At 38.1% G+C, this 57,671-nt stretch carries 62 protein-coding genes (2 of these 62 running past the window's edge); 51 read left to right on the forward strand and 11 right to left on the reverse strand.

Features of this window, described 5'->3' with window-relative positions:
- From SFB89_RS01750 to SFB89_RS01760, 3 genes are all read right to left on the reverse strand, one after another.
- Window positions 1–667 carry the 5' portion of a YbfB/YjiJ family MFS transporter gene (locus tag SFB89_RS01750; RefSeq protein WP_331775235.1) on the reverse strand. It extends 533 nt beyond the left edge of the window, so 667 of the gene's 1,200 nt are visible here — the first part of the coding sequence; the start codon lies at window positions 665–667; the stop codon falls past the left edge of the window.
- Between the two features lie 163 nt (window positions 668–830).
- On the reverse strand, window positions 831–2,222 hold the full coding sequence (locus SFB89_RS01755) for an ethanolamine ammonia-lyase subunit EutB (RefSeq protein WP_331775236.1): 1,392 nt from the start codon (window positions 2,220–2,222) through the stop codon (window positions 831–833).
- 75 nt (window positions 2,223–2,297) lie between these two features.
- On the reverse strand, window positions 2,298–3,479 hold the full coding sequence (locus tag SFB89_RS01760) for an MFS transporter (protein ID WP_331775237.1): 1,182 nt from the start codon (window positions 3,477–3,479) through the stop codon (window positions 2,298–2,300).
- A gap of 139 nt (window positions 3,480–3,618) precedes the next feature.
- Between SFB89_RS01760 and SFB89_RS01765 the strand changes: the two genes are divergently transcribed.
- Window positions 3,619–3,960: a zinc ribbon domain-containing protein YjdM gene (locus SFB89_RS01765; protein WP_331775238.1), complete on the forward strand. Its 342-nt coding sequence runs from the start codon at window positions 3,619–3,621 to the stop codon at window positions 3,958–3,960.
- Window positions 3,961–3,986: 26 nt separating this feature from the next.
- Here SFB89_RS01765 and SFB89_RS01770 read toward each other — a convergent pair whose 3' ends face one another.
- The gene (locus SFB89_RS01770; protein WP_331775239.1) at window positions 3,987–4,685 is read right to left on the reverse strand and encodes a peroxiredoxin; all 699 of its coding nucleotides are present in this window, start codon (window positions 4,683–4,685) and stop codon (window positions 3,987–3,989) included.
- 246 nt (window positions 4,686–4,931) lie between these two features.
- Here SFB89_RS01770 and nhaA point away from each other — a divergent pair, with 246 nt between their 5' ends.
- The 4 genes from nhaA to SFB89_RS01790 all read left to right on the forward strand — a co-directional run bounded on the left by nhaA (window position 4,932) and on the right by SFB89_RS01790 (window position 9,437).
- A complete protein-coding gene (gene nhaA / locus SFB89_RS01775) occupies window positions 4,932–6,290 on the forward strand; it encodes a Na+/H+ antiporter NhaA (protein ID WP_331775240.1) in 1,359 nt (452 codons plus the stop codon).
- A gap of 177 nt (window positions 6,291–6,467) precedes the next feature.
- On the forward strand, window positions 6,468–7,643 hold the full coding sequence (locus SFB89_RS01780) for a multidrug effflux MFS transporter (RefSeq protein WP_331775241.1): 1,176 nt from the start codon (window positions 6,468–6,470) through the stop codon (window positions 7,641–7,643).
- 63 nt (window positions 7,644–7,706) lie between these two features.
- Entirely contained in the window at window positions 7,707–8,144 is a 438-nt protein-coding gene (locus SFB89_RS01785) for a hypothetical protein (protein ID WP_331775242.1), read from the forward strand.
- A gap of 45 nt (window positions 8,145–8,189) precedes the next feature.
- Entirely contained in the window at window positions 8,190–9,437 is a 1,248-nt protein-coding gene (locus SFB89_RS01790; protein WP_331775243.1) for a DEAD/DEAH box helicase, read from the forward strand.
- 19 nt (window positions 9,438–9,456) lie between these two features.
- Here SFB89_RS01790 and SFB89_RS01795 read toward each other — a convergent pair whose 3' ends face one another.
- Together SFB89_RS01795 and SFB89_RS01800 are read right to left on the reverse strand one after the other, a co-directional pair.
- Complete coding sequence (locus SFB89_RS01795) at window positions 9,457–9,876, reverse strand: DoxX family protein (RefSeq protein WP_331775244.1); 420 nt, start codon at window positions 9,874–9,876, stop codon at window positions 9,457–9,459.
- A gap of 95 nt (window positions 9,877–9,971) precedes the next feature.
- Window positions 9,972–10,853, reverse strand: a complete 882-nt coding sequence (locus SFB89_RS01800; RefSeq protein ID WP_331775245.1) for a VIT1/CCC1 transporter family protein — start codon at window positions 10,851–10,853, stop codon at window positions 9,972–9,974.
- Between the two features lie 102 nt (window positions 10,854–10,955).
- Between SFB89_RS01800 and SFB89_RS01805 the strand changes: the two genes are divergently transcribed.
- From SFB89_RS01805 to SFB89_RS01815, 3 genes are all read left to right on the forward strand, one after another.
- On the forward strand, window positions 10,956–11,414 hold the full coding sequence (locus tag SFB89_RS01805; protein WP_331775246.1) for a hypothetical protein: 459 nt from the start codon (window positions 10,956–10,958) through the stop codon (window positions 11,412–11,414).
- Between the two features lie 87 nt (window positions 11,415–11,501).
- Window positions 11,502–13,340 (forward strand): ABC-F family ATP-binding cassette domain-containing protein, encoded by a 1,839-nt coding sequence (locus tag SFB89_RS01810; RefSeq protein ID WP_331775247.1) that lies wholly within the window; start codon window positions 11,502–11,504, stop codon window positions 13,338–13,340.
- A 52-nt stretch (window positions 13,341–13,392) separates the two neighbouring features.
- On the forward strand, window positions 13,393–13,575 hold the full coding sequence (locus SFB89_RS01815) for a hypothetical protein (RefSeq protein WP_331775248.1): 183 nt from the start codon (window positions 13,393–13,395) through the stop codon (window positions 13,573–13,575).
- A 9-nt stretch (window positions 13,576–13,584) separates the two neighbouring features.
- Here SFB89_RS01815 and SFB89_RS01820 read toward each other — a convergent pair whose 3' ends face one another.
- Entirely contained in the window at window positions 13,585–14,301 is a 717-nt protein-coding gene (locus SFB89_RS01820) for an NYN domain-containing protein (RefSeq protein WP_331775249.1), read from the reverse strand.
- A gap of 96 nt (window positions 14,302–14,397) precedes the next feature.
- Here SFB89_RS01820 and SFB89_RS01825 point away from each other — a divergent pair, with 96 nt between their 5' ends.
- Together SFB89_RS01825 and SFB89_RS01830 are read left to right on the forward strand one after the other, a co-directional pair.
- Window positions 14,398–14,616 (forward strand): tautomerase family protein, encoded by a 219-nt coding sequence (locus SFB89_RS01825; RefSeq protein WP_331775250.1) that lies wholly within the window; start codon window positions 14,398–14,400, stop codon window positions 14,614–14,616.
- Window positions 14,613–15,086 (forward strand): DNA-deoxyinosine glycosylase, encoded by a 474-nt coding sequence (locus SFB89_RS01830; RefSeq protein WP_331775251.1) that lies wholly within the window; start codon window positions 14,613–14,615, stop codon window positions 15,084–15,086. The genes SFB89_RS01825 and SFB89_RS01830 overlap by 4 nt, the downstream gene beginning before the upstream one ends.
- On the opposite strand, the gene SFB89_RS01835 is transcribed toward SFB89_RS01830, so the two are convergent.
- Window positions 15,083–15,703, reverse strand: a complete 621-nt coding sequence (locus SFB89_RS01835) for a ferredoxin-thioredoxin reductase catalytic domain-containing protein (protein ID WP_331775252.1) — start codon at window positions 15,701–15,703, stop codon at window positions 15,083–15,085. The two genes, SFB89_RS01830 and SFB89_RS01835, sit on opposite strands and share 4 nt — an antisense overlap.
- A 91-nt stretch (window positions 15,704–15,794) precedes the next feature.
- On the opposite strand from SFB89_RS01835, the gene lpxB reads away from it, so the two are divergent.
- Genes lpxB through SFB89_RS01870 form a run of 7 tightly spaced genes read left to right on the forward strand, consistent with a single transcriptional unit; the run spans window position 15,795 to window position 22,849 of the window.
- Window positions 15,795–16,844 carry a lipid-A-disaccharide synthase gene (lpxB, locus tag SFB89_RS01840; protein ID WP_331776035.1) on the forward strand — a complete coding sequence of 350 codons (1,050 nt, stop codon included), beginning with the start codon at window positions 15,795–15,797 and terminating at the stop codon, window positions 16,842–16,844.
- Window positions 16,844–17,332 (forward strand): transcription elongation factor GreA, encoded by a 489-nt coding sequence (greA, locus tag SFB89_RS01845; RefSeq protein ID WP_331775253.1) that lies wholly within the window; start codon window positions 16,844–16,846, stop codon window positions 17,330–17,332. The genes lpxB and greA overlap by 1 nt, the downstream gene beginning before the upstream one ends.
- Window positions 17,325–18,353 (forward strand): N-acetyl-gamma-glutamyl-phosphate reductase, encoded by a 1,029-nt coding sequence (gene argC / locus SFB89_RS01850; protein WP_331775254.1) that lies wholly within the window; start codon window positions 17,325–17,327, stop codon window positions 18,351–18,353. Before greA ends, argC begins: the two co-directional genes overlap by 8 nt.
- Window positions 18,313–19,080, forward strand: coding sequence for a UDP-2,3-diacylglucosamine diphosphatase (locus SFB89_RS01855; protein ID WP_331775255.1), 768 nt, complete (start codon window positions 18,313–18,315; stop codon window positions 19,078–19,080). The genes argC and SFB89_RS01855 overlap by 41 nt, the downstream gene beginning before the upstream one ends.
- Window positions 19,073–20,023, forward strand: coding sequence for a chemotaxis protein (locus SFB89_RS01860; RefSeq protein WP_331775256.1), 951 nt, complete (start codon window positions 19,073–19,075; stop codon window positions 20,021–20,023). Before SFB89_RS01855 ends, SFB89_RS01860 begins: the two co-directional genes overlap by 8 nt.
- Before the next feature lie 10 nt (window positions 20,024–20,033).
- On the forward strand, window positions 20,034–22,349 hold the full coding sequence (locus SFB89_RS01865) for a hybrid sensor histidine kinase/response regulator (RefSeq protein WP_331775257.1): 2,316 nt from the start codon (window positions 20,034–20,036) through the stop codon (window positions 22,347–22,349).
- A gap of 5 nt (window positions 22,350–22,354) precedes the next feature.
- The gene (locus SFB89_RS01870; protein WP_331775258.1) at window positions 22,355–22,849 is read left to right on the forward strand and encodes a chemotaxis protein CheW; all 495 of its coding nucleotides are present in this window, start codon (window positions 22,355–22,357) and stop codon (window positions 22,847–22,849) included.
- A gap of 53 nt (window positions 22,850–22,902) precedes the next feature.
- On the opposite strand, the gene SFB89_RS01875 is transcribed toward SFB89_RS01870, so the two are convergent.
- Entirely contained in the window at window positions 22,903–23,181 is a 279-nt protein-coding gene (locus SFB89_RS01875; RefSeq protein ID WP_331775259.1) for an RNA recognition motif domain-containing protein, read from the reverse strand.
- 230 nt (window positions 23,182–23,411) lie between these two features.
- On the opposite strand from SFB89_RS01875, the gene serB reads away from it, so the two are divergent.
- The 18 genes from serB (at window position 23,412) to dxs (ending at window position 41,877) form a co-directional block, all read left to right on the forward strand.
- Complete coding sequence (serB, locus tag SFB89_RS01880) at window positions 23,412–24,044, forward strand: phosphoserine phosphatase SerB (RefSeq protein ID WP_331775260.1); 633 nt, start codon at window positions 23,412–23,414, stop codon at window positions 24,042–24,044.
- Window positions 24,035–25,030, forward strand: coding sequence for a transaldolase (locus tag SFB89_RS01885; protein ID WP_331775261.1), 996 nt, complete (start codon window positions 24,035–24,037; stop codon window positions 25,028–25,030). Before serB ends, SFB89_RS01885 begins: the two co-directional genes overlap by 10 nt.
- A 41-nt stretch (window positions 25,031–25,071) precedes the next feature.
- On the forward strand, window positions 25,072–26,265 hold the full coding sequence (locus SFB89_RS01890) for a type IV pilus twitching motility protein PilT (protein WP_331775262.1): 1,194 nt from the start codon (window positions 25,072–25,074) through the stop codon (window positions 26,263–26,265).
- Between the two features lie 65 nt (window positions 26,266–26,330).
- A complete protein-coding gene (locus SFB89_RS01895) occupies window positions 26,331–26,867 on the forward strand; it encodes a 50S ribosomal protein L25/general stress protein Ctc (RefSeq protein ID WP_331775263.1) in 537 nt (178 codons plus the stop codon).
- 13 nt (window positions 26,868–26,880) lie between these two features.
- On the forward strand, window positions 26,881–27,453 hold the full coding sequence (pth, locus tag SFB89_RS01900) for an aminoacyl-tRNA hydrolase (RefSeq protein ID WP_331776036.1): 573 nt from the start codon (window positions 26,881–26,883) through the stop codon (window positions 27,451–27,453).
- Window positions 27,450–28,508 (forward strand): LptF/LptG family permease, encoded by a 1,059-nt coding sequence (locus SFB89_RS01905; protein ID WP_331775264.1) that lies wholly within the window; start codon window positions 27,450–27,452, stop codon window positions 28,506–28,508. Before pth ends, SFB89_RS01905 begins: the two co-directional genes overlap by 4 nt.
- A 76-nt stretch (window positions 28,509–28,584) precedes the next feature.
- Window positions 28,585–28,992, forward strand: a complete 408-nt coding sequence (locus SFB89_RS01910; RefSeq protein WP_331775265.1) for a GtrA family protein — start codon at window positions 28,585–28,587, stop codon at window positions 28,990–28,992.
- The gene (locus tag SFB89_RS01915; protein WP_331775266.1) at window positions 28,982–29,929 is read left to right on the forward strand and encodes a glycosyltransferase family 2 protein; all 948 of its coding nucleotides are present in this window, start codon (window positions 28,982–28,984) and stop codon (window positions 29,927–29,929) included. Before SFB89_RS01910 ends, SFB89_RS01915 begins: the two co-directional genes overlap by 11 nt.
- On the forward strand, window positions 29,913–30,809 hold the full coding sequence (locus tag SFB89_RS01920; RefSeq protein WP_331775267.1) for a carbohydrate deacetylase: 897 nt from the start codon (window positions 29,913–29,915) through the stop codon (window positions 30,807–30,809). Before SFB89_RS01915 ends, SFB89_RS01920 begins: the two co-directional genes overlap by 17 nt.
- Window positions 30,806–32,233, forward strand: a complete 1,428-nt coding sequence (locus SFB89_RS01925) for a glycosyltransferase family 39 protein (RefSeq protein WP_331775268.1) — start codon at window positions 30,806–30,808, stop codon at window positions 32,231–32,233. The genes SFB89_RS01920 and SFB89_RS01925 overlap by 4 nt, the downstream gene beginning before the upstream one ends.
- 118 nt (window positions 32,234–32,351) lie before the next feature.
- Entirely contained in the window at window positions 32,352–33,557 is a 1,206-nt protein-coding gene (gene lysA, locus SFB89_RS01930) for a diaminopimelate decarboxylase (protein ID WP_331775269.1), read from the forward strand.
- Complete coding sequence (locus SFB89_RS01935; protein WP_331775270.1) at window positions 33,554–34,321, forward strand: HAD-IIA family hydrolase; 768 nt, start codon at window positions 33,554–33,556, stop codon at window positions 34,319–34,321. The genes lysA and SFB89_RS01935 overlap by 4 nt, the downstream gene beginning before the upstream one ends.
- Window positions 34,322–34,325: 4 nt before the next feature.
- Window positions 34,326–35,390, forward strand: coding sequence for a prephenate dehydratase (gene pheA / locus SFB89_RS01940; RefSeq protein ID WP_331775271.1), 1,065 nt, complete (start codon window positions 34,326–34,328; stop codon window positions 35,388–35,390).
- Window position 35,391: 1 nt separating this feature from the next.
- Complete coding sequence (hisC, locus tag SFB89_RS01945; RefSeq protein ID WP_331775272.1) at window positions 35,392–36,507, forward strand: histidinol-phosphate transaminase; 1,116 nt, start codon at window positions 35,392–35,394, stop codon at window positions 36,505–36,507.
- Window positions 36,508–38,226 (forward strand): flagellar basal-body MS-ring/collar protein FliF, encoded by a 1,719-nt coding sequence (gene fliF, locus SFB89_RS01950; protein ID WP_331775273.1) that lies wholly within the window; start codon window positions 36,508–36,510, stop codon window positions 38,224–38,226. It begins immediately after the preceding gene.
- A complete protein-coding gene (gene fliG / locus SFB89_RS01955; protein WP_331776037.1) occupies window positions 38,223–39,251 on the forward strand; it encodes a flagellar motor switch protein FliG in 1,029 nt (342 codons plus the stop codon). Before fliF ends, fliG begins: the two co-directional genes overlap by 4 nt.
- 3 nt (window positions 39,252–39,254) lie before the next feature.
- On the forward strand, window positions 39,255–40,025 hold the full coding sequence (gene fliH / locus SFB89_RS01960; protein WP_331775274.1) for a flagellar assembly protein FliH: 771 nt from the start codon (window positions 39,255–39,257) through the stop codon (window positions 40,023–40,025).
- Window positions 40,026–40,044: 19 nt separating this feature from the next.
- Window positions 40,045–41,877: a 1-deoxy-D-xylulose-5-phosphate synthase gene (dxs, locus tag SFB89_RS01965; protein ID WP_331776038.1), complete on the forward strand. Its 1,833-nt coding sequence runs from the start codon at window positions 40,045–40,047 to the stop codon at window positions 41,875–41,877.
- 38 nt (window positions 41,878–41,915) lie between these two features.
- Here dxs and SFB89_RS01970 read toward each other — a convergent pair whose 3' ends face one another.
- Window positions 41,916–42,512, reverse strand: a complete 597-nt coding sequence (locus tag SFB89_RS01970) for a peroxiredoxin (protein ID WP_331775275.1) — start codon at window positions 42,510–42,512, stop codon at window positions 41,916–41,918.
- An 87-nt stretch (window positions 42,513–42,599) separates the two neighbouring features.
- The gene (locus SFB89_RS01975) at window positions 42,600–44,585 is read right to left on the reverse strand and encodes a methyl-accepting chemotaxis protein (RefSeq protein ID WP_331775276.1); all 1,986 of its coding nucleotides are present in this window, start codon (window positions 44,583–44,585) and stop codon (window positions 42,600–42,602) included.
- Between the two features lie 196 nt (window positions 44,586–44,781).
- Here SFB89_RS01975 and SFB89_RS01980 point away from each other — a divergent pair, with 196 nt between their 5' ends.
- The 16 genes from SFB89_RS01980 to SFB89_RS02055 form a co-directional block, all read left to right on the forward strand.
- Entirely contained in the window at window positions 44,782–45,066 is a 285-nt protein-coding gene (locus SFB89_RS01980; RefSeq protein WP_331775277.1) for a DUF362 domain-containing protein, read from the forward strand.
- A gap of 145 nt (window positions 45,067–45,211) precedes the next feature.
- On the forward strand, window positions 45,212–45,625 hold the full coding sequence (gene ndk / locus SFB89_RS01985; protein WP_331776039.1) for a nucleoside-diphosphate kinase: 414 nt from the start codon (window positions 45,212–45,214) through the stop codon (window positions 45,623–45,625).
- A gap of 3 nt (window positions 45,626–45,628) precedes the next feature.
- A complete protein-coding gene (locus SFB89_RS01990; protein ID WP_331775278.1) occupies window positions 45,629–45,976 on the forward strand; it encodes a DNA-binding protein in 348 nt (115 codons plus the stop codon).
- Between the two features lie 16 nt (window positions 45,977–45,992).
- Window positions 45,993–46,145: a 50S ribosomal protein L32 gene (gene rpmF / locus SFB89_RS01995; RefSeq protein WP_331775279.1), complete on the forward strand. Its 153-nt coding sequence runs from the start codon at window positions 45,993–45,995 to the stop codon at window positions 46,143–46,145.
- Complete coding sequence (plsX, locus tag SFB89_RS02000; RefSeq protein WP_331775280.1) at window positions 46,146–47,129, forward strand: phosphate acyltransferase PlsX; 984 nt, start codon at window positions 46,146–46,148, stop codon at window positions 47,127–47,129. It abuts the gene before it with no gap.
- Window positions 47,130–47,139: 10 nt separating this feature from the next.
- Window positions 47,140–48,132 carry a beta-ketoacyl-ACP synthase III gene (locus SFB89_RS02005; RefSeq protein WP_331775281.1) on the forward strand — a complete coding sequence of 331 codons (993 nt, stop codon included), beginning with the start codon at window positions 47,140–47,142 and terminating at the stop codon, window positions 48,130–48,132.
- 67 nt (window positions 48,133–48,199) lie between these two features.
- Window positions 48,200–50,080, forward strand: coding sequence for a proton-conducting transporter transmembrane domain-containing protein (locus SFB89_RS02010; RefSeq protein ID WP_331775282.1), 1,881 nt, complete (start codon window positions 48,200–48,202; stop codon window positions 50,078–50,080).
- Window positions 50,077–50,997 (forward strand): respiratory chain complex I subunit 1 family protein, encoded by a 921-nt coding sequence (locus SFB89_RS02015; RefSeq protein ID WP_331775283.1) that lies wholly within the window; start codon window positions 50,077–50,079, stop codon window positions 50,995–50,997. The genes SFB89_RS02010 and SFB89_RS02015 overlap by 4 nt, the downstream gene beginning before the upstream one ends.
- Window positions 50,998–51,000: 3 nt before the next feature.
- A complete protein-coding gene (locus SFB89_RS02020) occupies window positions 51,001–51,588 on the forward strand; it encodes a hydrogenase (RefSeq protein WP_331775284.1) in 588 nt (195 codons plus the stop codon).
- Window positions 51,585–53,000 (forward strand): proton-conducting transporter transmembrane domain-containing protein, encoded by a 1,416-nt coding sequence (locus SFB89_RS02025; RefSeq protein WP_331775285.1) that lies wholly within the window; start codon window positions 51,585–51,587, stop codon window positions 52,998–53,000. Before SFB89_RS02020 ends, SFB89_RS02025 begins: the two co-directional genes overlap by 4 nt.
- Window positions 52,997–54,367: a hydrogenase large subunit gene (locus SFB89_RS02030; protein WP_331775286.1), complete on the forward strand. Its 1,371-nt coding sequence runs from the start codon at window positions 52,997–52,999 to the stop codon at window positions 54,365–54,367. Before SFB89_RS02025 ends, SFB89_RS02030 begins: the two co-directional genes overlap by 4 nt.
- An 84-nt stretch (window positions 54,368–54,451) precedes the next feature.
- The gene (locus SFB89_RS02035; RefSeq protein ID WP_331775287.1) at window positions 54,452–55,375 is read left to right on the forward strand and encodes a manganese-dependent inorganic pyrophosphatase; all 924 of its coding nucleotides are present in this window, start codon (window positions 54,452–54,454) and stop codon (window positions 55,373–55,375) included.
- A 151-nt stretch (window positions 55,376–55,526) separates the two neighbouring features.
- Window positions 55,527–55,943: a DUF1924 domain-containing protein gene (locus SFB89_RS02040; protein WP_331775288.1), complete on the forward strand. Its 417-nt coding sequence runs from the start codon at window positions 55,527–55,529 to the stop codon at window positions 55,941–55,943.
- A 12-nt stretch (window positions 55,944–55,955) separates the two neighbouring features.
- Entirely contained in the window at window positions 55,956–56,450 is a 495-nt protein-coding gene (locus tag SFB89_RS02045) for a diheme cytochrome c (protein ID WP_331775289.1), read from the forward strand.
- A complete protein-coding gene (locus SFB89_RS02050) occupies window positions 56,443–57,561 on the forward strand; it encodes a cytochrome b/b6 domain-containing protein (protein WP_331775290.1) in 1,119 nt (372 codons plus the stop codon). The genes SFB89_RS02045 and SFB89_RS02050 overlap by 8 nt, the downstream gene beginning before the upstream one ends.
- Window positions 57,558–57,671, forward strand: the 5' portion of a protein-coding gene (locus SFB89_RS02055; RefSeq protein ID WP_331775291.1) for a Spy/CpxP family protein refolding chaperone. Its footprint extends 282 nt past the window's final position; 114 of the gene's 396 nt are visible here — the first part of the coding sequence; the start codon lies at window positions 57,558–57,560; the stop codon falls past the right edge of the window. Before SFB89_RS02050 ends, SFB89_RS02055 begins: the two co-directional genes overlap by 4 nt.

A 57,671-nucleotide genomic window follows, 5' to 3' on the forward strand; every position in this document is an offset into this window, starting at 1 on the left:
ATATAAAAAATAAAAATCCTGTCCTCAAAAAAGGTGCATCTGTAAAAATCTCTTTGGTGGTGAGCGTGTCTTCTGTCGGTTTTGTTGAGGCATGAGGTGTGAAAGCTAAGAGTGTTTTTTTGGTGAAAATACCCACAGCAATAATCATGATAGCAAAAATCCCCCAACTCACACGCCAGGCAAAAGGCAGGGTATGGTTAATAAGTGGGACAATGGCACCACTGATGATGATAGAGAGACCAATCCCCGCTACAACAATGCCCGTGGCTCGGCCTTTGATTTGTGGTGGCACGACTTGTGCGATGTAGGTCATCACCGCGATATTGGCCAATGCGCCGAAAAATCCCGTAATAATAAAAGCAATCGCGACCCAAATATAATGAGGAGCAATCGCCATAAGCAACATGCTTGCCGCTTGTGTCCATAGTGATCTTGTAATCAAGGTGGCGACGGAGTACTTGGCATAAAAACGCGCCACTCCAAAGAGTCCAATAAAATATCCTATAAAGTTTGCACTGCCTACGATACCCGCTTGTGTGGCATTCATTCCCAGTTCCATTTGCATATTGGGTAAAATCATTCCAAAAGCAAAGCGTGCCAATCCTAAACAGGAAAAAACAATAAAAATACCTGAGACGAGCGGTCCAAGATGATGGCGCAAACTCATGGAAAATTCGCAGAGATTGGGTTCATAGTCTTTCCTTGTGATAATGTCATCAGTCAAAGATGATAGTGTGAAGGCAGTATATAGGTATCTGCCTTACAAAAGAATAAGATGCTACACAGAATACCATATTATCAAAAATTCTTATATAAAAATACCAAATTACTCAAAAGTTTTCTATGGATTTGGCAAAACTTTGTGGCAATTTATCATTCAAAATGACAAGGTCTCCATCCTTAAATATTTCCATTTTTTCTAACCACGCTGCAAATTCCGGTGCGGGGTCAAGATTCAAAACACGTCTGGCATAGAGGGCATCATGAAAGGAGGTACTTTGATAATTGAGCATAATATCATCGCTTCCTGGCACTCCCATGATAAAAGTACATCCCGCGACTCCGAGTAAGGTGAGCAAATTATCCATGTCATTTTGATCCGCTTGGGCATGATTGGTGTAACAAATATCGCAACCCATTGGAAGACCGAGTAATTTGGCGCAAAAGTGGTCTTCCAAACCTGCCCGTGTGATTTCTTTGCCATCATAAAGGTACTCAGGTCCGATAAAACCCACGACGGTATTTATCAAAAATGGATCAAAGGCTCGTGCTAAGGCATAGGCTCTGGCTTCGCAAGTTTGTTGATCAACGCCAAAGTTAGCATTGGCGGAGAGGGCGCTTCCTTGTCCGGTTTCAAAATACATGACATTGTTTCCAACAGTCCCCCGATGTAAACTAAGAGCCGCCTCTTGTGCTTCTTTTAGCAGATTTAGATTCACACCAAAGCTCGCATTGGTGGCTTCAGTCCCTCCTATGGATTGAAATACTAGATCCACGGGAGCTTTTTTTTCGATTGCCTCAATGGTGTTGGTGACATGAGTTAGGATGCAAGATTGTGTGGGAATTTCATATTTTTGAATAATCTCATCGGTCAGTTTTAAAAGTTTTGTGACTTGTTCGAGATTGTCGGTTGCGGGATTGATGCCGATGAGGGCATCTCCGTTTCCATACAGCAATCCATCTAAAATACTCGCAGCAATCCCTTGTGCATCATCAGTAGGATGATTGGGTTGCAATCTTGTGGAGAGATGTTTGGGCAATCCTATGGTATTTCTAAAGGCGGTGGTGACATGGCATTTTTGGGCTATCATGATAAGGTCTTGGTTACGCATGATTTTGCTCACCGCCGCGGCCATTTCTGGTGTGATACCCTTTCTGATTTGCTGCAACACTTTAGGCGTTGCGACATCACTCAAAAGCCAATTGCGAAAATCCCCGACACAAAGATGAGCAATCGGTGCAAAGGCGTCATGATCGTGAGAATCGATGATGAGTCGCGTGATTTCATCGTCCTCATAAGGGATAAGCGGCTCTTCTAAAAAGGTCTTAAGCGGGACTTCGGCGAGACACATTTGGGCGATAATGCGCTCTTGTTCCGAATGCGCACCAAGACCTGCGAGCCTGTCACCGGAGCGTTTTGGCGTAGCTTTTGCCATCAAATCGGCTAGGTTTTTAAAGGTATAACGTTGCGTGCCGTAAGTAAATTGGTACTTTTGTAGCATCAAAATTCCTCATGATAATCTTTGAGTTATTTTACCACATTATGGCGCTGTTGCACGATGATGAAAGCGTATGAATTAGCCTTCTTGTGTTTTGATAAGGGGGTTTTTAAATATTTTGCTATACATAATCGTACACAATGATAAAAGACCCAAGATCAAAAGCTGCAATGTGACAAAATCCCAACCGCCTTTTTCCCAGCACCATACCCCTATAAAAGTTCCAAAGGCACCCCCGACAAACATCGAAGACATATAAGCGGTATTGATTCTGCTGTGAGCACGCTCATCGAGTGTGTAAATTTGCGCCAAATTGGTGATTTGAATCGCTTGAAATCCAACATCAAGCAAGATTGTGGCGATGATAAAAGCCCAGAGACTTGATTCAAAATAGCGAATAGCCAAAATGCTGATGAGAATCAACACGATAGCGATGAGCTTGGTAAAGCTCGCATCAAATCGATCGGCCAGTTTGCCAATTTGCGGTGCTAACACGACGCCAGTAATCGCTAAAATCCCAAATAAGCCGATGATATCACTACCATAATGAAAAGGCGCTAGGGAGAGTTTGAATGTCAAAGTCGTCCAAAACGAACAAAAAATCCCAAAAGCGAGTGTGATAAGCAATGTGTTGCGTCGCAGGAGTGAAAACCGCTCTAATTGTAAAATCGAGGATTTCAAAAGAGAGAGATAACTTTTGGTAAAATGCGATTCCATATTGGGGAGCGTTTTATAAATAGCGAGCATACAAAGGGTGACTAAAATCGCTGAGAGTCCAAAAACATAGTGCCAATTATCAAACCAATCACTGATATAGCCACTGAGTGTTCTTGCTAATAAAATACCAGCTAAAAGACCGCTAAAAATCGTCCCAACTGTTTTGCCTCTTTCTTTAGGACTCATCGCAGCAGCCATGGGAATAATCACTTGTGCAGCAGCAGCAAAAGCTCCGAGTAAGAGACTTAGGGCATACAAAATATAAATATTTTCACTGATAGCAAGACCTATCAATGTCAGTGCTGAGAGGAGGTGTAAGATAATGATTAACTTTTTGCGGTCCATCTTGTCACCTAAGGGACTGACAAAAAAAAGACCCAACCCATAGCCTGCTTGTGAGAAAGTCGGAAGATTTCCTACTGCAAGGTGACTGACATGTAAATCCTGTGCAATGGTATTTAAAATCGGTTGATTATAATATATATTTGCGACATTAACGCCAGCAGCAATTGACATTACCGTGAGTTGTTTTTGCGTGATCATGATATTCCTTGTAAACCTAATATGAAATAGTATCAAAAATTCTCTCATTTTGATAACAATGCTAACTAAAATTTTCTCTCGCTTTGTATAAAAAGTAATTTTTGAATATAATGCGGACATCAAAATGATAAGGAATGCTATGGAATCGTTACCAAATTGCCCAAAATGTCACAGTGAATATACCTATGAGGATGGAGATTTGTTGGTGTGTCCAGAATGTGGATATGAGTGGAATAAAACGCAAGAGACTGAAGATGAGGAGTTTACAGTCAAAGATTCAAATGGTGCCACATTACGCAGTGGTGATGATGTGACTATCATCAAAGATCTTAAAATCAAGGGGAGTTCTTCTGTCATCAAAGTCGGTACAAAAATCAAAAATATCAAATTAGTTGAGAGTGCGGATGACCACAATATCGATTGCAGAATTTCAGGAGTTGGAGCGATTAAAATCACTCCAAAATTTGTCAAAAAATCTTAAAATATAAGAGTCTTTCGACTCTTATATTATGATAAAATCTCTTCGATTGTGATGTAATCACCGACACGACCGGTCATCTTTTCGACATCGGTATTAACTGGAAGTGTTTTTTTACCAGGTACCCAACCCGCAGGGCAGACTTCACCCGTTTTAGTAGCATGTTGCCATGCGCTTACTTGTCGCAAGAATTCATTGACATTTCTACCTACTGATGGTGCTTGTACTTCTTGGGCTACAACAACACCGTCTGGATTAATCAAAAATCTACCACGAAGTGCTTGACCTTCTCCTTCAATCATCACACCAAATGCACGACTGACCGTACCGGTTGGGTCTGCGCCGATTGTCAATTTCAATCCTTTTAGTAATGGTTCTGTTTCGACAAATCTTTTGTGTGAAAATTTGGTATCAGTTGAAACTGCTAATATCTCAACACCCATTTCTTGAAATTCATCATATTTTGCATTCATAGCGGCAATTTCTGTAGGGCATACAAATGTAAAGTCTGCTGGGTAAAAGCATACAACATGCCATTTGCCTTTGTAATCATCACTGTTTACGGTTGTGTAATGTCCTGTTTTTGCATCATATGCATCCATCTTAAATTCTGGTACTTGTCTTAATACTAAACTTGAGCTCATGTTTTTTTCCTCTTTTTTTATATTTTCTGTTGTCGTGTTCTCTTGCTGTTCATCAGCAATAACTTCAAGTGTGTCACATGCCATTTCATGTCCTTTCATCTAGTTGATAATATTTTCCAACTGAGAAATTATCTCACAATTATACTTAAAAGAAAATTAATTAATTGCAAAAAATTACTATTTAGATGATAATTTACAAAAATAACTAAAAAAACCTATAATTATCAATCTTAACATCTTTATATGAATTATCATGATAGAAAGTCGCAGGGGTTGACGATATTGTGATATAAAGGATAAAATATAAAAAATATTATAAGGAAATGACTGATGCACGAAAATCCAAATCAAATATACCTTCCTTGGGAACGGTTTTTTAGAGCCAAGATTCACTCTCCTTTTGAGGCTTTTTTACATGCACAAATGACCAGTGGTGCGATCTTAATGTTGATGACCGTGGTTGCTTTGTTGTGGATTAATTCACCCTTAGCTGAGATTTACGAGCATATTTTGCACACGCATATTACGCTCAGTATCGGATCATTTACCTTAGATCATGATGTACATTTTTGGGTCAATGATGGTTTGATGACGCTCTTTTTCTTTCTGGTGGGGCTTGAAATCAAGCGAGAGATACTCGTAGGGGAATTATCTGATATCAAAGTTTCTATCTTACCGATACTCGCTGCGATTGGTGGGATGATTATTCCGGCCATTATCTTCCAAATCATCACCAATGGACAAGAAGGAAGTGAAGGCTGGGGAATTCCGATGGCTACGGATATTGCATTTGCGGTGAGTGTGATTGTATTGTTGGGAAATCGTGTCTCAAAACAGTTGGTGACTTTTTTGGTTGCATTGGCCATTGTTGATGACCTGGGTGCGGTGAGTGTGATTGCAATCTTTTATACGGCACAAATTAATATGATGGCATTGATGATTGCTATTGGTTTGTTTTTCGTACTCATTGTCTTTAACCGTTTTGGTATTCGTTCCGCATTACCGTATGGTATTGTGGGAGTATTTATTTGGTTTTTTATGTTGGAATCTGGCGTTCATGCGACTATTGCTGGCGTTTTGGTGGCGATGACGATACCTTCTTTACCAAAATTCAATCCCAAACTCTTTTCGCAACCTATGAAAAAGATGCTGGATGATTTTTGTGACTATCCGATTGGCGATGATTTTGTTTTAAAAGATGAGCAAAAAATCATCGTCAAAAAGATGAAACAAAAAATTATCGGGGTAGAAGCTCCTTTGAACCGATATGAAAATGCATTGCATTTGCCAATAGGGTTGATGATTATTCCATTGTTTGCCCTCATCAATGCGGGAATCCCCATCGATTTTTCATCTTTGGGCATGCTCTTGGGTCAACCGGTGAGTCTGGGCATCATCTTTGGTTTGGTTGTCGGAAAGGTAATCGGTATCTTTGGAGTCTCATGGCTAGCGATAAAATTGGGCATTGCAAAATTGCCTGAAAATGCAACAATCAGTCAACTTTTTGGTGTCTCTTTCTTGGGAGGTATTGGATTTACGATGAGTATTTTCGTCGCTGATTTGGCATATTCAACCAACCCAGCACTTTTGGTTCAATCCAAAACCGCAATTTTGAGCGCTTCTGTATTGGCAGGATTGATAGGATATTTTTGGTTGCGATTTGTCGCACACAAAAAGCAAAAAGACTAAAAGAGCATAACACTTGAAGACTACAAAGGGGTATAATACTTTTTGAATCAATGATGAAACTTAAAATATAGATTCAAGTCAATATTTTATTTTATTCAAATATTAATATGCAATAATTTCGCATTTGATAGGTATTCCTACCCCTCATCATGATTGATAATAGTATAAAGGTATTATGTGAAAAGAACTGAAAATCGAGCCTATTTGATTGTATTATTGGCTATTTTATCTTCGGTGGCACCCATTGGCACCGATACGTATATCCCCTCAATTCCTAATATTGCCAAAGTGTTTCATGTCAGTATCCAAGAGATTGAGTTGACACTGTCTATCTTTTTGATAGGATTTTCTATCGGTCAAATATTTGGTGGACCGCTTTCTGATCGATATGGGAGAAGAAAAAGCTCTATCGTGGGATTGCTTGGATTTAGTGTGGTGAGTCTGCTGATTGTGTTTAGCACTTCGATTTATGAATTGTGGATTTATCGTTTTATTGAAGCATTTTTTGGAGGGATTGTCGTGGTCAATGGCTCTGCTGCTGTTCGAGACCGATTTCACGGTGAAGAAGCCGCAGAAGTATTTTCTCTCATTGGTACTGTGAGAAGTCTCGCTCCACTCATCGCTCCGGCAATTGGGTCATTTATCATCCACTTTTTTTCATGGAAAGCGGTTTTTATCTTTTTGAGCGCGTACTCTGCGATTGTGGCTTTTATGGTATGGCGCAGTTTACATGAGAGTTTTACGTACCAAAAACAAGAAATCCTCAAATCATATCTGGGTGTCTTGACGCACAAAACCGCAATGAAAGCGATGCTCGTACTCTCCTTTAGTTTCTCAGGCATGTTTATTTTGATTTCAAAATCACCTTTTATTTATATTGAGTATTTTCATATAAGCACGGATGAATTTCCCCTCTTTTTTGGATTTAATTTTGTAGTACTGATTGGGATGATCAAAGTCAATCTCATGCTGTTGAAACATTATAAGGCCGTACAGCTCATCATATTTGCTATTTTGATTCAAATCTTAGCCGCTGGGTTGTTGATGCTGAGTTATAAAGGCATCAATTTGATGACGGCGATGATGCTAATCGCGACGTATATGAGCATGATGGCCTTTATTTTTGGGAATTGTATGGCCTTAGCGTTGGAGCATTTTTCCAAAAATGCGGGAGTAGCCTCATCGGTCGTGGGTGTTTTACAATTTGGTGTCGGCGCTTTAATCTCTTCACTGGCATTGATGTATCATAATGATGATTTGCTACCTATTGGTGTGAGCATTGGCATCGTATCGTGTGTTTCATTGCTTTTGATTCTATCCTATCCACGAGGCAAAGAGACACAATTGGCTTAATGTTGTCTTTTTACAAGTTTTGACATTTGCGATATAATACACCAAATCAATTTTAGGTGCATCATGATAAAAAAAGAAAAGCCAACATGGTATATTGTAACATTCCATATCATCATGACGGCAATCATTTTCCCATTTTTTGGCCTTTTGGCGGGATATTTTCTGATTAAGTTTTTTGGCAATATGTTGCAAAGTGGGACGCTTGTGATCATCAAAGATATCATCAGTATTGGATTTTTCTTTTTGGGTGTTATGTATTCGCTTATTTATATTGACAAGAAAATACTTATTAAGAAGCCATTAAATTGTTCAAAAAATGCTATATTGATGTTTACGATTTTGATTCTTTATGTATGGAGTGTTCATATTGCCAACAATCCCAATACCATCGCTATGGTTTATAATACGTTATTTTACGGTATTATTTTCTTGATTTTTTTTATCATGACACGGCAATATTTCACAAAATTGGCTCAAAATTCTAAAGATAGCGGAAAATAAAGCAAAACGTCGTCACCTATATCCATCAAACAAGGAATCCATCAGATGTCATTTTCAATGTTTAATCTCTCGCGTCCTTTGACGCAGGCACTCTCTCATCATGCGTACATCACACCAACGCCCATACAAAAAGCAGTGATTCCTCTCATACTAAAAGGCAAAGACCTCCTCGCGCAAGCTCAAACAGGAAGTGGCAAGAGCGCAAGTTTTGTCGTGCCTATTTTAGAGAGATGGTCCTGGCAAATAGGGGAAGGAAAGCCAAAAATTTATGGGCTAGTCTTAACACCTACGCGAGAATTGACATTGCAAGTGGCGCAAACATTTGAGACTTTAGGTGCTTGCTTTGCTCGTACACCCAAGGTCGTGAGTTTGATTGGTGGAGAGCAAATTGGGGCTCAACTCTATGCCGTGCAACAAGGGTGTGATATTGTCGTAGCCACATCGGGACGGTTACTTGATGTGATAAGTAAAAAGCAGATGAATCTAAATCATGTGAAATTTTTCGTACTCGATGAAGCAGACAGGATGCTCGATGAAGGATTTGTACAAGAGCTTGGACTTGTCCTCAACGCCTTGCCAAAAACGCGACAAAATCTTCTATTTTCAGCAACCTATCCACCAAAAATTCAAAATATCGCTTCTAAGATAACGCAATCTCCGGTCATGGTGACGATTCAAGATGAAACGCCGACTGTAGCCAATATAACACAACGCATGATTTGTGTCAATCGCGAAAATCGGGGACCGCTGTTGCGTCATCTACTCAAAGCCAATCCATGGAAATTGACTTTGGTTTTCATGGCCAATAAAAGAGCAACTGATAATATTGCAGTAAAATTTCGCAAACATGGCATCGCCGCTTTGTCATTCCATGGTGACCTAGACCAAGAGGAGCGCAATCTCACCCTTTCAGATTTTAAAGCCAAAAAAATTCGCGTTCTCTTTGCCACAGACATTGCTGCACGGGGTTTGGATATTGAGGATATTGATTGTGTCATAAACTTCGACGTGCCACGTGCGCCGGCTGATTATATCCATCGCATCGGACGCAGTGCGCGTGCTGGAAAATCTGGGATGGCCATCTCCTTTGTGGGATTGGAGGACCAAGAACATTTTGCATTGATTCAAAAAAAATGTGAGATTCATCTTTTGCCAGAGCACATTGTAGGGTTTGAGCGCGTGGGAGAGCCTTTAATGCGCCAAAAAGGTAGCGCTCCCATCAAAGGCAAGCGAAAAAGCAAAAAAGATAAAGCCAAAGAGCGTGCCGCAGAAGAGGGAAAAACACGAGATTAATAGGTCTCTTTGTCGCTTTTTAGCGTTTATCGATGCTAAATTTACCTGCTCCTAAAAACATCAAAGCAAGAGCACCTGACATAAAAAGTAATGGCGTTTCAATCATCAAAGCACCCGTTTTGGCATTGAGATTGAAAAAATGAGGGTAACTGATGAGATAGATTGCAAAACCCATCGTAAATGCGTAGAAAAAGCTACTGATTCTGGTATAAAATCCTAAAATAATCATAATCGGCATAACAATTTCTCCCAGATAAACACCATAAGCCAATGCTTCAGGAAAACCAGCCTTGACGACTAAGTGAATCACGCCATCAATCCCATGCATGAATTTTTTGTACCCATGAAATAACATCAATGACCCCAATGCTAATCTGAGAATCAATTTTCCTATATTATCACTCAAAATTGCAGCTAAATAATGTTCTAAATTCCTCACTCAAACTCCTTTATGGAAGATAATGTCAGCATCATACTTTTTTTTACTTTTAAAATCCGTTAAAACAAGGAAGATAAGAGCCAATCACACGCATCTTATATCTCGATTCCAAAGAAGTATTTGACGCCATATCCAATCCCAAAAGAGATAATTGCTACGCCAAAAGTGATGGCGGACATTTGCGCAACACGAATCCAAAAAGGCACATCTTTGGCGACGGAGATATAAAATGTGTATAAAAGAATCGCAACAAAAGCAAAAACAAACATCACCAAAAGCGCCAAAGCCATGGTATTGATGAGAAAGAATGGCATCACCAACATGGCGGTGGTCAGAATGTAAGCGCCTCCTGTATAGAGTGAATACGTAGCCGGACTGATGTCATCATTGGGATTTTCTTTGGATTCAAGATAGGCAGACCCAGCCATAGAAAGCGATGCGGCAATCCCCATAATCAATCCAGTAATCCCGACGATGAGCGTCTTATCAAAGGCCAAAGCGATTCCGCTGAGGGTTCCGGTTAATTCTACCAGCGCGTCATTCATCCCCAAAACAATGGCACCCGCGTAGAGGAGTTTATTATCATGAAGCATATCGACCAGTTCGATTTCATGTGTGAGTTCTTGTTGGTAGATATGTTTGGATTCGGGGTATATATCAAAAAGTTCTTTATAAAATTCCTCCGCCTTTTCCTCTTTTCGTTCCAAGTATTTGAGACTAAAGGAGGTACCAAAAATCTTCACAAGAAAGAGATACCACATCACAAACCAATGTTGTGCTTGGATTTCCTTTTGTGTGATTTTAAACCAAAATTCATAGTGTTGTTTCTCTTCTTCGGCAATTCTTTCAAATATTTTTGTATTTTTCTCATGATGTTGCCGGTGTGCCAAGATGGAGTAAATCGTGTAATCATTAATCTCGTTTTGCTGTTGTCGCAGTGCTTTTTTCATTCGTGTGTCATTTAATGTTGCTGTCATATTCTGTTCCTCTTTTCCTCAATGCAATTTTACCTAAAATTTGCATAATCAGAGATGGAATCTTTTTTGCTTATATCTTTGAAATCTTTCAAAGGAGCGAGCATGCAGCTTGATACCACCATCAATAATACGCTAAAAACGTTGCAAAATTCAACCACCATGAAAGAAAAATCAGTGTATGATTCACAAAAAATCGAAACATTTCAATCGCTTCTTGAAAAAAGCGACTGGCAATCGGGATCTTCTGCTGAGTATGTCAAAATCCAAACACCAGCCAATCAAGCAGATGTTTCAAATTTTTTGAGTCAATTACATGATAAAGGGGCCATTCAATTTTTTACAGATTTAAATCAAGAAAAAATTGATAAAAAAATAGAAGAGTATCGGCAGAAATTAGAAGATAAAATGGGAGATAACCCAGAATCATCACAAAAGATTGAAAAACTTGTCGAAGATTACAGGAAGCAAATCATAGAAGACTTAAAAGAACAAATGCGTGCCAAACAAGAGGAGAAAGGTCAAGAGACACGTACCCCATTTGAAATCTTGTTACAAGCATAGTCGCATCCCTACTCGAGGTCATTTCAATTAATCTTAACATCATCTAATTATGTTAAAATTCCAGATAATCAAATCAAAAAGAGCATCATGATACAACTCAATAATATTTCTAAAAGCTTTGCAACCGTGGAGCTTTTGAGCCATATAAATCTTAAATTAACTCCTAAAAGTCGTGTCGGATTAGTCGGACGCAATGGAAGTGGTAAATCAACACTTTTCAAGATAATTCTCGGCGAATTGGAAGCCGATAGTGGTGAGATTTCAATCCCCAAAAATTACCGAATCGGTGCACTCAAGCAACACCTCGAATTTACCGAAAATACAATCTTAGATGAGGTGGCTTTGGCACTAGGTGAAGAGGTGAAATACGATATCTATCGGGTCGAGAAAATACTCTTTGGATTGGGATTTTCACAAGAAGATTTGACCCAAAGTCCCCTCTCTTTCTCAGGTGGGTATCAAATTCGTCTGAACTTGGCTAAACTTTTAGTGCAAGAGCCGAACCTTTTGCTCTTAGATGAGCCGACAAACTACTTAGATATCGTCTCTTTACGCTGGTTGGAGCGTTTTTTACAGCGTTTTGACGGGGAAGTGATATTGATTACGCACAATCGCGATTTTATGGATAAAATCACGACGCACACGATGGGAATCGTACGCAAAAATCTTATCATGATAGAGGGAAATACTCAAAAATTCTATGCACATATCAAAGAGCAAGATGCACTCTATGCCAAGCAAAAAATAAACCAGGATAAAAAGATTAAAGAGCTTGAAGTTTTTATTGCCAAAAATAAAACACGAGCCTCAACTGCGGCATTGGCGCAATCAAAAGTCAAACAATTAGAAAAGATCGAGCGTTTGGAAGATTTGAGTAGTGAGGTGGTATTAGATTTTGATTTTAATTACAAAGAGACTCCAGCAAAGATTGTGATGGAAGTCGACAATCTTGCCTTTGGATATAAGCAGGATAATATTTTGTTTCAAAATGTCTCTTTTGCGTTGAAAAAGGGAACATGTCTGGGAATTATCGGTAAAAACGGCAAGGGAAAATCAACACTTTTAAATACGTTAGCGGGTATTTTGACACCCAATAGTGGGACTATCACATTTCATCCGAGCATTACATTTGCGCATTTTGGACAAACCAATGTCAATCGTCTCAATCTTGATAATACAGTCTTTGAGGAGATTTATGCGGCCAATCCCAAACTCTCTGTGGGGGAAGCACGCAGTATTTGTGGGGCGATGATGTTTAGCGGGGAGAGTGCAGATAAAAAAATCAGCTTACTCTCAGGGGGTGAAAAAAGTCGTGTCATGTTAGGTATCGCACTCTCTCAAGAAGTGAATCTACTCTTTTTAGATGAGCCGACCAATCATCTTGACATGGAATCTATTGCATCACTCACACAAGCAATCGAAAATTTTCCCGGATCGGTCGTGCTTGTCACGCACTCAGAAGAGTTGCTCAGACGCGTAGCCGATCAATTAATCGTATTTGGACGTGAGGGCGCACAATATTTTGATGATGGCTATGATGCATTTTTGGAAAAAATTGGTTGGGAAGAGGAAGAAAATGAGAAAAAAGAGACTCCCTCACAACCCAAAACAAACCCTTATGAAATCAAAAAAGCACGCACCGCACTCTTGCAAGAGCGCAATAAAAAAGCCGCCCCTTTTAAAAAAGAGATAGAACGCACTGAGCAGTTTATTATCGCCGCAGAAGCCAAGATGGTAGCGTATCAAAAAGCGTTGATTGAGCATATCAACAAGGGCGAACATGATCAGATTTCAGACTTGTCGATGGGATTAGCGGGCTTGGAGAGTGATATTGAAACGTCTTATTTTAATCTTGAAATTGCTCAAGATAACTTTGATCGTATCATAAATGAATATGAGCAAAAAATCGCGGCTTTGGGTGAGTAAACATAAACTACACACGAGGTGATTATAATAATAAAAAAGAAAGGAGCTTGTTATGTGTATGATATATAACGCAGTAGAATTATCAAAATCCGTATTGCCGATGCGCAGGGAAAAGAAAAAACCGGCAACTCCGTTTAATAAAAAACTATTAGAACCCGACCCGAATTTCAAAGATGAGCGGGTTTTGAAATCTCATGAAGAGAAAAAGGGATTTTTTGCAAAGTTGCTCGGCTGAGCAACTTTGTTAATTGCCTTTGATTTTAATGTAAATGTGGACATTAGATGAGCCATCATGAAAGTCGCGCTCGTCCACATCGATATAACTCAGTGATTTGATGAGTTTCCCATATTTGTCATAGCCATAACTTCTTGGATCAAATGAAGGAATATTTTTGTTGATATAAGAGGCCACACTCGAGAGCCTTGCCCAGCCATCATCTGAAGATACGGCATTGATGGCTTTCATCAAAATATCTTTGAGTTTGGTTTCATCATCTTTTGTTTTTCTGACATGTTCTCGCTGTCTTAGATTTTCGGTAAAGATAAATTTATCACATGCGGCGGTAAAAGATTCTGGAGTCTTTTCTTCTCCGAAACCATACACCACCAATCCAGCTTCTCTGATTCTTGTAGCCAGTCTTGTAAAATCACTATCTGAGGAGACGATACAAAAGCCATCGAGATGATTTTCATGCAAGATATCCATCGCATCGATGATGAGTGAGGAATCGGTCGAATTTTTGCCCGTGGTGTAGCTAAATTGTTGTATGGGTTGAATGGCAAATTTGTGTAAGTGTTCTTTCCAATTTTTTAGATGTGTGGTGGTCCAATCTCCATAAGCGCGCTTGATGCTCGCAATTCCAAATTTTGATATCTCTTCTAATAGTTCTGCGATGATTGAGGCTTGGGCATTATCAGCATCAATCAATACGGCTAATTTATCATTTTGTTTTTCAGACATGCTTGTCCTCCTTGATGGTTCTATTATACTATTTATTTGCAACGATTTTCATATTGTGCAATAATTGTAACAAATAAATCGTGAAAAAGGACTGTGATGCCTTATGTTAATATAAAAATTACCCAAGAGGGTGCCACCAAAGCGCAAAAAAAAGCATTAATTCAAGGGGTGACGGAGCTGTTAGCTAAAACGCTCAATAAAAATCCCAAGACCACTGTGGTCGTGATTGAAGAGGTGAGTATGGATAATTGGGGAATTGGCGGTGAAGTTGTGAGTGAGATTAGAAAAAAACAAGAGCAAAAGATTCTATCATGATAGAGAGTTTTGCTCCGATTGTAGATGCGCACTCTCGTATCTTAATCTTAGGTTCTATTCCTTCTGTGAAATCGCTTGAAGCCTCACAATATTATGCACATCCACAGAACGCTTTTTGGTTTATTATGTCTCAATTATTTGGGTTCCAGAAGGATATCGCTTATGAGGCGCGATTAAAGATTTTGTTGCGCCATGGCGTGGCACTTTATGATGTGATTGGCACATGCGAGCGAAAAGGGAGTTTGGATAGTGCGATTAAAAAGATACAACACCAAGATTTCAGAGAATTTTTTCAAAGTTATCCTAACATTGAGGCCGTCTGTTGTAATGGAGCCAAAGCATACCGCGAATTTACAAAAATCTATAACGGTGATAAAGCCATCTATCCGCTTCCTTCTACTTCTCCGGCTTTTGCCAAAATGCGCAAAGAGGAAAAACTTGAAAAGTGGCGGATTATCACAGAAATTTAACGCAGTTTCAAGGTGACCTCATAATAATCTTGGCTTTTTCCTTGCTCAAATCCAAAGCCGCGAAATATTGCGATTTTTTCTAGATTTTTGACCTCTTGTTCATTTTCTACTATCAATTTGAGCGTGTCGCCTGGGTAGTGGTTGAGTGTCGCTTTTAATTGATGCATGGCATCAGGTACGGGTAAATTTCTCCTAGAATCGCGTGGTTTTCCTCGCGTATCAAGGATACCATTGCTTAAATTTAGTGGGATTTTGTATTCGCTCATGAGTCTTTTAGAAGAGGCCTTCCATCCCTCTTTACTTAAATCTTTTTTGCCAAAGAGTGCACAATGACACGTGCCGTATTCTGCAATCTCATCTTCGATAAATTCGCAAGGGCACAGCATTTTTTTGTTGAGATCTGCATCACTTGAGGGTTCAAAACAAGGGCAAAATCGTTTGCCAAAAGTCGCGTCCATCTCGCTGAGCCAAATTTTTAGGTTCGTACTCATCATCCAACTGGGGTTGAGGGCATATTGCTTTTGATTGATATATTTTTCCATCCATTTTGTCTGTTTTTTGACTTGATGTCTGTAAGTCCATAAATCTTTAAAAAATCCTATCATCATTTTGAGCATTTTCAACCTTTTATTATTAATTTTCATAGAATTTTATCAAAATTTTTATATACTACATATAAAAAGTCTTGAGGTCGTTTTATTGAATAATATTAAACTTTTAGTCTCTGCGCTTGAACCTTCGGCAAATTTACATTTGACACCGATATTGGATGCGTTAAAAGAGTATGAACTTTTTGGCATCTTTGATGAACGCTTAGGCACCCCTTATCTGCCTTCATCTGCTTTTTCTATTATGGGATTTTTAGATGTAATTCCTAAAATCAAAAAAGCTAAAAAGGCCATCAAAGCATTGGTAAAACTAAGCTTTGAGGTGGATAAAGTTCTACTGATTGACTCTCCTGCATTTAATTTGCCCTTGGCAAAGGCCATCAAAGAGCAAAACCCAAAGGTAGAGATTATTTACTATATTTTACCTCAAGTGTGGGCATGGAAAGCCAAAAGAGTGGCAAAAGTTGAGAAGTATTGTGATGTTTTAGCCTCGGTTTTGCCTTTTGAACGCCGATTTTACAATCGTGCCACTTTTGTTGGGCATCCTTTGATTGATGAGATCAAGGAGCAAAAGCAGGAGTATAAAAAGACCGGAGTCCTCTGTTTTTTGCCAGGAAGTAGAAAAAGTGAAATTCGTGCTTTGATGCCGATTTTTAGGGAAGTAATCAAGAAAATAGACAAGCGTGCTGTGCTGGTGATTCCAGAATTTTTTACTCAAGAAAAGATTGAAGAACTTTATGGGGATATCAGCGCTTTTGAGATATCACGTGATGCAAAAGAGGCTTTTTTGCAAAGTGAATTTGCTTTTGTCTGTTCGGGGACGGCCACTTTGGAAGCAGCACTTATCGGTACGCCTTTTGTTTTGGCGTATAAGGCGAAAAAACTCGATTACATGATTGCCAAAAAATTTGTGAAACTCAAGCATGTAGGCTTGGCAAATATTTTGCTTGATTTTGAAGGATTTGCACCGTTGCATGAGGAGTTGTTGCAAGAAGAGGTTTGTGTGGAAAAGTTATTGCAGGTGTATCATGATACGAATAGAGAGCAATTTTTTCAACAGGCTTTAGTGCTTCGCAAAATCTTATATAAAGGCGCACGAAACGATATGTTAGCTATAATAACAAAAAAGAAAAATGACGAGGAGATTTGATGCAAAAAGAACCAATGACACATTTTGGGTTTCAAAAACTCAGTGAAGAACTCAATGATTTAAAGAAAAACCAAAGACCTTATATTGTCAAAGAGATTGATATCGCTAGAAGTCATGGCGATTTAAAAGAAAATGCTGAATATCATGCAGCCAAAGAGAAACAAGCTTTTATTGAGAGTCGGATTGCAGAATTGAGCGATTTGATGACACGGGCGCATGTCATTGACCCGAGTAGTTATGAACATGATAAAGTTCGCTTTGGTACGACTGTTGTCCTTGAGGATTTAGATGATGGTACAGAAGTCACATACACGCTTGTTGGCAGTACTGAGAGTAATCCTGATAAGGGGCTCATCTCGTTTCACTCACCCTTAGCCAAGCAACTATTTGGTAAAGAAGAGGGCAGTGATGTCATCGTCAACCTTCCCGGAGGAGAGAAAGAGTATGAGATTTTAAGCCTTTATTATAAGGAGATTGATTTTGAGTGATGTAGACAATAAAATACCGGTAGCGATTATTGGGGCGAGTGGTTATACGGGACTGGAGCTGATTAAGTTAATCATCACACATCCTGTCTTTGAAATTGCCTATGTTGGGACCAGTGAAGGGGGCGTACGTGTCGAAACACTGCACCCCTCACTCCAAGGGGTACTCTCAAAAGAGGTATTAAAAAGTGATGCCAAAGAAATTGCAGCCGTTGCTAAAGTAGCTTTTTTGGCTTTGCCGCACAAAACGTCTATGGGGTTTGCAAAAGAGCTCTTAGCCCTTGGTGTTAAAGTAGTTGATCTTTCTGCTGATTATCGACTCGAACTTGAGACGTATGAACAGTATTATTGTCCGCATACGGATAAAGAGAATATTCCAAAGGCGGTTTATGGATTGCCGGAATTTTATAGAGAGAAAATCAAAAACACCTCTTTAGTTGCCAATCCCGGTTGTTATCCTACGGCGGCTTTACTGAGCCTTTTGCCTTTTTGTGATCTCATAGATGCGAGTTATCCCTTGTTTATCGATGCTAAAAGTGGTGTGAGCGGTGCGGGGAAAAAGTGTACTGAAAAGACACATTTTGTTTCAATTGATGAGAATATTTTCGCTTATAATCCGATGATGCATCGTCATGAGCCAGAAATCAAAGAAAAGATGCGATTGCACTCAGGCAAAGATTTTGATGTTAATTTTATTCCGCATCTGTTGCCAATCATCAGAGGTGAGATGGTGGATAGTTACATGTTGCTTCAAGAAGAAGGCATTGATCCTTTGGCAATCCTAAAAGAGTATTACAAAGATGAACCTTTTGTGAGGATTTTTGATCATCCTGTGGATATGAAATCTCCAAGTGGTACTCATTTTTGCGACATTTTTGCCAAAGTTGTGGGTAAAAAACTTTACCTTAATGCGGCCATTGATAATATTTTAAGAGGGTCATCCTCACAAGCAGTGGCTAATGCCAACTTGATGTTTGGATTTGATGAAAACTTGGGCATGCCGATTATTGCATATGTGCCTTGATATCAAAGAAGGTGCCATCTTTATAAGTGATGCGCATGATAACGATCAGCGAGACTATTTTTGGCAATTTTTGCAACTCATTGCAACCAAACAGATAAAAACGCCACAACTTTTTCTCATGGGAGACATGTTTGATTTGCTTGTGGGTGAAGTGCAATATTTAACAGAGAAATATAAAAAGTACATTCAATTACTCGAGCAATTAGCTAGGGAAATTGATATCTATTATCTAGAAGGCAATCATGATTTTGCACTGAAAGCACTGTTTCATCATGTGCATGTATACACCATCGAAGAACAACCCCTTATCGCAAGGATTTTGGGACAAAAAGTGCTGTTATTACATGGGGATAAATACGGGAGTATATGGCATCGTGTATATACAAAAATGATACGAAATAGGCTATTGTTGAGGGTATTGAACCTTTGTGATGTCTGGTGTCAATCGTGTATTTCAAAGAAGATTTCAAACCGACTGCTCCAAAAAAATATTTGCACACAGATTGAGGGATTTCCCCATATTATTGATACTAAAATCCAAAACTTTATGACGAAAGAAACCGATTTTATTGCCGAGGGGCATTATCATCAAAATAAGGCTTTTGAGTGTCATGATATTCAGTATATAAATTTTTCTTCCTTTGCGTGCGAACAAAGTTATTTTGTTGTACAATTCAATACAGACATAAAATTTATAGAAAAGAAATTAAGGGGCTTTGATGTTTGATGATAAGGTACTAAAAGTCGGCTCTAACGAAATGGAACTCGTAGATTTTCGGATTCTAAAGCAAGATGGTGAAAAAATTTATGAGGGAATTTATGGTGTAAATGTATCGAAGGTGCGAGAAATTATCAAATTACCACATCTTACAGAACTCCCCGGGGTTCCTTCTTATATTGATGGTATATTTGACCTCAGGGGTGTGGTGATACCGGTGGTCAATCTTGCAAAATGGATGAATATTAACGAACCTGAAAATGTTAAAACAAAATTGAGGGTTATTATCACAGAATTTAGTGATATTTTGATTGGGTTTATTGTGCATGAGGCCAAAAGAATTCGTCGTATCAGTTGGAAAGATATCGAGCCTGCCTCGTTTGTCTCGGGTATGGGCACCCTTGATCGCAATCAAATCACGGGTGTAACGAGAATTGAAAATGATGATGTTTTGTTGATTTTGGATTTGGAGAGTGTGGTAGAAGAGTTAGGACTTTATAAGCCACAATCTAACATCCTAGAGGATGATTTATTCCATCTTGAGGGTGTCGCTCTCATTTTAGATGATAGTAAAATCGCAAGAAAACTCGTGAGCGATGCACTGAAACAGATGGGTCTGAAAGTAGTCGAAGCACAAGATGGTGTAGAGGGTTTGAAAAAATTAGAAGAACTCAGCAGTATCTACAATGACCGTTTAGAAGATGAGCTAAAAGTCATTATTAGCGATGTTGAAATGCCCCAAATGGATGGATTTCATTTTGCAGCGAGTGTCAAAGATGATGAACGCTTTAAAAACATTCCGATTATCTTTAACTCTTCTATCAGTGACCACTTTAGTGAGTTGAGGGGCAAAGAGGCGGGCGGTGAGGCCTATTTGACAAAATTTGATGCGACGATTTTTTATAAAGAGATATCAAAAGTTCTAAAATCGCATATTAAAGACGAAGAGTAAAGGCAAGAGCATGGATGATATTCAAGAAATATTAGAAGATTTTTTGATTGAAGCGTTTGAGTTAATTGAGCAAATTGATCAAGATTTAGTGGAGCTTGAAAGTACCCCTGAAGATCTCGAATTGTTAAATCGTATCTTTAGAGTTGCCCATACGATCAAAGGCTCTTCTTCGTTTTTAAGTTTTGATGTGTTGACTACCCTGACGCATCACATGGAGGATGTCCTCAATAAAGCAAGACGGGGAGATTTGAAAATCAACCCTGAGGTCATGGATGTCGTACTGGAATCGATTGATATGATGAAAGCCCTCTTGTTTTCAATCAGAGACAATGGAAATGATACAGAAATCGGTATGGATATTTCTGATATTTGTGCCCAACTTGATGCCATTTCCCAAGGGAAAGAACTACCAGAAATCACCAGTGACACATCAGCTGCTCCTCATGAAACAGTAGAAACCAATACCCAAGAAACAGTGGAAGAAGAGGATTATTCTCATCTGAGTGATGCAGAAATTGAGGCAGAAATTGAGCGACTTTTAAAAGAGAAAAAAGAGGAAACTGCCAAGAAAAAAGCGGCAAAAAAACAAGAAGAAGCACCTGTCGTGATGATTGATAAGGCAGAAGAAAAACCAAAACCAAAACCGCAAGGAACAAAAAAATCCCGTGCCGATGCACCGGTGAAAAAACAACAAGCAAGTGCTATTGAACAGACCATTCGTGTCGAAGTGAAACGATTGGATCATTTGATGAATCTCATCGGAGAGCTGGTCTTAGGAAAAAATAGATTGTTAAAAATTTATGATGATGTTGAAGAGCGCTATGAGGGAGAAAAATTTTTAGAAGAGTTGAATCAAGTAGTCTCGTCAATTTCACTGGTGACAACAGATTTGCAAATTGCCGTGATGAAAACTCGAATGTTACCGATTGCAAAAGTTTTCAATAAATTTCCAAGAATGGTACGAGATTTATCACGTGAACTCAATAAATCTATTGAGCTTGAGATTACAGGGGAAGAGACTGAATTAGACAAATCAATTGTTGAGGAGATTGGTGATCCATTAGTTCATATTATCCGAAACTCTTGTGACCATGGTATCGAAGAGAAAGATATACGAATAAACGCCGGCAAAAAAGAGGTCGGAACGATAGAGCTCAAAGCATATCATGAGGGTAATAATATTGTCATTGAAATCGTTGATGATGGGAAAGGATTGGACCCTGAAATTCTCAAAACAAAATCGTTAGAAAAAGGACTCATCACAGAGCGAGAAGCGGATATGATGAGTGACAAAGAAGCGCTGACATTGATTTTTAAACCGGGTTTTTCTACAGCTACTACCGTCACGAGCGTCTCAGGAAGAGGCGTGGGGATGGATGTGGTGAAAACCAATATCGAAAAGCTCAATGGACTGATTGATATTGACAGTGAACTCGGTAAAGGGACGGTAATCAAACTCAAAATACCGTTGACATTGGCGATTATCCAAGCATTGTTAGTAGGCGTCCAAGAGGAATTTTATGCGATTCCATTGGCATCTGTTTTAGAGACGGTGCGTATTGAACTTGATGAAATTTATACGGTTGAGGGTAAAAATGTCTTGAGATTAAGAGATGAGGTACTCTCACTTGTGCGACTCTCTGATATCTTTGGTGTTGAGAGTGTTTATGAAAATAATGAACATGCTTATGTGGTTGTGATTGGGTTGGCTGAATCCAAATTGGGCATTATCGTGGACAGCCTTGTAGGACAAGAAGAGATTGTTATCAAATCCATGGGAGATTATCTCAAAGGAATCGACGGCATCGCAGGTGCTACGATACGAGGCGATGGTAGGGTGACCCTCATTATCGATGTGGCCGCATTGATGGGATTGGCAAAAGATATCAATGTCGATATTAAAGCAAATACTGAGGCAACGATCAAGGTCAAAAATCAGCCAAGTGATTATTATGTATTGGTGGTAGATGATAGTCATATGGATCGCAACATCATGATAAAATCTATGCAGCCAATAGGTCTCAATGTTGTTGAGGCATCAAATGGACTAGAAGCACTCAATATCATAAAATCAGGAGAATATAATTTTGATGCGGTTTTGATTGATATTGAAATGCCACGGATGGATGGATACACACTGGCCAATGAAATTAGAAAATATTCAAAATACAAAAATTTACCTTTGATTGCTGTGACCTCAAGAACGTCAAAATCTGATAGATTAAGAGGCGTGGAATCTGGTATGAGTGAGTACATCACCAAACCATATTCGCAAGAATATTTAGAGAGTGTCGTGCGAAAAAATATAAAACTGTTAGCGGAGTGATCAACATGAATGAAAAACTAACGCAAGTGTTAAACAAGCAAAAACAACAGATGCAAGAGCCGGATAAAACAGAAGATGATATTATACAGCTGGTCGGTTTTATCATCGGTGATGAGGAGTATGCGATACCGATACTGAGCATCCAAGAGATTATTAAACCATTAGAATATACTAGAGTACCACAAGTGCCACCGTATGTTCTTGGCGTTTTTAATCTCAGAGGTGATGTGATTCCTTTGATTGATTTGCGAAGAAAATTTAAATTAGAACCCAAGAATGAAACTAATGAGACACGCTACATTGTTATGAAAAATGATGATAATATCGCAGGATTTGTCATCGATCGTCTGACCGAAGCCATCAGGATAAAAAGAAGTCGTATTGATCCACCACCTGAGACAATAGCATCAGACACGGGATTGGTTTATGGTATAGGAAAAAGAGACGAGAGCATGCTAACAGTTCTTAAGGTAGATGCATTATTGAAAAGAGACTTCTAGCGAAGTCTCTCATGTAATAAAAATTACATAGTTTATTTTAATCTAAATAAAATTTAGAATCTATTGTTAAAATTTCTTTTTGGTCTTTCTTCTCTAGGTCTTGCTTCGTTAATTCTTAGAGTTCTTCCTTCAAATTCTTTTTCATTTAAGCTATCAATTGCTTGTTGTGCAGCAGTGTCATCATTCATAGTAACAAATCCGAAACCCTTAGCTCTTCCTGTTTCTCTATCTGTAATGATCTTTACAGATTCAACTTCTCCGTATTGACCAAATAGATTTTCTAAACCTTCTTCTGTTGTTGAGTAGGAAATGTTTCCAACGTATATTTGCATCTTTTCTTGTCCTTTAAATAGTTTTATATTTATCAATAAACATCAATACACGCTCTGCTTAATATTTTGAAAATACCCACCATAAGATGCATAGGATTATCGAAAAATATAGTTTAGATAAACATTATACTATAAAAATTACGAATTTAGCAATATATTTTTTTAAATTGATTTTTATTGGTTTATAAATTGATTTTTTGTATCATTTGGTATTAAAATTAGGACAAAATATGAAATTATGTGTATTTGATTTTGATTCAACTTTGATGGATGGAGAAACGATAGACTTCTTGGCCAAAGCGTTGAATTTTGAAGATGAGGTCTCGCGAATCACCAAAAAAGCGATGGAAGGGGAGATAGATTTTTTTGAAAGCTTGAGTGAAAGAGTCCGTTTTCTAAAAGGCTTACCCACACAAGCTGTTGATGAAATTTGTCACAATCTACCTTATATGCCAGGCGCGCAAGAGACGATTGGGACATTGAAAAAGAGCGGTTATACGGTCGTTGTTTTTAGTGGTGGATTTCGAAATGCTACAAGTTATGCAAAAGAACAACTTGGTTTTGATGCAGATTTTGCAAATATTTTACATACGAAAGAGGGGGTTTTGAGCGGACTTGTTGGGGGAGATATGATGTTTAATTATTCAAAAGGAGATATGCTGCAGCGATTGCAAGCACTCTTAAAGATAGATCAAAAAAACACCATGGTCGTGGGTGATGGTGCCAATGATCTTTCAATGTTTGAATTTGCAGACACAAAGGTTGCGTTTTGTGCAAAAGAGGTTTTAAGAAAAAAAGCCAATGTCATTATCAACGATAAAGACTTAACAAAAATATTAGAGGAACAACACATATGTATATAGAAGATTTGAAATTTTCACTTTGGTGTGATTTTGTAGAACGAAGTTTTTTGGAGACAGAATTTGTAGATTTAATCAATGCCGGCACCATTAACGGTGCGACGAGTAATCCGGCCATTTTTAAATCCGCGATTCTCACATCACCTGCTTATAAAAAAGATATAGAGGCGATGCAGGATCTGACACCAAAAGAGACCTATGAAGCCCTCGCGATCAAAGATATTAAAAAAGCAGCTGAAAAATTGTTGCCATTATATAAAAAAGGCGATGATGGTTTTATCAGTATAGAAGTTGATCCTTTTTTATGTGATGATGCGAATGGGACGATTGAAGAGGGAAGACGTCTGTTTCAACAGATTGATATGCCCAATGTCATGATAAAAGTACCGGCAACAAAAGCAGGATATGTTGCGATGCAACAACTCATCAGCGAAGGGATTAACGTCAATGCAACATTAATATTTTCAGTTGAACAGACGAAACATTGTCTTGAAGCATTTAAAGCCGGCAGTGCATCGTGTCAAGCAAGTGTCCTGCCAAAAGCGGTGATTAGCGTCTTTGTGAGCCGATTTGACCGAATGTTAGATACAAAACTTGCGGCGCTTGATTTACCCGTCTCAAAAGTAGGTATCTACAATGCCTTAAATGTTTATCGCCTTATTGAGCGTTATGCATTATCCAATGTTCGTTGTTTATTTGCGAGCACGGGAGTCAAAGGAGATGCCCTAGAGGCGGATTATTATATCAAGGGACTGTTATGCAAAAATTCAATCAATACGGCACCACTTGCTACCATTAAGTATTTTATTCAACAAAGTTGTGACAATAACGTGCCAAAAGAAGAAGAGATAGAGTTATTTTTTGATACAATAAAGAAAAGTGGGATTGATGTAGACGCGGCATGCGATGCATTGATGCAAGATGGACTGGAGTCATTCAAGGTGGCATTTCAAGAGATACTTGAAACACTTTCGTCCTACAAAAGATAAAAAACGGCATCGGTATGAGACCGAAAACGTAAAGGAATGTTATGAACCCAAAACATGAAATAGATATAGAAAGTTTGACTTTTGAGATGACAAAAAAGTTAAAATTCTATCTTGCCAAACTAGTAGAACATGGTGGCAGCGACCTTCATATAAAAAGTGGCTCCAATATCCGCGGGCGTATTAATGGTCAAATTCTTCCTTTATCAAAGGAAATAATCTCTCATACTGATGGGATTACATTGGCAAAAGAGTTGTTACGGACGAGATTTCCGAGTTTGATTCAGCAAAAAAATCTAGATTTCACTTACAAACTCAATGAAAACTATCGATTTCGTGTCAATATTTTTTTCCAAGTAGAGGGGATTTCTGCAGTTTTTAGAACCATACCGACCAAGTTGCCGACGATAGAGTCACTCAGACTTCCTGCTATCATTAACTCATTTTGTGGCATAAACCGAGGTTTAGTGCTCGTCACAGGGCCAACAGGGAGTGGTAAAACGACAACATTGGCGGCGATGATTAATTATATCAATAGAACCTACAAAAAGCATATCATCACTATTGAAGATCCGGTGGAGTTTGTTTATAATGATGATAAAGCGATTGTAAATCAACGTGCCATTGGGCAAGATGCTCTTGGGTTTTCAGATTCACTAAGGGCTGCACTGAGGGAAGACCCTGATGTCATTCTTGTGGGAGAAATGCGAGATTTAGAGACCATAGAGACGGCAATGCATGCTGCTGAAACGGGTCACTTGGTATTATCGACACTGCACACATTAGATGCTAAAGAGACGGTCAGTCGTATTTTGGGAATGTTTCCAGGAAGTGAACAAAATCGTATCAAAATGTCATTGGCCTCTACGCTCAAAGGAATTGTTTCACAACGTTTGGTGCGAACGTTGGATGGTAAACGTACGGCGGCGGTTGAAATTTTGGTCAATAATACAAGAATTTCCAGCCTTATTTTAGAGGGGCGCGATACTGAGATTACTGATGCGATTCGAGAAGGAAAAGATATTTATAAATGTCAAACTTTTGATCAATCACTCCTCGATTTGTATGCACAAAATCGTGTATCACGAGAAGAAGCACTCTCAGCAGCCACCAGTAGAAATGACTTGGCTTTGGATTTGGATTATTTTGATGCGAATAAAGCATTACAACAAAAAAGTCTAAAATCTAATTCAGAAGAGTTCAGCAAAGACGCAAATATCATCGGGTTAAAAAAATAATTTATATAAGATTTAGATTATTTTATGTATAATGTCCGACTTATTATTTTAGAAAAAGGAAAAAAATGTTAGAAGGCATCATTAGAGAGAGTATCACAAAAAAAGCGACAAAAGAGCTTCGCAGAGATGGTTACCTAATTGCCAACATTTACGGAAAAGGCATTGAAAATATCAATGCTGCATTTAAAGAAAATGAATTCGTAAAAGCAGTTAGAAATAAAGAAACACTTATATTCCCAGTACGCGTAGGCGGCAAAGAGTATAATGTTGTCATTCAAGAATATCAAAAAGATCCTGTAAAAAGTAAATTTTTACATGTTGATTTGCGCGTTGCGCTTCCTGGTGTTCTTGCAAAATACCTTGTTCCTGTAAAACTAACCGGTACCCCAAAAGGGTTGAGAAATAAAGGTGTTTTGGCATTAACTAAAAAAAGACTTTGTGTCAAATGTACAGCAGAACATTTACCAAATGATTATACACTTGATGTTAGTGATTTGGATGTCAATGAAACCATCTTAGTTCGTGATATTAAAGTAGATAGTAACGTAGAAATCATGGATGAAGATAGAATTTCAATTGTTGGAGTCATTAAAGCGAAGTAGTGATTGCACATATATGAATCTCATCGTAGGACTTGGCAACCCAGAAGTAAAATACCATAATAATCGACATAACATCGGTTTTATGGTTATAGATAAGCTTCTAGAGGGCCTCTCCTACACCACTTTAAACAAACCCGCCTTTAGAGGCAATCTTTATAAATATCACAATCTTTTATTATTAAAACCTCAAACCTATATGAATCTCTCAGGAGAAAGTGTTCACGCTGTCAGTGATTATTTTAATCCAGAGAAGATTATCGTGATTCATGATGATTTGGATTTGAGATTTGGAGTATTAAAATTCAAGTATGAAGGTGGCAATGGTGGGCATAATGGCTTGAAATCCATCGATGCGCACATAGGAAAATCCTATTACAGGGTACGTGTGGGCATTGGAAAACCCAAAGATAAAGATAAGATTATCTCCCACGTGTTGTCAGATTTTTCAACACGTGAAAAAAAATATTTGGATGAGATTATAGACCAAGCTGCAAGGGCCTGCTTGCACTTGATAGAGATGCCATTACAAACAGTAGCCCAACGTGATAGCCTCAATCTGAAGCTTACGAATGAATTACTAATATGAAACTGTATCAAAAATATCTAATCCGTAATTATCTCAAAAACTTTTTTGTTATTTTTGTAGCGCTGGAATTTTTTTATCTTGGGATTGATTTATTGACCACGTATCAAAAACTCCCAGAATCTGCCAACCTTCAAATCCTTTATACGATGTTTGAGAGTCTGTATGCGATTAATTTTGTCTTGCCATTGTCGGTGATATTTGCGATGATTGCTACGACGGTCTCCATGATAAAATCAAATGAATTGGTCAGTTTAAGAGCATTGGGCGTGAGCCGTCAAGCTTTCACGTTGCCTATCTTTTTTAGTGCACTAGCGATTATCATGATCTATATCTCGTTGACATTTACCCCCTTTTCTTATGCGAGAGAATACAGCGTCAATATTTTGCAACACAGCCAAATCTCAACCAATACAGAGGGATTATTTCTCAAAAATGATAACGATTATATCTATTTTGAAAAATTGAACCCTATTAAAAAAGAGGCGAGTAATATCAAGATATATCATGTCAAAGATATGGATTTACAATACATACTCAAAGCCCAAAAAGGCTATTATCAAGAGAAAAATTGGGTCTTATATCATGTAGAAAAAATCATCAAACCAAAGGCGGAAACGCTCGATGGCAAAGGGTTGATAATACAAAAATTTTCCCAGCTTGAAACGCTCAAAGATTTTAGGCCTAAGATTATTGACAATATTTATAAAGGCAAAGCCAATCTCTCCGTCTTAGATGCGATGGATGCCTTGAAGTTTTTTAATGCGCAAGGTGTTGATACGAGTAGGCTCAAGACGATTATCCTCTCACAACTGTTTATACCCCTATTTGCCCCTTTGTTGATTCTGATTTTTTCATCACGCACACCGGTTATCTCAAGGTATTATAACACGACGCTCATCTCTTTTGTGCTGATATTTGTTGCATTGGCGACATGGGGTCTTTTGTTTTTATTTAGTAAGTTAGCCATGAATGCCGTTATCTTACCAGAAGTGGCCATTATGATACCGATGCTGTCGCTAGGTATTTTTTCGCTATACTCCCACTTTAAAGAATGAAATTTTTCATTTAGCGTTCATTTTAGTATAATATGATTACGATAACAGAGATAATAAGAATAAGGTTTTAATAGCAATGCACCACAAGAAATTTGATATTCATCAACTGAAAAGATTTATAATTAGTGGTGGGACCGCTACGATATGCCATCTTGGGACGATGGCACTGCTCGTTTGGATTGGAATAAATGCCAGTCTTTCTACCTCAATCGGTGTGGTAGTTGGAGCAATTATTAATTATATTTTCCAATATTATTATACGTTTGATTCCGATTCAAAACATCATAATTCTATATTTAAATATATTATTACGGTCTCAATATCGTTTGTAAGCAATCTTATTTTGTTTACGTTGTTCCATACTATTTTGCATAATGGTGTCATAGTCTCACAATTACTGACATCAGCGATTGTTGCGTTGCAAAATTATCTGGTTTATAAAAAATTTGTGTTTTTGAGGCAAGGAGTCGGTCATGAAGCCTAAATTGGTCAGTATCGTGATTTCACTATACAATGAAGAGGGCAATGTTCATAAACTATTTGAAGAGTTGTATCAGGTCGAGTCTGCATTAAAAAGCAAAGTGGACTTTGAGTATGTTTGCGTCAATGATGGCAGTGATGATCATACGCTGGCAAATCTACAAGCATTGATGGGGCGTTATCCTAATATTAAGATTTATAATTTGTACCGAAATTTCGGGCATGAAATTGCTATGAGTGCAGGGATGGATCATGCCTCGGGTGATTGTGTTATTTTTATGGATGGGGATTTACAACATCCCCCTGCATTGATTGAGGAGATGGTGGACGCTTGGTTGGCGGGCAATCCGGTAGTATTAACACGTAAAATCACTCATGGGAGCGACAAAACACCACTGTATAAATTTTTGTCAAAAATCTATTATTTTATGTTAGACAAATTATCAGATATCAAAATACCAAAAGATTTTCCAGATTTCCGACTGTTGGACCGAAAACATATCGAAATGATTAAGACGATTAGTGAAAATGATCGGATGTTTCGTGGGCTTTTGAATTTTGTGGGTTATAGTGATTTTAAATTATTGGAATTTGAAGTGCCCGATCGTTTTTCAGGCAAAACCAAATACAATTTTAAACGTTCATTTGGATTGGCTATTGATAGTATCATGCAATTTTCTACCAAACCGTTGCGTTTGGCAACATATCTGGGGGTTTTATCGGTGTTTGCTTCTGGGATATTTGGTTTTTATACCTTGATACAGTATCTGTTTTTTAATGTTGAGCGAACCGGATATGCGACGACTTTGATTGTGATTTTGTTCATGGGCTCGATTCAGCTTATTATCTTAGGTATTATTGGTGAATACATAGGTAAAATTCATTTGGAAGTAAAAAAACGACCATTATATTTTGGAGAATTGATTGAAAATCATAGTTAATGCAGATGACTTTGCCAATTCCTTGCATATGAGTGAGGTGATTTGTGAATGTCATGATAAAGGTGCGCTCAATTCGACCAGTATCATGGTCACCTCTTCAGATCTGAATGCCTCACTGGCTTTACTTGAGGGAAGAGCAGATATGCGTACTTCTTTGCATCTGAATATTGCAGAGGGAACGCCTATCTCAAAGCCTGAAAAAATTGACTATTTAGTCGATGCAAATGGCAAGTTTTGTAAAAGTTTTGAGACCGTGGTCTTTGATTATTATCTGGGAAATACTCAAAAAAAACATCTCATCAAGCAACAAATCAAAGAAGAGTATAAAAATCAAATCGAGTTGTATGCCAGTAAACTTCAACAGCATGATATTTCGCTAGATTCGCATCAGCATTATCATACGATTCCTTTTATCTCAGAGATTTTGATGGAACTCTCCCATGAATTAAAAACAGTTCATTTTACTTACATTAGAGTGCCACAAGAGCCCTTTTTTATCTGTTTGAATTCTTTGCAAGATGTTAAAAACTACTTAGGACTCAATATTATCAAACACCTTTTGCTTAATTTCTTTTCCCGTCAATTACGCCGTAAATTGGCCGCTAATCAGATTGCTTGCAATGATGTGTTTGTCGGCGTATTATTTACCGGGAATATGACCTACCCCTCTATCCTCAAAGCACTCTCTCAATATGATGGGAAACAGAGTGTTGAAATACTTTTGCATCCCGCTTTTTTATCAAAATCCGAAGATACAGCATGGCCAGATGATAAATTTAAAGAGTTTTATGTCAATCAACACAGAAAAAACGAACGCGATATCCTCCTTTTAGATCAATTTAAAGATTTTATACAAAAATTAAATAAGGCATCAGTATGAATAAAGAAACCCGCAACTTGACACTGCTCTTTTGGCTCATCACCCTCTCACGTATTATCTCGATGGTGTTTATGCCTTTGGCAGACACAACCGAAGCACGTTATGCAAATACTGCGATGATTATGGCAAAAATTGGCGATTGGATTACGCCATATTATGATTATGGGGTGCCATTTTGGGGTAAACCGCCTCTGGCTTTTTGGGCACAAGCGCTCTCATACAAATTTTTGGGTGTGCATGATTATACCCCTCGCATCCCCTCATTGCTCATCACGCTCTGTACCGCATGGTTGATTTATATTTTAGTGAAAACTTTCCATGGTAAGATGAGCGCGCTCATTGCTATCACGATATATTCGAGTATGTTGTTGGTGTTTTCTCTCAGTGGTGCGGTGATTACAGACCCTTATCTCACCTTTAGTACGACCTTGTCATTGGTCTCTTTTGCGATGGTGATCAATGATAAAGTACGCGTCTGGAATTATCTATTTTTCGTGGGTCTTGGACTGGGAATTCTCACCAAAGGACCACTGGCTGGCGTGGTTGTTTTTGGTGTGATTATTTTATGGGTGCTTTTTTCTTATAAAAAAAGAGTGGCTCTGCTTTCAAAATTGCCATGGAAAAGTGGTCTTATTTTGATGCTACTCATCTGCGTTCCTTGGTACATCGCAGCAGAGATTAAAACTCCGGGATTTTTGCGTTATTTCATATTAGGAGAAAACCTCGGCCGTTTTATCGATACGGGTTGGCATGGTGATAAGTACGGATATGTGCACAAAAATCCACACGGTACTATCTGGATTATGTGGTTGTTGGCAAGTTTACCTTGGGGATTTCATGCTCTGTTTTTTGGCGTCAAAAATCTCTTTAGAAAAAGTGGCCTCTTCACCGCTCTTCGTAGTGATTTAATAGCATTATATACGATATGGATGCTCTTTATTATGCTCTTTTTCACATTCGGCGGTAATGTGATTTGGACGTATGTTTTGCCATCATTGCCGGGATTGGCGATTTTGTTAGCCCTTTATTTCAACCGAGCAGAGGGGACATTTATCGCAGGATATAAAAAAATGTTCTTTTTTAGTGCTATCATGATACCGGTGATTGCACTGCTTGCATTGGTATTTATTAGCCTTTTTCCTGATAGTATCAAAACAGAGAAATTCTTAATTGCGAAGTATAAAACGGTAGCAAAACCGGGTGAGCCGATCTATTTTTTACACAAAAAATCATTCTCTTCTACGTACTATATGGGACAAAAAATTGAAATTACAAAAGTAGCAGATTTTAATAATATGGAACAAAATCTTACATCAAAATATTTCATAGTCGTGAACAAAGATGATATCTCAAAAGTGAAAGATATTGCAGCACTTAAAAAGCTCTATACCAGCGACAAATATGTGTTATATGAGAGTAAATAGTCATCAACCATTGTGGATATAAATTTTCCTAAAGAGGTTAATTTTCTTTTTTTCTTTTTTTAGATAAAATATATGAGTTCTTAGGTCTTTAAGAACTCAAAATATCCAAAGGTTATGTATGATCCAATTTAAAACACTAGCAGAAAAATATGATACCCCTTTATACGTTTATGATTTTAATATAATAACAGAAAATTTTAATAATCTCAAAAATGCCTTTAAAGCACGTAAATCGATGCTTTGTTATGCTGTAAAAGCCAATTCCAATCTCTCTGTGCTAAAACATTTAGCATCATTAGGTTCAGGATGTGATTGTGTCTCTATTGGCGAAGTCAATCGCGCATTGTTGGCCGGAGTGGATCGATACAAAATTATCTATAGCGGTGTCGGTAAGCGTGATGTGGAGATTAAAGAAGCATTAGAACGTGATATTTTGATGATCAATCTTGAAAGCGAAGAAGAGATGTATCGTGTCGAACAGATTGCCAAAGATTTAAATGTTACGGCAAGAATTAGTATTCGAGTGAATCCCAATATCGATCCAAAAACGCACCCTTATATCTCCACAGGATTGCATGAGAGTAAATTTGGCGTTGATTTAGAGAGCGCCAAGAAGATGTATCTTTATGCGCATAAATCCTCAGCTTTAAATCCTATTGGTATTCATTTTCATATTGGCAGTCAAATTACGGAAACCTCACCCTTTAAAGAAGCTTCTGTGATTATTGCGGACCTTCTACGCAGTCTCAAAGCGATCAATATTGACATTAAATTTTTTGATATCGGCGGAGGAATTGGCATTAAATACAAAGATGAAACGCCTATTTTATTGTACGATTATGCCCAAGCTATTTTTGAATCACTCAAAGGTACGGATGTGACCGTTTTGTGCGAACCTGGACGTTATTTGGTCGGAAATAGTGGCTATTTGCTCACCAAAGTGCTGTATGAAAAAAAGAATGACAAAAAACGATTTGTTATCATTGATGCGGCGATGAATGATCTCATTCGTCCCAGTTTGTATGGGGCTTATCATGATTTTGAACTTTTAGATACTTCTGATGAAGCGACGTCATTAGTCGATATTGTCGGACCGATTTGTGAAACGGGTGATTTTTTAGCAAAAGATGTCCTCTTGCCTCCTGTCAAGCATGATGATGTGATTGTATTCAAAAGTGCGGGAGCTTATGGTTTCACTATGAGTAGTAATTATAATTCACGCCCAAGAGTGGCTGAAGTGGCACTTATTGATGGTGAAGATCGGATGATAAGAGCGCGTGAGAGTTTTGATGATTTAATCAAACTAGAGCGAGATTTCCTATGAGTTATTTTATTGATGTGCAAGGTACTTTGCTGGATGATATTGATAGAAAACCGATTCCGGGTGCTTGTGAATTTATCGCACATTTGAATCAAGAAAAAATTCCTTATGTCGTCGTGACGAATAACACAAAAATCAAGAGTGACGTGTTTCATCAGCACTTATGCGATTTGGGCTTAGATATTCCTGCAAAAAACTATCTGGACCCTTTTATGGTTTTGAAGAAAAATATCAAAGAGAGAGACGTGGCGGTTTTTGGTGCTGATGAATTCGTGAAGACGCTCAGCGCCATGGGGTTTGATACCCAAACAAAAAATCCTAAAGCGATGTTGATTGCTAGTAAAAAAGATTTCTCATCGGATGATTATGCCGCCATGATCGAAACCGCGCTTCATGATGTCAACATTATCGGGATGCATGCGACGAGTATCTACGCAAAAGATGGGAAACGCTATCCGGGTGTGGGTGCGATTTTAGAAATGCTACGTTATGCTACCTCTAAAGATTATCGTGTGATTGGCAAACCCAGCCCCGCCTTTTATAACGAGGCATTAGGATTACTGCAAGAACAAAGCAAACAGGAGATGACGTTTAAAGAGGTGACTATGATTAGTGATGATGCCATCGGTGATTTGTGTGGCATTAAAGAGCTTGGAAGTCAAACAATTTTAGTGCTAAGTGGTAAGTGTCAAAGTATTGATGAAATCAAACCGATAAAAGATTATATCGATGATGTGGTTTTAGATATCGGACATATAAAAAGGTGAGACATTGAGTATCGAAAAATATAGAAAAGAGATTGACCGCATTGACAATGAGTTGTTGCTTTTATTAAACAAACGTATGGAAGCAGTGAAGGCCATAGGAAATCTCAAACAATCCACAGGAGGGCCAATCTATCGACCAGAGCGAGAAAAAGAGATATTGGACCGACTGAAGACCTTAGATAAAAAATATCTCAATAGCGATGCCATTGATGCGATTTTTTTAGAGATTTTTGCAGTCAGTCGCAATATCGAATTGCCTGAAAATATTGCGTATCTCGGACCAGAGGGAAGTTTTACGCACCAAGTGGCGGAGAGTCGTTTTGGAGCTATGGGGCGTTACATCGGATTGAATTCTATTAAAGCGGTGTTTGATGTATTGGAGAATAAAGAGGCGAAGTACGGTGTCGTTCCTATTGAAAACAATACCGAAGGAGCGGTGGGGGTGACCCTTGATTGTCTTGGAAAATACAGCTCAAAAATCGTCTCAGAGATTTACATGGATATCCACCACTCCTTTGCCAGTGAATGTGAAAATATCAAAGATGTGAAACGCATTTATTCACATCCTCAAGGGTATAACCAGTGCCGGAAATTTTTGGAAGAGCATTTTATGTTAGATGTGGAGTTTGTCGCGACAAAATCTACAGCCGAAGCAGCAAAATTGGCAAAAACAACGAAAGATTCAGCCGCTATTTGTTCGCATATTGCTGCGAAATTATACAATCTGCCGGTACTTTTTTCAAAAATTGAAGACAATATGGCAAATAAAACAAGATTTTTGATTTTGAGTGATTTCAAAAACCGACCTTCTACGTTGAGTAAAACTTCGATTTTAGCAAAGACGTCCGATACGCCGGGTGGATTGGTAGAATTTTTACAAACATTTCAAAAAGCCAAAGTGAACTTAACAAAAATAGAATCCAGACCAACAAAAGAAAAAGGTTTTAAAAAAGTCTTTTACATTGATTTTGAAGGTCATATTGATGATGACAATGTACAAGAAGTTTTGGAAGTAAATAAAAATAAACATGAAATCATATGGCTTGGAAGCTATGTGAATGGGGAGTAACATGAAATTTAATGCAGTATTAGACAATCTCAAAACATATGAAGCGGGAAAACCGATTGAATTGGTCGTGCGAGAGTACGGAATTGATGCCAAAGATATCATAAAACTTGCGAGTAATGAAAATCCAAGAGGATGCAGTCCGCTCGTGCAAGAGGCCGTTTGTCGTGAAGCCTCAAAGATGAATCTCTATCCGGATGATAGTATGTATGAGCTAAAAGAAAAATTAGCCAAACGCTTTAATGTCAAAGATACGAACATTGCCATAGGCGCGGGAAGTGATCAAATTATCTCGTTTGGAGTGCACGCAAAAGCTAATAAAAACAACAAAGTTTTGATGGCGCATACCACATTTGCCATGTATGAGATTTATGCAAGACAGACCGGTACGACGATTTTAAAAACAAAAAGTGATCAACATAATCTTGATGAATTTTTGGAGATTTATAACGCTCATGATGATATTGCTGTTATCTTTTTGTGCCTACCCAATAATCCATTAGGCGAGTGCCTTGATCGCAAGGATGTTTATGCCTTCTTGGATCAAATTGATTCTGAAACATTGGTGATTATTGATGGGGCATATCAAGAATATGGCGCCTTTAAAGATAAAAACAAAGAAATAAAACCACAAGATGTCATCGAAAAATATCCCAATGTTTTATATCTTGGAACTTTTTCCAAGGCCTATGGCTTGGGTGGCATGCGATGCGGTTATGGTATCGCAAGAGAAGAGATTATTCAACCTTTATTGAAACTCAGAGCCCCTTTTAATATCACAACCTTGACACTGAAAGCTGCGATTGTGGCATTGGATGATGAAAAATTTGTCCAAAATTCATTAAAAGAAAATTTTGAACAGATGAAATTATATGAGGCTTTTGCTCAAGAGTTAGGCTTTGATTTTATAGAAAGTTTTACCAATTTTATCACTTTATCGTTTGATGATAGTAAAAATTCGAGTGAAATTTCCGAAAAACTTTTGAAAAAGGGTATAATAATCAGAAATCTTGGAGCTTATGGTATGAATGCTATCCGTGTCACGATTGGAACCCCTGAGCAAAATGCTAGATTTATGAAGGAATTCAAAGATATTTATTTAGATAATTTGGTAAGCTAAATGAATTTAAAAACATTTTTGAATCAGATAACGGCTCTCATCCAAAATCTTTCATTAAGACAAAAAATCGTATCGATTGCATCGGTGGTGGTCGTTGTTGGTTTCTTGGCTTTTTTGGTATTTTTTAAGAGTCCAAATTCTGGATCAATTAGTGGCTATGGCGTCTTGTTTGATAATACGACGCCGAGTGATTCTGCCTTGATTATCCAACAACTTGAAAAAGATAATATTCCTTATAAAGTCATCAATGAGGGCACCATCGCGGTTCCTTCCAATGTGGTATATAAAGAACGTATTGCTATTTCAGCGCTGGGTCTTCCGAAAAACTCAAAAGTGGGTTTTGAAATATTTGATAAAGCGGAATTTGGATCGACCGATTTTGAACAACGCATCAAATACTTAAGAGCCTTAGAGGGAGAACTCTCAAGGACCATCAATGCGCTCAATCCTATCAATGATTCAAGTGTCCATATTGCCATACCTAAAGAGAGTGTTTTTTCAGAACACAAACAACCCGCATCCGCATCGATTGTGGTAGATATCAAGCCGGGATTGAAACTCTCGAATAAACAAATTTCAGGAATCAAAAATCTTGTATCTTCTTCTGTATCAAATCTCAAACCTGACCATGTTAAGATAGTCGATCAAAATGGACTTCCCTTGGGAGAAGAAGAGGGAGAATACTCCTCTGATAGGGTAAAAAATCAGATACGATATAAAAATGAATACGAAGCAAGATTAGAAAAAAAGATCATCGATATGCTCACTCCAATCGCAGGAGGGAGCAATAAAGTAGTCGCAAAAGTCACGATAGATTTTGACTTTAAACAAGAAAATTCTATCAGTGAAGTGTATGATCCCAACTCCGTACCTCGAAGCGAACAAAGTGTGGAGGAGAAAAAAAGTGGTTCAACGCCACAAAGTGCCGGAGGTGTTCCAGGCGCGGTGAGCAATATTGGTCCGGTTCAAGGTCTTAGCAGTCAAAAAAATACTCAAACCTATCAAAAAAGTACGAGTACGACCAATTATGAAATTTCCAAAAAGACAATCAAGACGCAAAATGAATTTGCGACTATCGATAAAATTAGCGCTGCTGTTGTGGTAGATGGGGATTATCGCTATATTGCAGACCCTAAGGACCCTAACAAAAAAGATTTAAAATATATTCCATTAACAAAAGCACAGATGGCCGCAGTAGATGCTATTGTCAAGCAAACGATTGGTTATGACAAAAAACGAGGCGATGAAGTGACGGTGAGTAACTTAGAGTTTAAACCGCTCTCCAAAGATGAAGCTAAAGCGCCAACTGAGACTTTCTTGGAAGAGTTGCGCTATTATATTATGCCAATTTTCCCACTTTTAAAATATGCATTAGTGATTTTAGTATTATTAATCTTTTATAAAAAAGTAATCGTTCCATTCTCCAAAAAAATGTTAGAAGAGCAAGTTGAAGAGATTGATGAACTAAGAGACGAAGTTCTTGATGAAGAAGAGAATGCAGAAGATACGCTAGAACAATTTAGAAAAGCCCGACAAAAGGTAGAAGAACAATTGGGCCTAAGTAGTGATTTTAATGAAGAAGCCCTAAAATACGATGTGTTGCTTGAAAAATTAAAAACACTCAGCGATCAGAAAACCGAAGAAGTATCACGATTGTTGCAAAATTTGATTAAAAATGCATCAGAATTTGATGTGAGCGGAAAAGGCAAGGATATATAATGAAATTAAATGAAGAGCAAAAGAACCAGTACAATGAACTTGGAATGCCTGAGAAAGTTGCGATTCTTCTGATTCAATTGGGTGAAGATGCAACGGCCAACATTTTTTCGCATATGGAAATCGATACCGTCACAGAGATTTCCAAATATATAGCTACGGTAAAAAACATCGACAAACAAGTCGCCAATGCTGTGCTAGAAGAGTTTTATGCGCTATTGCAATCGAATCAATACATACGAAGTGGTGGTATGGAATATGCCAAAGAGATATTGTTTCGTACTTTTGGAGCAGAAGCCGCACAAAAAATCTTGGAAAAATTATCAAAAACGATGGAAAGTACCCAAAATTTTGGATATTTATCACAAATAAAACCACAGCAACTCTCAGATTTTATTATTAACGAACACCCCCAAACGATTGCCTTGATTCTTGCTCATATGGATCCTACAAGAGCTGCTGAAACCCTCTCATTTTTCACAGATGAGTTGCGAAGTGAAGTGACAATTAGAATGGCAAATTTAGGTGAAATCTCTCCCTCAGTCGTGAAACGTGTCTCGACGGTTTTAGAAAATAAATTAGAGTCTTTAACTTCGTATAAAGTCGAAGTAGGTGGTCCAAGGGCCGTGGCAGAGATTTTAAACAGATTGGGGCAAAAAGCATCAAAAACTACGATATCTTTTATCGAGCAATCAGACGAGAGCTTGGCCTCTACTATCAAAGAGATGATGTTTACGTTTGAAGATATTGTGAAACTTGATAATAACGGAATTCGTGAGATTCTCAAAGTTGTCGACAAAAAAGATTTGATGGTCGCCTTAAAAGGTTCGAGTGAAGATTTGAAAAAACAATTTATGGACAATATGTCACAACGCGCGCAGGATGCTTTTATAGAAGAGATGAATTTCCTCGGTGCCGTGCGAGTAAAAGATGTTGAAGAAGCACAACGACGTATTGTAGAAGAGGTACAAAAATTAGCAGAACAAGGCGTCGTACAGATTGGCGAAGCAGAAGAGATGATTGAGTAAAATATGGAAAATATAATAATACAAGATGAAATCGAAAAGCATGATGTGCAACGATATCGCTTTAAAGTTTTAGGATCAATGCCCCATCATGAAGAACAAAATTCTGAACCCCAAGACGTGACTCCTGCTCCTGATAATACCACATCTACAGCACCTAAGACAGCAGAAAATGTTGAGGGTGGTTTTGTGGAAGAGTTGTTAAAGCGAAGCGATGAATTGTCATCAAATATTATTAAATTTCAGATGCAAATCGAAAAACAAGAAGCAGATTTTGAACAACGTTTGAAAGAAGAAGTGACCCGAGAGAAAGCGCTCTCGTTTCAAGAAGGATATGATAAAGCAAAAGCAGATTTAGAATCCTCTTATCAGACGATTGTAGAGACGTTTGAACATTCTAATCAAAAATTAAATGACAAACTCAATGAATTAGAAAAAGGGTATAAAAAGACAGAAAAAGAGCTGGCTAATTCTGCTATTGAAATCGCAGAAGAAATTATCAAAAAAGAGCTGACACAAGCAAGTTCTGAGATTGCAGTCTCACTTGCTAAAAATCTCATGAGTGAAGTACAAAAAGCAAACCATGTGACGTTGAAAGTCAATCCTGATAATTTCCAAGCATTGGAAGCCATCTATAAAGAGAATGAAAAAATAACAGTAGAAACAGATGATGCGATTTCGAAAGGTGGGGTCATTTTGCTAAGCGAAAGTGGCAATTTGGATGGGACCATATCAGAGAGATTGGCAAAAGTAAAACATTTATTGAAAGATAGTTAGGGAAAGAGATATTGTGAATATTGATATTAAAAGTAAAAACATTCAAGAATTAAAAGATACCTGTGTCTCACTGAGAAAACAAATTATTAAAGTGGTTAGCAAAAATGGGGGGCACTTGAGTAGTAATGTGGGTGCTGTTGAGCTTATTGTAGCGATGCACTATGTTTTTGATTCGGCCAAAGACCCCTTTATCTTCGATGTGAGTCACCAATCTTATGCTCATAAACTCCTTACCGGAAGATGGGAGCAATTTAGCACACTACGCCAACTTCATGGTATCAGTGGTTATACCAGACCCGATGAATCATCGCACGATTATTTTATTGCCGGTCACAGTTCTACTTCCATTTCGCTTGCATTGGGTGCGGCTAAAGCTATCGCTTTGAAAAAAGAAGAAAATGAACGGATTCCCATCGCCCTGATTGGTGATGGTTCGATGAGTGCCGGGATGGCTTTTGAGGCTTTAAATGAACTGGGCTTTAGAAAATATCCTGTGGTGATTGTTCTCAATGATAATAAAATGAGTATTTCCAAGCCCATTGGCGCTATTAGTAGCTTTCTCTCCCATGCCATGGCTGGTAATGTATATCAAAAAATAAAAAAGACCACCGAACAAATTTTAGAATATTTACCAGAGAGTGCGACGTATATGGCCAAAAAATTTGAAGAAGGGTTCAAATTAATTACTCCCGGTATTGTTTTTGAAGAGTTGGGAATCGACTACATCGGTCCGATTGATGGACACAATTTAGAGAGTCTCATCAAAGCATTTACGATGGCAAAAGAGCTAAAACGTCCGGTCATTGTTCATACCCAAACACTCAAAGGCAAAGGTTATGAAAAGGCTGAGGGGTGCTTTGAAAATTGGCACGGGGTGGGGCCTTTTGATATTGAAAGCGGTAAATCACTCAAAAAAAGTAGTGCAAAAAATGCGACGACAATGTACAGCGAAGCGCTGATGGCATTGGCAAAAGAACATGATAATGTTGTGGGCGTGACCGCTGCGATGCCAAGTGGCACCGGTCTTGATAAACTTATCGCCGCTTTTCCAGATCGTTTTTGGGATGTTGCTATTGCTGAACAACATGCGGTTACATCGATGTGTGCGATGGCAAAGGAGGGATTTAAACCTTTTATTACGATTTATTCGACATTTTTGCAACGCGCTTATGACCAAGTGATTCATGATGCTTGTATTATGAATCTCAATGTTGTTTTCGCACTTGATCGTGCAGGAATCGTAGGTGAAGATGGGGAAACTCATCAAGGTGCTTTTGATATCTCTTATCTCTCCGCTATCCCCAATATAACCATGCTAGCCCCACGTGATGAATCGAGTATGCATCAAGCGATTGCTTATGCGTACCAACATCAAGGCCCGCTAGCCATTCGTTATCCGCGGGGTGCTTTTATCGCAACGGATACGACCAAAGATGAAGCGTTTGTCTATGGAAAAGCGCAAATGCTCATCGAAAATCCGCATGCTGATATTTTATTGATAGGATATGGTAATGGTGTAGGACGTGCCATACAAACATCTAAAATCTTAGAAACAAAGGGATTTCACACGAGTGTGCTTGATTTAAGATTTGCAAAACCAATTGATGAGACTTATTTGATTGAACTCTCACAACAGTATCAAAAATGGTGTGTCTTTAGCGATAGTGCACAATTAGGCGGTATTGGCTCGATTTTAGGATTACTCAAAGAAAAGCATGCCCTTGATGTTGCCATTTATAGTTTTGAATTTGAGGATCGATTTATTCCACATGGTGCCACCAATTTGGTAGAAGAGTTATTAGAAATTACACCGAAACAAATAGCAGATAAAATAGAAGCGCGTTGTAGTTGATAGCAGGGGAGGGAAGCTCCAGAGAGCTTCCGAGTGGATTAGAGTTCTTTTGAGTGTTGTGCTAAATAATCTGCAACACCTTCAGTAGAGGCTTTCATTCCTTCATCACCTTTGTTCCATCCCGCAGGGCAAACTTCACCAAATTCATTGGTAAATAGCATTGCATCGATCATTCTAAGCATTTCATCAATATTTCTACCGAGTGGCAGGTCGTTGATAACAGCATGTCTTACGGTACCATCTGCATCAAGTAAGAATGAACCTCTTAGGGCGACAGAGCCATCAAGTAGAACATCAAAAGCTTTTGAGATGTTTTTGTCAAGGTCCGCTACCAATGGGAATTTGATTTTGCCAATACCTCCTTGTTCTACTGGAGTTTCTCTCCATGCAAAATGTGAAAATTGGCTGTCGATTGAAACACCAATGACATTGATACCTCTGTTTTTAAATTCTTCAATTCGGTGTGAGAATGCAATGATTTCACTTGGACATACAAAAGTAAAGTCTAAAGGATAAAAGAATACTACCGTACCTTTTGGTCCAAAATTTTCATAAAGTTTGAAATCTTCAACAATTTGTCCATCTTCTAAAACTGCTGCTGCAGTAAACTCTGGTGCTTTATTTGTAACTAACATATAATCTCCTCAATAGTAATTTTTCTTAATAACAAAATTATATCATTATAACATTATTCTAAGATTAATTTTTCTTATTCAGACATCTTAGGTCCTAAACTCACTCAATTTATTATTTAATGTCTCTGTCATCGTATTGAGATGTTCTGCTGCACTGGCAATCTCTTCGGTACTTCGTGCATTGTGTGTAGAGATTTCATTGATTTTAGAGACTTGATTAAAGATTTCATCAACATCTTTTTGTGTTTCATTATAACTGTGTTCAATGGAATCAGATGTTTGAGTGGCGGCTTTATTGATAATACTTGCCATATCATTGATAGTAGTCTCAACTTCAGTGGCTCTTGTTGCTAGAGCTTCTACTTTTTTGGAGTTGGTATTCATCTCTTCACTGCTTTGGACAATAGATTGGACAATCACATTAATCGTCGCATTAATCTCAGTGAGTGATTTTTGGGTACGTTCTGCTAATTTTCTCACTTCATCAGCAACCACTGCAAAACCTCTTCCATGTTCACCTGCCCTTGCCGCTTCAATCGCAGCATTTAATGCCAAGAGATTGGTTTGATCAGCAATATCACTAATGACCGTCAAGATATCTTTCACCTGTGTCGCATCATGACTGAGCTGTTGAATCTTAGCGGAGAGTTCTACCTCCATCGCAGCACTTTGTTGAATATCCTTGGCTAAAGCTAAAATAGCACTATTAGCTTCTAACATATTTTGATTGACTTGTTCTAATTCACTCCGTGCTACTTTGGCATCTTGAACGGAGACTTCTAGTTTACTTTTAATCTCTTTGGTTTTATCATTAGCTACATGAGTGGTTTGTGTGGAGTTCTCTACTAATTTCCCAACTTCTAATGCGGTGGAGGAGAGTTCATTGGCAATTGACGAATTCTCATGAGAGATATGTTTGGCTTCATCTGTGATAATACGAACTTTTTCAATGAAATGATTAATCTCAACACTCGCTTGTGCTATCTCATCTTTGCCTTTGACTTCTAGTTTCTTCGTCAAGTCTCCATCACCACTTGAGAGCTCTTTAGCGCGTTTGGTGAGGTTGGAAAGAGGCGTTGAGATGAGCTTGTTGAGGACGTACCACATAATAAGAAGCAACAAAATGGTGGATACAATCGTTGAAAAAATCAAGATATTAGAGAGGCTGTCGCCAAAACTTTTAAAATCTTGCATATTGGCTTTGCCGACAAAAATCCAATTCCATTTTTTAAAATAAAAAAATTCATAATAGAGCGTTTGTCCCTCTTTTTCTACTGTAATAGTGCCATTTTTCTTTTTGAGTATTTGTGTATTGATATGGTTGTTACTAGTAGAATTGGCAACACTTTTATGGATAGCGTATTGGCCATCGGAGGCATTTAAGGCGTAATAATATCCTTGATTGCCGATTTTAATTTTATTTATCTTTGTTTTTAATGCTTGCAAACCATTGCTAAAATCATATCCAATATACAAGATTCCAATCAGATTTTTATCATCATCCAATAAGGGTTTATAGACAGTAATATAATCTTTTCCAAACAGTCGAGCCATCCCCACATACTCTTGCTTTTTCATGATTTTTTTATAGGCAGGGGATGTTTTTCCAAGGTAGGTTCCCATCGCTCGAGTGCCATCTTGTTTTTTTAAGGAGGTGTTGATTCTCACAAAATCATTCTTTGCTTTATCATAGGCAAAAATTGTGGCAGTGGCACCTGTGGTTTTTGTAAAATGATCGACTCTTTCATAGTACTTATTTAAAACTTCTCCTCCATCAGCGAGCATTGGAGTCTTAATGCCGTTGATATCGACATACTTATCGTCGATTAAGGCGACCATTTTAAAACTTCCTTGAAAAACGTTGAATAATTTCATCGCACTTTGGTCCAAGGACTCACTATAAACAGATACCGTTGTTTTGAGATCATGCAGTCCCTGATTGATATGTTGCTTTTCCATATTATCAATATGATTTTGCAAATAAGTGTTGAGATAAACCGTCAAGATTGTCATAAACAACACCACGAGTGTGATTTGCATAAGTAAGACTTTTTTAGTGATTGATTTCATCATCGCACGCTCCATCCTTAGTTTGTGATTTGAGTTCTTTTATCGTCAATGGTTATGATAAAATTTTTATGCTTAAGATTGGTATAATATTAAGAGGATTTTTAATAACAAGTCTGATTATTAACTAAACTATTCTATTTTATTTCTATTTTAATTTTCTTGTGATATAGTTTCAGCAAACCAAACTTAAGGAGATAAAATGGCGGTTAAAATTACGGATATATGTATAGCATGTGGAGCATGTATTGATGAGTGTCCTGTAGAAGCAATTGTTGATGATGATGATAATCCAACAGGAGAAGATATCTATTATGTTTATGCTGATAAATGTGTTGAATGTGTAGGTCATCATGATGAACCAGCCTGTGCCTCAGCCTGTCCAACAGAAGGTTGTATTGTATGGGATGCTCCATATGAAGGTCAACCAAGTCGTGACGAAATTGGTCCAGATATGAGAACTGGCGACACTCCTTGCGTGGAGTAAACTAAACAGTAGAGATAGGTTGAAGACGACCTATCTCTCTATTATTTCTTCTTAACTCTCAAATTTAATTCTAATTAAAACTTTTTTAGATATAATTCGCCTTCTACTTCTGTGAAAGCAGATTAAATCAGTTATGGAGAGAATTTTGGAAAAAACATTATCAATAATAAAACCAGATGCAGTTTCAAAAAACGTAATAGGAAAAATCGTTGACCGTTTTGAATCAAATGGGCTCAGAATTGCAGCAATGAAAAAGATTCAACTCAGTGCCGCCGATGCAGGAAAATTCTATGAAGTACATGCACAACGACCATTTTTTGGTGAGTTGGTAGAATTTATGACAAGCGGACCGGTTGTGGTAATGGTACTAGAAGGCAAAGATGCTGTTGCAGCAAATAGAGCATTAATGGGAGCAACAGATCCTAAAGAAGCCGAAGCAGGAACTATTAGAGCAGACTTTGCACAAAGCATTGATGCCAATGCCGTTCATGGTAGTGATAGTTTAGAAAATGCCCAAAAAGAGATTGCTTTCTTTTTCGCTCAAAAAGAAATATTGTAAAATATGAAGATTGATTTCAAAAAAATCCCCACATCCGGGATCGATTTTGAAACATCTCATGAGGCGATAACATTTTCTGGAGTCGCTTCAAAAGTTCAGAATAATCTCGTCAAATGTACCGGTATATTACAAGGGACGTTTTTACATCCTTGTGATCGTTGCGGTGAAATGTTTGATGTCCATATTAAAGAAAACGTAGAAATATACGCCCATGAGGGTTTGTATCATGAGAGTGATCAACTCTTGGACTTGATAGAATTTTTTGGTGATCATATAGATTTCGATACAATATTACAAAGCGAAATAGAATCATATAAAAGTGATTATCTATATTGCGACAAATGTAAATAATTTTAAGGAGAATACAATGGCGGTTCCTAAGAGAAGAGTAAGTAAAACAAGAGCAGCAAAAAGAAGAACACATTATAAAGTGACATTGGCAATGCCAGTAAAAGATAGTGATGGTACATGGAAAATGCCACACAGAATCAATAAAACAACAGGCGAATACAAAAATTAAATGTTAACGATTGCAATCGATGTGATGGGTGGTGATTTAGGTCCTGCCCCTGTAATCGAAGGCGCTATTAGTGCTTTAAAAACAAAAGAGTTCCATCCTATATTTGTAGGAAAAGTTGATGAGATAACCCATCTCGTTCCTCCTCAGTTTCTTGATCGAGTCTCGTTTGAGAATGCTGATGATACCTTGAGTATGAATGATAATGCAACCGATGCACTGAAGAAAAAAGAAACTTCAATCTATAAAGCAGTAGAATTGGTGCGCGAGGGCAAAGCGGATGCTGTGGTTTCTGCAGGACACAGTGGTGCCACGATGAGTTTGGCAACCCTTAGAATCGGAAGATTAAAAGGAGTGCTCAGACCTGCAATTGCAACGATTATGCCAACGGCTACTGACAAAGTCAGTTTTGTTCTCGATGTTGGTGCTAATGTGGATTGCAAAGCAGAACATCTGGTACAATTTGCAATCATGGGCGAAGCCTATGTCAAAGATGTATTAAAAATTGAAAATCCGAGTGTTGGATTGTTGTCTAATGGTGAAGAAAAAAGCAAGGGCAATGAGATTACAAAAGAGGTCTATAAATCACTGATTGAAAATAAAAATTTTGTCGGTTATGTTGAGGGAAATAATATCTTCGACGGTTCGACTGATGTCATCGTGTGTGATGGATTTGTCGGAAACATATTGCTCAAAACCAGCGAAGGTGTTGCTGAGTCTATTACGAAAATAATCAAGAAAAATATTATAAAATCTCCCATAGCCATAGCGGGCTCAATGCTGATGAGAAAAGTATTTAAAGTCCTTAAAAAACAAGTGGATTATGCAGAATATGGTGGCGCTCCTTTGATTGGAATCAAAAGATGTGCTATAGTAGCGCATGGAAAAAGTAATGCCAAAGCAATCAAAAATGCAATATTTCAGGCCATTAGTTTTTCAAATTCAGATATCAATGATGATATTGAAAATAAATTAAAAAAAGCATAAAAGGACAATGATGTACGCCTCTTTAAAATCTATCGGATCTTATGTACCTGAGAAAATCATGACCAATCATGACTTTGAAAAGATTATCGATACCAGTGATGAGTGGATTCAAAAGCGTACAGGAATTGCAGAGAGAAGAATCGCAGCAGAAGATCAAACCACGAGCGATTTAGGAGCATTGGCGGCGAAGAAAGCCATAGAACGGGCAGATATTGATAAGAGTGAGATTGATATGGTGATTTGTGCGACGTTATCACCTGATTATCTCTGCATGCCTTCAACGGCATGTGTTATTTGCGAAAAAATCGGAATCTCCAATGTCATGGCATTTGATGTCAGTGCTGCATGCAGTGGTTTTGTTTATATTTTGCAAATTGCTAAATCCTTCATTGAATCTGGAACCAAAAAAAATATACTCCTTATAGGAGCTGAAAAAATTAGTACCCTTGTAGATTATACTGATCGCGGTACGTGTATCCTCTTTGGGGATGGTGCTGGTGCTGCTATCATTAGTGCTACAGAAGATAAAAACGAAGCAATCTTAGATATCCATGCCTCAGCCGATGGCACTTATGCCGATTTACTGATTACTCCAGGCTGTGGCACCAAAAATCCCTGCTCTCATGATATGGTAGATAATAAACTCCAATATATTAAAATGTCAGGCAATGAAGTCTTTAAAGTTGCCGTAAAAACTCTGACGCAAGATGTCGTCGATATTTTAGAAAATAATCAGATTCAATCTAGCGATATTGATATTTTTATTCCTCACCAAGCCAATTTACGAATTATAGAAGCCGTACGAGCAAAGCTGAATTTCCCTAAAGAAAAAACCGTATTTACCGTAGGCAAATATGGCAACACATCAGCAGCCTCCATCCCGATGGCTATCAATGATGCCTATGAAGAAGGCAGATTAAAACACGGCGATTTAATGCTTTTAGATACTTTTGGAGGGGGTTTCACTTGGGCTAGTGCTCTGGTGAGATTTGGCGGAAAATAAACGACAAGGTCTGATACAACAACTAAACTAAAAACAACCAAAGAATCTTATAACTTAGAGGCTCAACATGATTTTATTTGATTCGCTTACGGTTACATTTGTACTGCTATTAACACTAGCAGTGATTCCAAATCTATTTTATACCTTTGGTTATCAATCACATATCAAACGTAAAGCGCATTTTTTTATTCACTATTTTGCATTTATTGCCTCCATGTATGGAGTGGTATTTGCTTCCAATGGCTTAATGTTTCTCTTTTTCTGGGAGATCATGAGCCTCACATCCTGGCAGTTGATTTTGACAGATGCTCGCAACAATACTACGATTAAAGCAGCCAGATTTTACTTTTTTATGACGCACTTTGGTTTTACTTTTTTATTATTATTCTTTTTGATTGCGACCAACGGTCAGCTGGAATTAGATTTTTCTGCGATGAAAGAGATTGTCTCGACTTTTGCGTATCCTACCTTGCTTTTTTTCTTTTTGATTTTGGGATTTTTGAGCAAAGCGGGCGTGGTTCCGATGCACGTATGGCTTCCCTATGCTCACCCAGCTGCACCCTCTCCGGTATCTGCTTTGATGAGTGGGGTGATGATTAAAATAGCGATTTATGGGATGTTTCGATTCTTGTTTGATGTTTTGAATATGTGGCAACTTGAATGGGGTGTTTTAATATTAGTATTGGGGGCAATATCGAGTTTAGTTGGTGTTTTGTATGCCCTCAGTGAACACGATATCAAAGCGCTTCTTGCCAATCACTCGATTGAAAATATCGGCATTATTTTGATTGGTTTTGGTATGGGGATGATTTTCATGACGTTGGGACTAAAAACCATGAGTGCGTTTGCTTTCATCGCCGCGTTGTTTCATGTATTTAATCATATGAGTTTTAAATCGTTGCTATTTCTATCTGCTGGCAGTGTGATTCAGCAGAGCAATACGCATAATATTGAACATTATGGTGGCTTGATTAAATCCATGCCTATTACGGCTTTTACCTTTTTGCTAGCATCCATCTCTATCTCGGCACTGCCACCTACCAATGGATTTTTGAGTGAATGGATGATTTTCCAATCGCTTCTTGGGTCTTCAACGATTTCGGATATTTCCTTGCGACTGGCGATACCTTTTTCTGTGTTTGCACTCTCTTTGACCGGAGGTTTGGCGATTGCGTGTTTTGTGAAAGTTTTTGGCATTAGTTTTCTAGGACTTCACCGAAGTACCAATGCCAAACATGCGCTAGAAGTGAATATCATGATGCGTACGGGTATGATTTTGATGGCGCTTGTTGTGGTCTCTTTGATGCTTTTTACACCGGCATTTATCTATCTATTTGACCAAACGATGATGCAACTCTCACATGTGAGTATCTATCATACTGTTTTCCCAAATATCTGGAGTTTGCATGCGCTATCTGATAATAAAGGCGTGGTATCGCCACTCATCTTGCTGGTCGGTTTGATTGTGATTACTGTGGCATTATTGCTTGTTTATAAAGTCCTTAAAATAAAAGAGCGCCGATGTCATACCTGGGCTTGTGGCTATAACACCAATGCGGTGACGCAATACTCAGCCACGGGGTTTGCCGGACCCATTCGCATCTTTTTTGCATGGCTTTATAAGCCTAAAGAACAGATTGAAAAAGAGGTCATATCAGGGCATCAAACCAAGTTTGTTGAAGCGCATTATCAAGTGCATGTGAAACCATTATTTGAACATTCTTTATATGACAATATGGTGAAATTTACCAATCGCATCAGTTATTATGTGTACCGTTTTGCACACTTTGAACAGACAAAATATGCTGCGATGATTTTTAACATGATGCTAACGGTGCTCTTTAGTTACCGTATTTTTACACACGATTTTAGTTGGGCTACTTTTGCCCTCGAATCCGTGGTCATGATCATCTCGATTCGTGTTTTGATTATTGGAGTGAAACGATGAGTTTGTATATTTTTTCTATCCTTTTGATGATGTTGCTCTCACCAATGTTGTTGAGTTTTATTAAATTAGTGAAGATGTTTCTACTGTATAAAAAACCCATTTCCATCTTTCAAGGGTACCGAAATTTATCCAAGTTATTTGTCAAAGAAACTATGGTGAGTTATGAAGCGAGTGTCATCACTAAAATCGCACCTTTTTTAGTGCTCTCTCCACTGTTATTGGTTCTATTCTTTTTGCCGCCGCTTTCAAAAGGTGAGTATTATGTGAGCTTTATTGATGCTTTTACGATTACGGGGTTGATTTCTTTGTCGACATTCTTTTTGATGCTGTTGGGATTAGACAGTGCGAGTGGATTTGGCGGGATTGGTTCGAGTCGTGAAGCGTTTATTTCAGCACTGGTTGAACCTGCGATGATTTTGACGATTTTTAGTGTTTCGGTGATGGCCAAAGATTTGGGCGTCGCTCAAGCGGGAATCAATTTAGCAGAACATTTTCCTCAAGATCATATTGCGAGTTTCCTCTTTGCTAGTATTAGCTTTTTTATTTTATTGATTGCTGAAAACGGTAGGATTCCGGTTGATAATCCTGAAACGCATCTGGAGCTTACGATGATTCATGAAGCGATGGTTTTGGATATTTCTGGGTTTCATCTCGCCCTCATCGAAATTGCATCTGCTATTAAATTTATGATTTTTGGCTCTTTGTTTGTCTCGCTTTTTCTACCATTTGGCGTGGGACTTCCTGTCTATTTGGCTATTATCGTGTTTCTTGTCAAACTCTTTTTGGTTGCGGGTGTTGTGGCTGTTTTAGAGGTAAATACTGCAAAATTGAGACTTTTTAAAATACCCAATCTTTTGGGCGTGGCGATTGTTTTTGCATTTTTATCTCTTATTACCTTTTATGTCTTGGGAGCGTGATAGATGGAAAATTTACTGATTGGGCTTTTCTTGGCGACACTCATCACTGCTTTTTTTACAACCCGTTTGTATCGATTGATTTTGTGGTATTCACTCAATTCGCTGACTTTGGCACTTTTGGCTATTTTTATGGGTATGAATCTTCATGATCATACGATGATTACCAGCGGTGCTTTGACACTGGTTTTAAAAGCGATTGCAATACCGTATATCTTAAAACAAATTAGCCAAAGATTCAACCTGCCAAGACAGTTAGAACCGAGCATCAAAGTCTACTATTTTATCATACTAATTCCGGCGATTTTGGTCTTTACTTTTTATCTCGCCAATCCAATCCTTAGTATGGCTACGAGCAATACAAACTATGTTGCCATTAGTATTTCCGCACTCTTTTTGTCTTTGTTGTTGATTATTGAACACAAAGATATCGCACCACAAATTATTGGATTTTTGACGATTGAAAATTCACTATTTTTGCTAGGGACAACGGCAACGGAAGGGATGCCTATGATGATTGAACTGGGTATTTTTGTAGATCTCATGATGGCCATTGTGATTATCAATCTATTGTTTAAAACGGAGCATACATGATATTAGCATTTCTTTTGTTGCCCTCTGTGGTTATTTTTATTGTCTCTTTTTTGAATATTACAAAACAAAAGACAGTGCTGAGTGTGGTCTCTTTGTTGGTGCTTATACCGGCCATTTGGCTTTTTTTCTTGCCCCGACCTTATCCTATATTGGGACCGTATCTTGTCGCTGATGATTTAAATACCTATATTTTCTTGGTCTCTTCTATTGTTGCTATTGGAGTGACACTAGCGATGGCAACATTGGATAAACATGTCAGCATTAGCTTGAAGGCGTATGCACGATTTTATCGATTTTTTGCACTCTTTTGGATGGGATTAATTGTCTCGATAATGTCCAATAACATGGGGCTTTATTGGATTGGTCTAGAGACCGCGACATTGAGTACGGTTTATATGATTAAAACCAACCAAACCTCATTTGCAAGAAGAGAATCATGGAATTACATGATCGTCGGAGCCATTGCGATTTCGTTGATTTTATTTGGAATTATTTTGATTTATTCTAGTGCGAAACCGATATTGGGAGAAGAGGCGATGAATTTCACCAAATTGCTCCAAAATGCCAAAAACATCTCTTCTATCTTTTTATTTGAAACTGGTTTTGCTATTGTGAGCTTGGGTATGTTTATTAAGATGGGATTTTTTCCGATGAATTTATGGCTTGCCAATATTGAACGCTCTTCGTTTTATCCTATCGCTGCGCTTTTTAGTGGGATATTGGAGAGTGCTGTGATATTGGGATTTTTTAGATTTAGTCATATTGCCAAAATCGTCAATTTCTCACATGTTTTTGTTTTTGTCTTTGTGTATGCACTTTTGACGATTTTCATCGTCTCTTTTTTGATTTTTCGTGCGAAAGATTTCATCCGATTGTTTAGTCTCTCGGGCATTGAGCATATGGCATTGATTACGATATTTTGGGTGAGTGGGGGTATTTTTGCAGCCTTGCTTCATTTTGGAGCGCACGCCTTTTTGAAGCCCGCACTTTTCTTATCGACGGGTGTTTTAGAATCACAAGGTCAATACAAGATAGCCGGTGCTTTGAGGGGATATCGTGGTATCAAAGGCAAACTCTTTTATTTTCTCACGAGTCTATTTTTATTAGCCATTATTTCTCTGCCCCCCAGTCCGATGTTTTTCTCTGAGCTTTTCGGATTCTCTTCGATGATTAAAATCGCCAAAGAGAGTCACCATCTATTTCTCATGATAGGTTCAATCATCTTATTGTTATTTCTCTTGTTGATTATTTTTTATAAGTTTGTAGAGATTTATCAATCCATGAAATATGAAGGCGAGGTTGTTGAAAAGAGAGTGTATACTCCAGAAGTTTATGCATTATTATTATTTGCTATTGCATTGGTCGTGCTCATCACTCCGATGAGTTTTGCGTTTATTGGAGCCATATCATGAGATTGATTGCTAGATTTTGTGTAGAACATCATGATCATTTTGAAATCATCACCCTCTTTGATACTTCTATCACGCGTGTCAAATTGGAAAAAGAGCATCCTGTCTTAGACAGTATTGCCTCAGAATACCCTGCTGCGATATGGTTTGAGAGGAAGATTAAAGATGACTTTGGCATTGCCATTCACAATACTTTTGACAACCGACCTCTTGTGCATCATGAGCGGTTTCCAAATCTCGCTCCAATGCGCAAAGATTTCAAAGACAGCACGATAGAATTTTGTGATTTTGTCCCTTACAAATATGAGAGTATTCATGGAGATGGGGTCTTTCAAATTGCAGTTGGGCCCATTCATGCAGGTATCATCGAGCCGGGACATTTTCAATTTTCACAAGCAGGGGAGCATATGTTGCATTTAGAGGTGCGACATTTTTATAAATACAGAGCGATTGAAAAAATGCTCGAGGGCAAAACGCTTTTTGAGGCTAAGGCTATTATTGAGCGTATTAGTGGCAATGAAAGCATTGCGTACCAAATTGCTTGGTTTAAAATCCTCTTACAAGCCAGCGGGATGGAGTATCCTCTAAAACTTCAAAAATATCATGCTTTATTGTTGGAAATGGAGCGTTTGATACATCATTTGAATGATATTGGATTTATTGGCAATGATGCGGGTTTTGGTGCCGGTCTTGCTATTTGCTCGAAACTCTCAGAAGAGAGTAGACGCATGTTGCAAGCCATCAGCGGACATCGATTTGGTTTTGGTGCGATTGGATTTGAAGCCCCCGCTTATGATTATGAAAAATTGAGAAAATTTTTGAGTGATTTGGATCGAGATATAAAATGGCTAGAAGATTGGATTGTAGATGTGCCCTCTCTTTGGGATCGTTTTGATACAACAGGGATACTCACCCTCTCTAAAGCGATTAAATATTCAACCGTGGGGGTGTTAGCCCGAGCCAGTGGCCTAGCGATTGATCACAGAGTCACAGAGCCGATTTATAAAGATGCTGGTTTTATCATGCAAACACAATCAAGTGGAGATGTTGGTGCACGGTTTTTGCTTCGGATTAAAGAGGTGCGCCAATCCATCGGTATCATCAAAAATCTAATCGACCATCACCCCACTCATCTCTCAAAACCCACAGCCTTTGCAACGGGTGAATTTATGAGTTTTGCAGAAAGTTCATTGGGTGAGTTATTTATGTATGTGAAGCTAAAAGAGGGGAAAATAGATCGATTTTACAGTCGAGACCCGAGTTTCATCAATTGGCAAGCGCTTTATCTTCTCATGAGCCGTGATATTATCGCCGATTTTCCACTTATCAATAAAAGCTGTGATTTAAGTTATGCAGGGAATGATCTGTAAGATGCTTGGCTATTTCATGAAGCATCTCAATAATTATTAATCCAGAAATGATATAATTAGAAAAAATAATAGAAGGAACTCATTATGGCAACCTATGCTTGTGGGCATATAAACCCCGATTCAGATTCAATTTGTAGTGCGATTGCGCTTTCATATCTTAAAACACAACTTAAAGAACCTTGTATCCCAGCACGTCAGGGCGAACTCAATCCAGAGACTGAGTTTATCCTCAATAAATTTGGTTTTGAAAAACCCGTGTTAAAAACAGAATTTGCAGGAGAGAATCTCTATATTGTGGATTATTCTAATTCACTTGAAGCACCTAAAGATGTCAAAGAAGCGACAATAAAAGGGATTATCGATCACCATAAATTGGGCGATTTGACGACTTCAACACCGCTTGAGTGTTGGATTAGACCTGTGGGATGTACCAATACGATTATTAAAGAGATGTATGATTATCATCAAGTAGAAATTCCTAAAGATATTGCAGGAATTATGTGTTGTGCTATTCTTTCAGATACGGTCATTTTCAAATCGCCAACGTGTACGAAAATCGACACAAAAGCGTGCAAAGCATTGGCAAAAATTGCAGGAATCGAAGATGTACGCGCACTTGGCATGGAGCTATTTATCGCAAAATCAGCCATCAAAGGAGCGACACCGCGAGATTTGATTAAGCGCGATTTCAAAGATTTTGAGATGCATGGCCATAAAGTCGGCATTGGACAATTGGAAGTGGTGGACCTTAGCACCTTTGATGCGATGAAAGAGGATCTACTCGCGGATATGAAAGCGTTAAAAGAAGAGGGCGACAGACATACGGTTATCTTGCTGTTGACCGATATCCTCAAAGAGGGTTCACAACTACTTTGTGTGAGTGATGATGCGACGATTATCGAAAATGCCTTTGGTGCGACACTTCAAGATTCACAAGTCTGGCTTCCAAAAGTATTGAGTCGAAAAAAACAAGTGACTCCACCACTAGAAGCTGCCTTTAACCAATAATAAACAATAAGATAGATGGCGCTGTCATCTATCTCCTTCTCTCACCACTCCTTCAACAAATCCTTTTAAATGTAAAGAAATTGTAAAGAAATGTCTTTTGATTCTTGACAGATAGTGCTTATTATTTCAGTATCAATTTAAAAGGAAGGTGATGAAAAAAATAATTCTAAGCACGACTCTGTTGAGTGCAGTACTCAGTGCTGCGACGTTTAATGCGCCGATGCAAGCGTACATCAATGATTTAAAAGTACAAGCAAAAGCACAAGAGAGCCATTTTGTAGATTTTGATGCTAAAAGAGGGGCAGAAATTTTTACCAGTACACATATTGGTAAAAGAGGGACTAAAATGTCTTGCACGAGTTGCCATACCATAGATTTGAGACAAGAAGGCAAAAATGAACGGACCAATAAAATACTCAAACCCCTCGCTCCTTCAGCTAATCCTGAGCGTTTAACACAGGTGCGTGATGTCAAAAAATGGCTAAGGCGAAATTTCAATGATGTGTACAACCGCGTTGGAACGGCCAAAGAAAAAGGCGACGTTTTATATTACATCAATTCAAAATAAAAAGGAGTGCACATGAAGAAAGTAGTATGGTCGGGAATTTTATTATCAAGTTTACTGTGTGCTGCTGGAGTCCAACCGGTTCATGATAGCACATATATCAAAGAGTGTGGCAGTTGTCATTTTGCATTTCAACCCGGGTTATTGCCCCAGCGCTCTTGGAAAAAGATTATGAATAATTTAGAAAATCATTTTGATACCGATGCGAGTTTAGATGAAAAGAGTCGTAGTTATTTATTAAAATATATGGTGACCCATTCGAGTAATCATGCGATGGAATATAAAAGAAGTCGAAAAATCACTTACTCCATTGCGCCCAATCAGACGCCTATTCAAGTTACAAAGACACCGTATTTCATCCGAAAACATCGCCGTATCAAGCCTCGTATGATCACGCAAAAGGAGGTGGGAAGTATTAGTAATTGTACCGCTTGTCATGCGGGAGCAAAAAGTGGTGATTATGGAGAACATGCCGTGAAAATACCAAATTATAGGAATTATGATGACTAAGAGTTATGTCTGGCCATGGGTGAACCGGCTCTCCCATCTGTTGTTGATTGTATTTTTGGCAACGGCGTATTTGATAGGAGATTATAAAAAATTAGCAGATTATCATGTTGCTTTTGGTTATGCTTTGGGTGTGGTTTTTGTGTTTCGTATTATCTGGGGGTTTGTGGGACCACGATATTCTAAGTTTAAAGATTTTAACTTTAATTTAGCCGATCTCAAAGCGTATCTACTCTCTCCTTTTCGCAAAGGCAAACCTTATATTGGGCATAATCCAGCATCAAGTTATGCCATTATCGGCATGATTTTGCTGACATTCTTGACGATTGTTTTCGGAGTTTTGACGCAAGGAATTGAAAAAAATCATGGGATTTTATCATTGTTACATAATGCTTATTTTGAACATATGGAGCTTTTTTCCCATTTGCATGAATTTTTCGCCAATGCTTTGATTGCTTTGATTGGTATCCATATTGCCGGCACACTCATCGATAAATTTATCAAAAAAGGTGATGCCATTGATGCGATGGTAAATGGCTATAAAAAAACTAAGACACATGTGAGTGTGAGATTAAATATTTGGCAAAAGTTATTTGCGATTCTTTGGATTGGTGTCTCACTTTTTACTTTGTATTATATGCTTGCTACCAAAGACAATATGTGGATCGCCAGTGCGAATATAAAACAAGATTATGCTCAGTTACATCAGGATTTTAGTAAAGAGTGCGGGAGTTGTCATATCACGTACCCGCCTTTTTTACTTCCTAAAAGCTCATGGGTGTCGATGATGGAACATCTTGATAATCACTTTGGTGAGGATGCAAGCCTTGATGAGATAAGCAAAAATTCTATCATGGCATTCTTGAGTCAAAATAGTGCAGAACACTCAACACAAGAGGCGGCTTTTAAAATTCTAAAAAGTATGGAACAAAACAGTACAATAATCGCTATCACAGAAACTCCATACTGGAAACATCGCCACCGAAAGATCAAAAAAGAGGTTTTTGCGAGTGCTGAGGTCAAAAGCAAGGCCAATTGCAAAGCTTGTCATAGTGGGATACAAAACGGTATAATTGAAGATAATAGGATTCACATACCAAGGAGCGAAGGATGATATTACGATGCTTGATAGTGCTGACTTTGATTTTTGGAACCCTACAGGCGGATGATCATAAACATCACAAAGATTATCATCACTATTTTAGTAAAGATTTGACCTATTTA

This window comes from Sulfurospirillum sp. 1612, assembly GCF_036556685.1.
Lineage (GTDB): Bacteria > Campylobacterota > Campylobacteria > Campylobacterales > Sulfurospirillaceae > JAADIZ01.

Bases quoted from the DNA above. Each gene is read 5' to 3' on its own strand.
- SFB89_RS01755 (WP_331775236.1), bottom strand. From the start codon at position 2,222: ATGCTACAAAAGTACCAATTTACTTACGGCACGCAACGTTATACCTTT.
- SFB89_RS01760 (WP_331775237.1), bottom strand. From the start codon at position 3,479: ATGATCACGCAAAAACAACTCACGGTAATGTCAATTGCTGCTGGCGTT.
- SFB89_RS01765 (WP_331775238.1), top strand. From the start codon at position 3,619: ATGGAATCGTTACCAAATTGCCCAAAATGTCACAGTGAATATACCTAT.
- SFB89_RS01770 (WP_331775239.1), bottom strand. From the start codon at position 4,685: ATGGCATGTGACACACTTGAAGTTATTGCTGATGAACAGCAAGAGAAC.
- nhaA (WP_331775240.1), top strand. From the start codon at position 4,932: ATGCACGAAAATCCAAATCAAATATACCTTCCTTGGGAACGGTTTTTT.
- SFB89_RS01785 (WP_331775242.1), top strand. From the start codon at position 7,707: ATGATAAAAAAAGAAAAGCCAACATGGTATATTGTAACATTCCATATC.
- SFB89_RS01790 (WP_331775243.1), top strand. From the start codon at position 8,190: ATGTCATTTTCAATGTTTAATCTCTCGCGTCCTTTGACGCAGGCACTC.
- SFB89_RS01800 (WP_331775245.1), bottom strand. From the start codon at position 10,853: ATGACAGCAACATTAAATGACACACGAATGAAAAAAGCACTGCGACAA.
- SFB89_RS01805 (WP_331775246.1), top strand. From the start codon at position 10,956: ATGCAGCTTGATACCACCATCAATAATACGCTAAAAACGTTGCAAAAT.
- SFB89_RS01810 (WP_331775247.1), top strand. From the start codon at position 11,502: ATGATACAACTCAATAATATTTCTAAAAGCTTTGCAACCGTGGAGCTT.
- SFB89_RS01815 (WP_331775248.1), top strand. From the start codon at position 13,393: ATGTGTATGATATATAACGCAGTAGAATTATCAAAATCCGTATTGCCG.
- SFB89_RS01820 (WP_331775249.1), bottom strand. From the start codon at position 14,301: ATGTCTGAAAAACAAAATGATAAATTAGCCGTATTGATTGATGCTGAT.
- SFB89_RS01825 (WP_331775250.1), top strand. From the start codon at position 14,398: ATGCCTTATGTTAATATAAAAATTACCCAAGAGGGTGCCACCAAAGCG.
- SFB89_RS01830 (WP_331775251.1), top strand. From the start codon at position 14,613: ATGATAGAGAGTTTTGCTCCGATTGTAGATGCGCACTCTCGTATCTTA.
- SFB89_RS01835 (WP_331775252.1), bottom strand. From the start codon at position 15,703: ATGCTCAAAATGATGATAGGATTTTTTAAAGATTTATGGACTTACAGA.
- greA (WP_331775253.1), top strand. From the start codon at position 16,844: ATGCAAAAAGAACCAATGACACATTTTGGGTTTCAAAAACTCAGTGAA.
- SFB89_RS01855 (WP_331775255.1), top strand. From the start codon at position 18,313: ATGAAAACTTGGGCATGCCGATTATTGCATATGTGCCTTGATATCAAA.
- SFB89_RS01860 (WP_331775256.1), top strand. From the start codon at position 19,073: ATGTTTGATGATAAGGTACTAAAAGTCGGCTCTAACGAAATGGAACTC.
- SFB89_RS01865 (WP_331775257.1), top strand. From the start codon at position 20,034: ATGGATGATATTCAAGAAATATTAGAAGATTTTTTGATTGAAGCGTTT.
- SFB89_RS01870 (WP_331775258.1), top strand. From the start codon at position 22,355: ATGAATGAAAAACTAACGCAAGTGTTAAACAAGCAAAAACAACAGATG.
- SFB89_RS01875 (WP_331775259.1), bottom strand. From the start codon at position 23,181: ATGCAAATATACGTTGGAAACATTTCCTACTCAACAACAGAAGAAGGT.
- serB (WP_331775260.1), top strand. From the start codon at position 23,412: ATGAAATTATGTGTATTTGATTTTGATTCAACTTTGATGGATGGAGAA.
- SFB89_RS01885 (WP_331775261.1), top strand. From the start codon at position 24,035: ATGTATATAGAAGATTTGAAATTTTCACTTTGGTGTGATTTTGTAGAA.
- SFB89_RS01890 (WP_331775262.1), top strand. From the start codon at position 25,072: ATGAACCCAAAACATGAAATAGATATAGAAAGTTTGACTTTTGAGATG.
- SFB89_RS01895 (WP_331775263.1), top strand. From the start codon at position 26,331: ATGTTAGAAGGCATCATTAGAGAGAGTATCACAAAAAAAGCGACAAAA.
- pth (WP_331776036.1), top strand. From the start codon at position 26,881: ATGAATCTCATCGTAGGACTTGGCAACCCAGAAGTAAAATACCATAAT.
- SFB89_RS01905 (WP_331775264.1), top strand. From the start codon at position 27,450: ATGAAACTGTATCAAAAATATCTAATCCGTAATTATCTCAAAAACTTT.
- SFB89_RS01910 (WP_331775265.1), top strand. From the start codon at position 28,585: ATGCACCACAAGAAATTTGATATTCATCAACTGAAAAGATTTATAATT.
- SFB89_RS01915 (WP_331775266.1), top strand. From the start codon at position 28,982: ATGAAGCCTAAATTGGTCAGTATCGTGATTTCACTATACAATGAAGAG.
- SFB89_RS01925 (WP_331775268.1), top strand. From the start codon at position 30,806: ATGAATAAAGAAACCCGCAACTTGACACTGCTCTTTTGGCTCATCACC.
- lysA (WP_331775269.1), top strand. From the start codon at position 32,352: ATGATCCAATTTAAAACACTAGCAGAAAAATATGATACCCCTTTATAC.
- SFB89_RS01935 (WP_331775270.1), top strand. From the start codon at position 33,554: ATGAGTTATTTTATTGATGTGCAAGGTACTTTGCTGGATGATATTGAT.
- hisC (WP_331775272.1), top strand. From the start codon at position 35,392: ATGAAATTTAATGCAGTATTAGACAATCTCAAAACATATGAAGCGGGA.
- fliF (WP_331775273.1), top strand. From the start codon at position 36,508: ATGAATTTAAAAACATTTTTGAATCAGATAACGGCTCTCATCCAAAAT.
- fliH (WP_331775274.1), top strand. From the start codon at position 39,255: ATGGAAAATATAATAATACAAGATGAAATCGAAAAGCATGATGTGCAA.
- SFB89_RS01970 (WP_331775275.1), bottom strand. From the start codon at position 42,512: ATGTTAGTTACAAATAAAGCACCAGAGTTTACTGCAGCAGCAGTTTTA.
- SFB89_RS01975 (WP_331775276.1), bottom strand. From the start codon at position 44,585: ATGATGAAATCAATCACTAAAAAAGTCTTACTTATGCAAATCACACTC.
- SFB89_RS01980 (WP_331775277.1), top strand. From the start codon at position 44,782: ATGGCGGTTAAAATTACGGATATATGTATAGCATGTGGAGCATGTATT.
- SFB89_RS01990 (WP_331775278.1), top strand. From the start codon at position 45,629: ATGAAGATTGATTTCAAAAAAATCCCCACATCCGGGATCGATTTTGAA.
- rpmF (WP_331775279.1), top strand. From the start codon at position 45,993: ATGGCGGTTCCTAAGAGAAGAGTAAGTAAAACAAGAGCAGCAAAAAGA.
- plsX (WP_331775280.1), top strand. From the start codon at position 46,146: ATGTTAACGATTGCAATCGATGTGATGGGTGGTGATTTAGGTCCTGCC.
- SFB89_RS02005 (WP_331775281.1), top strand. From the start codon at position 47,140: ATGTACGCCTCTTTAAAATCTATCGGATCTTATGTACCTGAGAAAATC.
- SFB89_RS02010 (WP_331775282.1), top strand. From the start codon at position 48,200: ATGATTTTATTTGATTCGCTTACGGTTACATTTGTACTGCTATTAACA.
- SFB89_RS02015 (WP_331775283.1), top strand. From the start codon at position 50,077: ATGAGTTTGTATATTTTTTCTATCCTTTTGATGATGTTGCTCTCACCA.
- SFB89_RS02020 (WP_331775284.1), top strand. From the start codon at position 51,001: ATGGAAAATTTACTGATTGGGCTTTTCTTGGCGACACTCATCACTGCT.
- SFB89_RS02025 (WP_331775285.1), top strand. From the start codon at position 51,585: ATGATATTAGCATTTCTTTTGTTGCCCTCTGTGGTTATTTTTATTGTC.
- SFB89_RS02030 (WP_331775286.1), top strand. From the start codon at position 52,997: ATGAGATTGATTGCTAGATTTTGTGTAGAACATCATGATCATTTTGAA.
- SFB89_RS02035 (WP_331775287.1), top strand. From the start codon at position 54,452: ATGGCAACCTATGCTTGTGGGCATATAAACCCCGATTCAGATTCAATT.
- SFB89_RS02040 (WP_331775288.1), top strand. From the start codon at position 55,527: ATGAAAAAAATAATTCTAAGCACGACTCTGTTGAGTGCAGTACTCAGT.
- SFB89_RS02045 (WP_331775289.1), top strand. From the start codon at position 55,956: ATGAAGAAAGTAGTATGGTCGGGAATTTTATTATCAAGTTTACTGTGT.
- SFB89_RS02050 (WP_331775290.1), top strand. From the start codon at position 56,443: ATGACTAAGAGTTATGTCTGGCCATGGGTGAACCGGCTCTCCCATCTG.